This window comes from Streptomyces sp. NPDC007189, assembly GCF_040703635.1.
Classification (GTDB): Bacteria; Actinomycetota; Actinomycetes; order Streptomycetales; family Streptomycetaceae; genus Streptomyces.
Map to the genome: position 1 here is coordinate 163,687 of NZ_JBEYEY010000005.1, position 55,881 is coordinate 219,567.

At 73.0% G+C, this 55,881-nt stretch carries 53 protein-coding genes (1 of these 53 only partly in view); 29 read left to right on the plus strand and 24 right to left on the minus strand.

Annotated features, from left to right (window positions below; translation table 11 throughout):
- Positions 1-298 precede the first annotated feature (298 nt).
- From AB0950_RS12735 to AB0950_RS12745, 3 genes are all read right to left on the minus strand, one after another.
- Positions 299-973: a carbonic anhydrase gene (locus AB0950_RS12735; RefSeq protein WP_360148131.1), complete on the minus strand. Its 675-nt coding sequence runs from the start codon at positions 971-973 to the stop codon at positions 299-301.
- 149 nt (positions 974-1,122) lie between these two features.
- Positions 1,123-1,533: a cupin domain-containing protein gene (locus tag AB0950_RS12740; protein ID WP_360148128.1), complete on the minus strand. Its 411-nt coding sequence runs from the start codon at positions 1,531-1,533 to the stop codon at positions 1,123-1,125.
- Between the two features lie 56 nt (positions 1,534-1,589).
- Positions 1,590-2,606: a zinc-dependent alcohol dehydrogenase family protein gene (locus tag AB0950_RS12745; RefSeq protein WP_366778491.1), complete on the minus strand. Its 1,017-nt coding sequence runs from the start codon at positions 2,604-2,606 to the stop codon at positions 1,590-1,592.
- A gap of 276 nt (positions 2,607-2,882) precedes the next feature.
- Here AB0950_RS12745 and AB0950_RS12750 point away from each other — a divergent pair, with 276 nt between their 5' ends.
- Both AB0950_RS12750 and AB0950_RS12755 read left to right on the plus strand, forming a co-directional pair.
- A complete protein-coding gene (locus AB0950_RS12750; RefSeq protein ID WP_360148122.1) occupies positions 2,883-3,779 on the plus strand; it encodes a helix-turn-helix transcriptional regulator in 897 nt (298 codons plus the stop codon).
- Complete coding sequence (locus AB0950_RS12755) at positions 3,776-4,507, plus strand: SDR family NAD(P)-dependent oxidoreductase (RefSeq protein WP_360570171.1); 732 nt, start codon at positions 3,776-3,778, stop codon at positions 4,505-4,507. Before AB0950_RS12750 ends, AB0950_RS12755 begins: the two co-directional genes overlap by 4 nt.
- Before the next feature lie 12 nt (positions 4,508-4,519).
- Here AB0950_RS12755 and AB0950_RS12760 read toward each other — a convergent pair whose 3' ends face one another.
- Complete coding sequence (locus AB0950_RS12760; protein WP_360148116.1) at positions 4,520-5,032, minus strand: PadR family transcriptional regulator; 513 nt, start codon at positions 5,030-5,032, stop codon at positions 4,520-4,522.
- A 122-nt stretch (positions 5,033-5,154) separates the two neighbouring features.
- Between AB0950_RS12760 and AB0950_RS12765 the strand changes: the two genes are divergently transcribed.
- Both AB0950_RS12765 and AB0950_RS12770 read left to right on the plus strand, forming a co-directional pair.
- Positions 5,155-5,715: a hypothetical protein gene (locus tag AB0950_RS12765; protein ID WP_360148113.1), complete on the plus strand. Its 561-nt coding sequence runs from the start codon at positions 5,155-5,157 to the stop codon at positions 5,713-5,715.
- Positions 5,712-7,019 (plus strand): carotenoid oxygenase family protein, encoded by a 1,308-nt coding sequence (locus AB0950_RS12770; protein WP_366778492.1) that lies wholly within the window; start codon positions 5,712-5,714, stop codon positions 7,017-7,019. Before AB0950_RS12765 ends, AB0950_RS12770 begins: the two co-directional genes overlap by 4 nt.
- Positions 7,020-7,178: 159 nt before the next feature.
- Here AB0950_RS12770 and meaB read toward each other — a convergent pair whose 3' ends face one another.
- The 4 genes from meaB to AB0950_RS12790 all read right to left on the minus strand — a co-directional run bounded on the left by meaB (position 7,179) and on the right by AB0950_RS12790 (position 14,059).
- A complete protein-coding gene (gene meaB, locus AB0950_RS12775) occupies positions 7,179-8,174 on the minus strand; it encodes a methylmalonyl Co-A mutase-associated GTPase MeaB (RefSeq protein WP_360148110.1) in 996 nt (331 codons plus the stop codon).
- Between the two features lie 7 nt (positions 8,175-8,181).
- Positions 8,182-10,356: a methylmalonyl-CoA mutase gene (scpA, locus tag AB0950_RS12780; protein ID WP_360148107.1), complete on the minus strand. Its 2,175-nt coding sequence runs from the start codon at positions 10,354-10,356 to the stop codon at positions 8,182-8,184.
- Positions 10,356-12,155, minus strand: coding sequence for a methylmalonyl-CoA mutase subunit beta (locus AB0950_RS12785; protein ID WP_360148104.1), 1,800 nt, complete (start codon positions 12,153-12,155; stop codon positions 10,356-10,358). The genes scpA and AB0950_RS12785 overlap by 1 nt, the downstream gene beginning before the upstream one ends.
- A 161-nt stretch (positions 12,156-12,316) precedes the next feature.
- Positions 12,317-14,059 (minus strand): hypothetical protein, encoded by a 1,743-nt coding sequence (locus tag AB0950_RS12790; RefSeq protein WP_366778596.1) that lies wholly within the window; start codon positions 14,057-14,059, stop codon positions 12,317-12,319.
- A 279-nt stretch (positions 14,060-14,338) separates the two neighbouring features.
- On the opposite strand from AB0950_RS12790, the gene AB0950_RS12795 reads away from it, so the two are divergent.
- The 12 genes from AB0950_RS12795 (at position 14,339) to AB0950_RS12850 (ending at position 29,047) form a co-directional block, all read left to right on the plus strand.
- Complete coding sequence (locus AB0950_RS12795) at positions 14,339-14,728, plus strand: cell division protein SepF (protein WP_360148101.1); 390 nt, start codon at positions 14,339-14,341, stop codon at positions 14,726-14,728.
- 201 nt (positions 14,729-14,929) lie between these two features.
- Positions 14,930-16,126: an ATP-binding protein gene (locus AB0950_RS12800; protein WP_366778493.1), complete on the plus strand. Its 1,197-nt coding sequence runs from the start codon at positions 14,930-14,932 to the stop codon at positions 16,124-16,126.
- A complete protein-coding gene (locus tag AB0950_RS12805) occupies positions 16,123-16,491 on the plus strand; it encodes a nucleotide pyrophosphohydrolase (RefSeq protein ID WP_366778494.1) in 369 nt (122 codons plus the stop codon). The genes AB0950_RS12800 and AB0950_RS12805 overlap by 4 nt, the downstream gene beginning before the upstream one ends.
- Before the next feature lie 167 nt (positions 16,492-16,658).
- A complete protein-coding gene (locus tag AB0950_RS12810; RefSeq protein WP_360148092.1) occupies positions 16,659-17,228 on the plus strand; it encodes a DUF6099 family protein in 570 nt (189 codons plus the stop codon).
- A 123-nt stretch (positions 17,229-17,351) separates the two neighbouring features.
- Positions 17,352-18,275 (plus strand): LLM class F420-dependent oxidoreductase, encoded by a 924-nt coding sequence (locus AB0950_RS12815; protein ID WP_360148089.1) that lies wholly within the window; start codon positions 17,352-17,354, stop codon positions 18,273-18,275.
- 114 nt (positions 18,276-18,389) lie between these two features.
- Positions 18,390-19,934: a 3' terminal RNA ribose 2'-O-methyltransferase Hen1 gene (locus AB0950_RS12820; RefSeq protein ID WP_366778495.1), complete on the plus strand. Its 1,545-nt coding sequence runs from the start codon at positions 18,390-18,392 to the stop codon at positions 19,932-19,934.
- Complete coding sequence (locus AB0950_RS12825; RefSeq protein ID WP_366778496.1) at positions 19,931-22,474, plus strand: polynucleotide kinase-phosphatase; 2,544 nt, start codon at positions 19,931-19,933, stop codon at positions 22,472-22,474. Before AB0950_RS12820 ends, AB0950_RS12825 begins: the two co-directional genes overlap by 4 nt.
- 205 nt (positions 22,475-22,679) lie before the next feature.
- A complete protein-coding gene (locus AB0950_RS12830) occupies positions 22,680-24,527 on the plus strand; it encodes a RiPP maturation radical SAM C-methyltransferase (RefSeq protein WP_366778497.1) in 1,848 nt (615 codons plus the stop codon).
- The gene (locus AB0950_RS12835) at positions 24,524-25,054 is read left to right on the plus strand and encodes a DUF5825 family protein (protein WP_360570374.1); all 531 of its coding nucleotides are present in this window, start codon (positions 24,524-24,526) and stop codon (positions 25,052-25,054) included. The genes AB0950_RS12830 and AB0950_RS12835 overlap by 4 nt, the downstream gene beginning before the upstream one ends.
- Positions 25,055-25,151: 97 nt before the next feature.
- Positions 25,152-26,375, plus strand: a complete 1,224-nt coding sequence (locus AB0950_RS12840) for an arginine deiminase (protein WP_360148074.1) — start codon at positions 25,152-25,154, stop codon at positions 26,373-26,375.
- Between the two features lie 91 nt (positions 26,376-26,466).
- Positions 26,467-27,483 (plus strand): ornithine carbamoyltransferase, encoded by a 1,017-nt coding sequence (gene argF, locus AB0950_RS12845; protein WP_366778498.1) that lies wholly within the window; start codon positions 26,467-26,469, stop codon positions 27,481-27,483.
- 115 nt (positions 27,484-27,598) lie between these two features.
- On the plus strand, positions 27,599-29,047 hold the full coding sequence (locus tag AB0950_RS12850) for an amino acid permease (RefSeq protein ID WP_360570378.1): 1,449 nt from the start codon (positions 27,599-27,601) through the stop codon (positions 29,045-29,047).
- Here AB0950_RS12850 and AB0950_RS12855 read toward each other — a convergent pair.
- The gene (locus AB0950_RS12855) at positions 29,004-29,459 is read right to left on the minus strand and encodes an ATP-binding protein (RefSeq protein WP_360148065.1); all 456 of its coding nucleotides are present in this window, start codon (positions 29,457-29,459) and stop codon (positions 29,004-29,006) included. The genes AB0950_RS12850 and AB0950_RS12855 overlap by 44 nt on opposite strands.
- A 295-nt stretch (positions 29,460-29,754) precedes the next feature.
- Between AB0950_RS12855 and AB0950_RS12860 the strand changes: the two genes are divergently transcribed.
- From AB0950_RS12860 to AB0950_RS12875, 4 genes are all read left to right on the plus strand, one after another.
- Positions 29,755-30,582: an enoyl-CoA hydratase family protein gene (locus AB0950_RS12860; RefSeq protein ID WP_360148062.1), complete on the plus strand. Its 828-nt coding sequence runs from the start codon at positions 29,755-29,757 to the stop codon at positions 30,580-30,582.
- Positions 30,583-30,588: 6 nt separating this feature from the next.
- Complete coding sequence (locus AB0950_RS12865; protein ID WP_366778499.1) at positions 30,589-32,856, plus strand: bifunctional salicylyl-CoA 5-hydroxylase/oxidoreductase; 2,268 nt, start codon at positions 30,589-30,591, stop codon at positions 32,854-32,856.
- 55 nt (positions 32,857-32,911) lie between these two features.
- Positions 32,912-33,421, plus strand: coding sequence for a hypothetical protein (locus tag AB0950_RS12870; RefSeq protein ID WP_360148056.1), 510 nt, complete (start codon positions 32,912-32,914; stop codon positions 33,419-33,421).
- A gap of 148 nt (positions 33,422-33,569) precedes the next feature.
- On the plus strand, positions 33,570-33,995 hold the full coding sequence (locus tag AB0950_RS12875) for a hypothetical protein (RefSeq protein ID WP_366778500.1): 426 nt from the start codon (positions 33,570-33,572) through the stop codon (positions 33,993-33,995).
- 45 nt (positions 33,996-34,040) lie between these two features.
- Here the strand turns inward: AB0950_RS12875 and AB0950_RS12880 are convergent, their stop codons facing one another.
- Together AB0950_RS12880 and AB0950_RS12885 are read right to left on the minus strand one after the other, a co-directional pair.
- On the minus strand, positions 34,041-34,853 hold the full coding sequence (locus AB0950_RS12880) for a PaaX family transcriptional regulator C-terminal domain-containing protein (protein WP_360148050.1): 813 nt from the start codon (positions 34,851-34,853) through the stop codon (positions 34,041-34,043).
- 15 nt (positions 34,854-34,868) lie between these two features.
- Positions 34,869-36,566, minus strand: a complete 1,698-nt coding sequence (locus tag AB0950_RS12885; RefSeq protein WP_366778597.1) for an AMP-binding protein — start codon at positions 36,564-36,566, stop codon at positions 34,869-34,871.
- A gap of 138 nt (positions 36,567-36,704) precedes the next feature.
- Between AB0950_RS12885 and AB0950_RS12890 the strand changes: the two genes are divergently transcribed.
- The 3 genes from AB0950_RS12890 (at position 36,705) to AB0950_RS12900 (ending at position 38,808) form a co-directional block, all read left to right on the plus strand.
- Entirely contained in the window at positions 36,705-37,847 is a 1,143-nt protein-coding gene (locus AB0950_RS12890; protein ID WP_366778501.1) for an acyl-CoA dehydrogenase family protein, read from the plus strand.
- Complete coding sequence (locus AB0950_RS12895; RefSeq protein ID WP_366778502.1) at positions 37,844-38,242, plus strand: RidA family protein; 399 nt, start codon at positions 37,844-37,846, stop codon at positions 38,240-38,242. The genes AB0950_RS12890 and AB0950_RS12895 overlap by 4 nt, the downstream gene beginning before the upstream one ends.
- Before the next feature lie 140 nt (positions 38,243-38,382).
- Positions 38,383-38,808: a DUF6299 family protein gene (locus AB0950_RS12900; RefSeq protein ID WP_360148039.1), complete on the plus strand. Its 426-nt coding sequence runs from the start codon at positions 38,383-38,385 to the stop codon at positions 38,806-38,808.
- Between the two features lie 6 nt (positions 38,809-38,814).
- On the opposite strand, the gene AB0950_RS12905 is transcribed toward AB0950_RS12900, so the two are convergent.
- The 3 genes from AB0950_RS12905 to AB0950_RS12915 form a co-directional block, all read right to left on the minus strand.
- Positions 38,815-39,015: an acyl-CoA carboxylase epsilon subunit gene (locus AB0950_RS12905; protein WP_360148036.1), complete on the minus strand. Its 201-nt coding sequence runs from the start codon at positions 39,013-39,015 to the stop codon at positions 38,815-38,817.
- A 35-nt stretch (positions 39,016-39,050) separates the two neighbouring features.
- Entirely contained in the window at positions 39,051-40,595 is a 1,545-nt protein-coding gene (locus tag AB0950_RS12910; protein WP_360148033.1) for an acyl-CoA carboxylase subunit beta, read from the minus strand.
- A 112-nt stretch (positions 40,596-40,707) separates the two neighbouring features.
- Positions 40,708-41,493 (minus strand): AfsR/SARP family transcriptional regulator, encoded by a 786-nt coding sequence (locus AB0950_RS12915; RefSeq protein WP_360148030.1) that lies wholly within the window; start codon positions 41,491-41,493, stop codon positions 40,708-40,710.
- 496 nt (positions 41,494-41,989) lie between these two features.
- Between AB0950_RS12915 and AB0950_RS12920 the strand changes: the two genes are divergently transcribed.
- The 6 genes from AB0950_RS12920 to fabI all read left to right on the plus strand — a co-directional run bounded on the left by AB0950_RS12920 (position 41,990) and on the right by fabI (position 47,172).
- A complete protein-coding gene (locus AB0950_RS12920; protein ID WP_366778503.1) occupies positions 41,990-42,997 on the plus strand; it encodes a DUF2156 domain-containing protein in 1,008 nt (335 codons plus the stop codon).
- A 32-nt stretch (positions 42,998-43,029) separates the two neighbouring features.
- A complete protein-coding gene (locus AB0950_RS12925; protein ID WP_330337294.1) occupies positions 43,030-43,179 on the plus strand; it encodes a hypothetical protein in 150 nt (49 codons plus the stop codon).
- Positions 43,180-43,422: 243 nt separating this feature from the next.
- Entirely contained in the window at positions 43,423-44,523 is a 1,101-nt protein-coding gene (locus AB0950_RS12930) for an acyl-CoA desaturase (protein WP_360148024.1), read from the plus strand.
- A gap of 159 nt (positions 44,524-44,682) precedes the next feature.
- Positions 44,683-46,050 (plus strand): MFS transporter, encoded by a 1,368-nt coding sequence (locus AB0950_RS12935; protein WP_360148021.1) that lies wholly within the window; start codon positions 44,683-44,685, stop codon positions 46,048-46,050.
- A 28-nt stretch (positions 46,051-46,078) separates the two neighbouring features.
- On the plus strand, positions 46,079-46,408 hold the full coding sequence (gene fdxA, locus AB0950_RS12940; protein WP_360148018.1) for a ferredoxin: 330 nt from the start codon (positions 46,079-46,081) through the stop codon (positions 46,406-46,408).
- Positions 46,405-47,172: an enoyl-ACP reductase FabI gene (gene fabI, locus AB0950_RS12945; RefSeq protein ID WP_360148015.1), complete on the plus strand. Its 768-nt coding sequence runs from the start codon at positions 46,405-46,407 to the stop codon at positions 47,170-47,172. The genes fdxA and fabI overlap by 4 nt, the downstream gene beginning before the upstream one ends.
- A gap of 55 nt (positions 47,173-47,227) precedes the next feature.
- Here fabI and serS read toward each other — a convergent pair whose 3' ends face one another.
- From serS to AB0950_RS12995, 10 genes are all read right to left on the minus strand, one after another.
- Complete coding sequence (gene serS / locus AB0950_RS12950) at positions 47,228-48,505, minus strand: serine--tRNA ligase (protein ID WP_360148012.1); 1,278 nt, start codon at positions 48,503-48,505, stop codon at positions 47,228-47,230.
- The gene (locus tag AB0950_RS12955) at positions 48,498-49,967 is read right to left on the minus strand and encodes an APC family permease (protein WP_360148009.1); all 1,470 of its coding nucleotides are present in this window, start codon (positions 49,965-49,967) and stop codon (positions 48,498-48,500) included. Before AB0950_RS12955 ends, serS begins: the two co-directional genes overlap by 8 nt.
- A gap of 180 nt (positions 49,968-50,147) precedes the next feature.
- Complete coding sequence (locus AB0950_RS12960) at positions 50,148-51,368, minus strand: beta-ketoacyl-[acyl-carrier-protein] synthase family protein (protein WP_360148006.1); 1,221 nt, start codon at positions 51,366-51,368, stop codon at positions 50,148-50,150.
- A complete protein-coding gene (locus AB0950_RS12965) occupies positions 51,368-51,598 on the minus strand; it encodes a phosphopantetheine-binding protein (RefSeq protein WP_076095786.1) in 231 nt (76 codons plus the stop codon). The genes AB0950_RS12960 and AB0950_RS12965 overlap by 1 nt, the downstream gene beginning before the upstream one ends.
- Positions 51,599-51,677: 79 nt before the next feature.
- On the minus strand, positions 51,678-52,685 hold the full coding sequence (locus AB0950_RS12970; protein ID WP_366778504.1) for a beta-ketoacyl-ACP synthase III: 1,008 nt from the start codon (positions 52,683-52,685) through the stop codon (positions 51,678-51,680).
- A complete protein-coding gene (locus AB0950_RS12975; protein WP_360147998.1) occupies positions 52,682-53,662 on the minus strand; it encodes a VlmB-like protein in 981 nt (326 codons plus the stop codon). Before AB0950_RS12975 ends, AB0950_RS12970 begins: the two co-directional genes overlap by 4 nt.
- The gene (locus tag AB0950_RS12980; protein WP_360147995.1) at positions 53,659-54,204 is read right to left on the minus strand and encodes a flavin reductase family protein; all 546 of its coding nucleotides are present in this window, start codon (positions 54,202-54,204) and stop codon (positions 53,659-53,661) included. The genes AB0950_RS12975 and AB0950_RS12980 overlap by 4 nt, the downstream gene beginning before the upstream one ends.
- Entirely contained in the window at positions 54,201-54,731 is a 531-nt protein-coding gene (locus AB0950_RS12985) for a hypothetical protein (RefSeq protein WP_360147992.1), read from the minus strand. The genes AB0950_RS12980 and AB0950_RS12985 overlap by 4 nt, the downstream gene beginning before the upstream one ends.
- 20 nt (positions 54,732-54,751) lie before the next feature.
- On the minus strand, positions 54,752-55,234 hold the full coding sequence (locus AB0950_RS12990) for an SRPBCC family protein (RefSeq protein ID WP_360147989.1): 483 nt from the start codon (positions 55,232-55,234) through the stop codon (positions 54,752-54,754).
- 2 nt (positions 55,235-55,236) lie between these two features.
- Positions 55,237-55,881 carry the 3' portion of an aspartate aminotransferase family protein gene (locus AB0950_RS12995; protein WP_366778505.1) on the minus strand. 651 nt of this gene lie beyond the right edge of the window, so 645 of the gene's 1,296 nt are visible here — the last part of the coding sequence; the start codon falls outside the window, past its right edge; the stop codon is at positions 55,237-55,239.

Sequence of the window (55,881 nt, forward strand, 5' to 3'; positions counted from 1 at the left end):
TGGGCTGGCTGCCGCGGGCTGGCCACCGTGGGTCGGTTGCCGTGGGTCGGTTGCTGTGGGCTGGCCGCCGTGGGTCGGTTGCTGTGGGCTGGCTGTCGCGGGCCGGGCGCTGTGGGTCGGTTGCTGTGGGCTGGCTGCCGCGGGCTGGCCACCGTGGGTCGGTTGCCGTGGGTCGGTTGCTGTGGGCTGGCCGCCGTGGGTCGGTTGCTGTGGGCTGGCTGCCGCGGGTCGGGCGCCGTGGGGCGGCCCCAGGATCGGTGTCTCGCAGGCCGGCCTCGGCGGGTGGGGGCCGGGTCGGTCAGTGGCTGTCGGCGAGTGGGACGGAGACGGGGCCAGGGGCGGGGTCCGCGGGCAGGTCCAGGCCGCGGGCGGTGACCGGCCGGGCGCTGCCGTCGGCCAGGCGGTAGGTGAGGCCCACGACCGCGGTGCGCCCGGAGGCGACCAGGTCGGCCAGTGTCCGGGAGCGGTCCAGGAGGAAGTCGACGGTGTGCCGGACGTGGGTGGCGATGAACTCCTCGTCCTCGGTCACACCGGCGGCCCGGGCGGCCAGCACACTGGGCGTCACCCGCTCTATCACGTCCCTCAGGTATCCCGGGGCGGGCGTGCCGTCCGCCACGGCGGTACGGGTCGCCGCGACCGCCCCGCAGGCGTCGTGGCCGAGGACCACGACCAGCGGGCAGTCCAGCACGCTGACCCCGTACTCGATGCTGCCCAGCACCTCCGGTCCGGCCGCGTGCCCGGCGGTGCGGACGACGAACAGGTCTCCCAGCCCCCGGTCGAAGATGATCTCGGCGGCCAGCCGGGAGTCGGAGCACCCGAGCAGTACGGCGAACGGGCGCTGGGCGGACGCCAGGTCGGCGCGGCGGCCGGCGTCCTGGTTGGGGTGATCGGGTGTGCCCGCGGCGAAGCGGTGGTTGCCCGCCATGAGCAGGTCGAAGGCTTCCCGCGGGGTGGAGGGGACGGTGTCGCTCATGGCGGCAGGCTACGACCGGAACCGGTTCGCCGCTGAGCGGGGGCTCGGTCTGGGCGTGGCGCACCCCCGCGCCGGCCCCGGATCTCGGGACCGGGACCGGCGCACGGAGGGGGAGGCGAGGGGCGGGGCGGTGGCCGGACTGCCCGGCCTCAGTCGACGCGCGGCGCGGCGCCGTACTCCTCGTCGGTGACCGGGGTCAGCCAGTGGACGATGGCGTGGTCGGCGTCCGCCTCGTTGATGGCGAGGTGGACCATCAGCCGGTTCGGCGCGGCGCCGTGCCAGTGCTCCTCGTCGGCCTCGAACAGGACGCGGTCGCCGGGACGGATGACCTCGATCGGTCCGCCCCGCCGCTGGCACAGGCCGACGCCCTCGGTGACGAAGACGGTCTGGCTGAGCGGGTGGCGGTGCCAGTGGGTGCGCGCGCCGGGCATGAAGTGCACCAGGGAGGCGGTGACCCGGGACGGCTCGGGAGCGGCGGCGACGGCGTCGATGTAGACGTCGCCGGTGAACCAGTCGGCGGGACCCTTGACGGTGTCGATCGAGCTTCGGGTGATCTGCAAGGCCGTACTTTCTCTTCGCGGGTTGTGAGGGACGGTGAGATAGGTGCGGGGCGGGGTCAGGGCTTCAGGAGGGCCTTGATGGCGCGGCGCTCGTCCATCGCCTTGTAGCCCTCGGCGACCTGCTCCAGCGGCAGGGTGAGGTCGAAGACCTTGCCGGGGTCGATCCGGCGGGTCAGGACGCGGTCGATCAGGTCGGGCAGGTAGCGGCGCACGGGGGCCGGGCCGCCGCGCAGGCCGACGTGGGAGAAGAACAGTTCCTGGCCGTCGACGGCCACCTCGTGGGGGACGCCGACGAAGCCGACGTTGCCGCCCGGCCGGGCCGCGTGCAGGGCCTGCCGCATGGACTCGGCGGTGCCGACGCACTCCAGCACGGAGTCGGCGCCGATCCCGTCGGTGAGCTCCTTGATCCGGGCCACGCCCTCCTCGCCGCGCTCGGCGACGATATGGGTGGCGCCGAACTCCCGGGCCAGCTTCTGGCGGGGCTCGTGGCGGCTCATGGCGATGATCCGCTCCGCGCCCCTCTCCTTCGCGGCGATCACCGCGCACAGGCCGACCGCGCCGTCGCCGACGACCACGGCGGTGGAGCCGGGCCTGACCTCGGCGGCGTCGGCGGCGTACCAGCCGGTGCCCATCACGTCGGAGACGGCGAGCAGGCCGGGCCAGAGCTCCTCGCCCGGCACCTCCTCGGTGGCGACCAGCGTGCCCTGGGCGTTGGGGATGCGCACGTACTCGGCCTGGCAGGTGCTCATGAACTCGCGGCTGAGGCAGTTGGACTGCCAGCCGTTGCGGCAGTTGGCACAGGTGTTGTCCGAGGTGGCGAAGGAGCCGACGACGAACTGGCCGGGCCTGACCGCGGTGACCTCGCTGCCGACCTCCTCCACGAAGCCGACGTACTCGTGGCCCATCGGGTGCGCCTCGTCGGTGGCGTCCAGGCCGCGCCAGGGCCACAGGTCGGAGCCGCACACGCAGGTGACGGCCGTACGGATGATCGCGTCGGTGGGCTGGAGGATCTTCGGGTCGGCGAGGGTCTCGAAGCGCACATCGCCGGGGGCGTGGATCACTGCTCCGCGCATGAGAGGAGTTCCTTACGTGCTGGGGGGGCGGGCCGCTGCCACGGCCGGTGGGGTTGTCGGTGCCCGTGTGCGGTTGCGTACCGGGCGCACGTGGGGCGGCGCCGCTGTCCGGTGCGCGTCCCGGGCGGGCGCACCCGGTGGGCGGCGTCGTCGCGCCGCGGCCGGGAAGCACCGCGTCTTCCAGGTAACCGGTTCCCCGCGCGCTCAGCGAGTCACCAGCGAAGGGTGTACCGCCAGTACATCCCTTGGAAGGCGGACAGGCCGTACGGTCGAGGGGTGGACAACCGTGACGAGGTCCGCGAGTTCCTCACCTCGCGGCGAGCGAAGATCACCCCGGAGCGGGCCGGGCTGCCCGCCGGCTCCCGGCGCCGCGTACCCGGGCTGCGCAGGAGCGAGGTCGCGGCGCTGGCCGACATGAGCGTGGAGTACTACGCGAAGCTGGAGCGCGGCAATCTCGCCGGCGTCTCCCCGGCCGTCCTGGAAGCCGTGGCCCGCGCCCTGCAGCTGGACGACGCCGAGCGGGCCCATCTGCTCCGTCTGGCCCAGGCCGCCGACGGCTCGGACGTGCTCACCCGCCCCCGGCGCCGCAGCACCCGGCAGTGGACCCCGCACCGCAGCCTGCAGTGGACGCTGGACGCGATCACGGCGGGGCCCGCGTTCGTGCGCAACGGCCGGATGGACATCCTGGCCGCCAACTCCCTGGCCCGCGCCTTCTACACCGACCTGTTCGCAAGCCCCGGCAACCAGGCGAACCTGGCCCGGTTCCAGTTCCTCGACCCCGCCTCCCGGCGGTTCTACCCCGACTGGGAGCGCTTCGCCGACATCGCCGTGGCCATCCTGCGCACCGAGGCCGGGCGCGACCCGTACGACAAGGACCTGCACGACCTCGTCGGCGAGCTGTCCACCCGCAGCGAGGAGTTCCGCACCCGCTGGGGCGCGCATGACGTCCGCCACCACGGGACCGGCACCAAGCGGTTCCACCACCCGGCCGTCGGCGCGCTCACCCTCGCCTTCGAGGGGCTGGAGATGGCCGCCGAACCGGGTCTCACCCTGACCGTCTACGCCGCCGAACCCGGCTCGCCCTCCGAGGAGCGGCTGCGTCTGCTGGCCTCCTGGGCCGCCACCGAAGAGGCCTCCGTGCTCGAGGCGGACCGAGGGGCGATGCCCTCGTGAGCCGGATCCTGGTGACCGGTTCCGCGGACGGCCTCGGACGGGCCGCGGCGGACGCGCTGCTGTCCGCGGGACACGAGGTCGTGGTGCACGCCCGGAACCCGCAGCGGGCGAGGGGCCTGGACGACCTGGTCGGCCGCGGGGCGGACCTCGTCGTCGGCGACCTCGCCGAGCGGGACGCCGTACGGCGCCTCGCCGCCGAGGTGGACGACAACGGGCCGCTCGACGCGGTCATCCACAACGCCGGCGTGTGGAGCGGGCCGGCGGTCATGCCGGTCAACATCGTCGCGCCGTACCTGCTCACGGCGCTGCTGCGCGGGCCGCGCCGGCTGGTGTACCTGAGCAGCGGCTCGCACTTCGGCGGGCGTCCCGAGCTGGCCGGCGTCGACTGGCGGGGGCGCGGCGCCGGGTCGTACGCCGACAGCAAGCTGTTCGTGACGACGCTCGCGGCCGCGGTGGCCCGCCTGCGTCCGCAGGTGCTGAGCAACGCCGTCGACCCGGGCTGGGTGCCGACGAAGATGGGCGGCCCGCACGCGCCGGACGACCTCGAACTCGGCCACGAGACCCAGGAGTGGCTGGCCACCGCCGACGACCCCGAGGCCCTGACGACCGGCGGGTACTGGTACCACCGCCGGCGCCGGCCGCCGCACCCCGCCGTCCACGACGAGGCGTTCCAGAACCTGCTGCTGCGCACGCTGGCCGAGGAGACGGGCACCGCGCTGCGGCCCTGACCGGGGCCGGAGCTACGTGACCTGCTCGGCCGCCCAGGCCGCCCAGTCCCGCCGCATCTCGTAGAAGCGCAGGCCGTACTCCAGGGCGATGCGGCCGTAGACCGACAGGTCGTCGTCGTCCCAGTCGACGGTGTCGACGAGGCGGCGCAGTTCGTCGTACGACTCGGCGGACTGCCCGGCCAGGTCGGTCAGGTAGGCGTGGGCCTGGCCCGGTTCGAGGACGCCGAGGAAGAAGACGCGCAGCAGGACGTCGCTGCGGGTGGTCCGCTGGGGTTTCGTCTCCGTCAGCCAGTGCCGCAGCTCGGCGAGGCCCTCGTCGGTGAGGGCGTACTCCTTGCGGCCGCGCGGGCCCTCGGCGGCCACGGTGATCAGGCCGGAGTCCGCGAGTTTCGTCAGCTCCGTGTAGATCTGGCTCTGGGTCGCCGGCCACACGTTGGCCAGGGACGTCTCGAAGCGCTTCAGCAGGTCGTACCCGCTCGCGGAGCGCTCCGTGAGCAGGCCGAGGAGTGCGTGTCTCAGGCTCATGCCCCTCACTCTACATTCCACTGTTGACATGTCGCTAGTGGACCTTCTACTTTTGACATGTCGGGAGGGGAATCCGGAGGCATCCGGAAACCCGGAGCACCGGGAACCACATGGGGAGATCGATGTCCTACCTGCGCACGTTCCTGCCCTGGATCGTCTTCGCCGTCCTGCCCTCGGGCAGCTGGCAGTGGGGCGCCCTGGCCGCGCTCGCCGTCGCCGTCGTGGTCATCGCCCAGCAGCGGCGGGCCGGGACCGGGTTCGACGCGCTGATCATCGAGCTGGGATCGGCCGTCTTCTTCGCGGTGCTGACCGTCGTCGCCTTCGCCGACCCGCACTCCGGCGTCCACCCCTACTCCGCGGCCCTCTCCTCCGGCACCCTCGCCGTGATCGCTGGCGTCTCGCTGGCCGCGGGCAGGCCGTTCACCCTCGGCATCGCCAAGCGGACCACCCCGCGCGAGGTGTGGGGGCTCAAGCCGTTCATCCGCACCAACGTCGTCATCACCGCGGTGTGGACCGCCGCCTTCGCCGTCACGGCCGTCGTCCTCGCGCTCGTGGCGCACGCCGGGCACGCCCGCTCCGCCACCGCGACCGTCGTCCAGATCGCCGGTTTCGTCGTCCCGATGGTCTTCACCGTGCGCTACGTCGCCCACGTCCAGGCCAAGGCCGGGCAGGTGGCCCGATGACCGCCCCCGCCCCCCGCCACCTCGCCGGCAACTACGCCCCGGTCCTCGAGGAACTCACCGTCCACGACCTGCCGGTCACCGGCACGCTCCCGCCCGAGCTGAACGGCTGGTACGTGCGCAACGGCCCCAACCCGGCCGACGCGGCCTCCGGGCACTGGTTCTTCGGGGACGGCATGGTCCACGGCTTACGCATCGAGGACGGCCGCGCGGTGTCGTACCGCAACCGCTGGGTCCGCACCCGCAGCCTCACCGACGGCGCGCGGACGTACGACGACCAGGGCCGCCGCGACCTCACCGCCGGGCCCGCCAACACCCACGTCGTCCGGCACGCCGGCCGCACCCTCGCCCTCGTCGAGACCGCGCTGCCCTACGAGCTGACCTGCGACCTGGACACCAAGGGCCCCTACGACTTCGGCGGCCGGCTGCACACCGCCATGACCGCCCACCCCAAGACCTGCCCGGCCACCGGCGAACTGCACTTCTTCGGCTACGGCATCCTGGAGCCCACCCACCTCACCTACCACCGCGCCGACGCGAGCGGCGAGCTGGTGCTCAGCCGGCCGGTCGAGGTGCCGGGCGCGACCATGCTGCACGACTTCTGCCTGACCGCCGAGCACGTCGTCTTCCTGGACCTGCCGGTCGTCTTCGACCTCGAACTCGCCATGAGCGGCGGCACGATGCCCTACAGCTGGGACGACGGATACGGCGCCCGGCTGGGCGTGCTGCGCCGCGACGACCCCCACGGCGAGGTGCGCTGGTTCGAGATCGGCCCGTGCTACGTCTTCCACTCGCTCAACGCCCACGACGCGCCGGACGGCACCCTCGTGCTGTACGTGATGCGGTACGACGAGATCTGGCGGCGCACCGAGCACGGCCGCACGCCGCCGGGCGACGCCGTGCTGTGGAAGTGGACCGTCGACCCCGCGGCCGGCACGGTCCGCGAGGAGCAGATCGACGACCGGCCGGGGGAGTTCCCGCGCGTCGACGACCGCCTCACCGGGCTCGCCGCCACCCACGGCCACGTCACCTGCGACAACACGCTGGTGCGGTACGACCTGGCCACCGGCGCCGTCACCGCCCACGACTTCGGGCCCGACCGCACGCCCGGCGAGGCCGCCTTCGCCCCCGCCGACGACGCGGCCGGCGGCCCCGGCTGGCTGATGACCTACGTGTACGACGCCGGCGCCGACCGCAGCGACCTGGTGGTCCTGGACGCCGACGACCTGGCGGCGGGACCGGTCGCCACGGTCCAGCTGCCCGCCCGGGTGCCGTTCGGCTTCCACGGCAACTGGCTCGCGGACTGACCGGCCCGGCTCGCCACGGCGGGAGCGGCGGGCCGGGCCCGGCATGTCGGGCCGGAGCATCGACCAACCGGCCCGCCCCCGGCAGCCGTAGCGGGTCAGGGGCAGCCCCGGAGAGGGTGTCTCAGGCCCGTCTCCGAGGCCGGTGCCGCGGCGGCGCCGTCAGGGGGAGCCGGGCGTCCCCCGGAACGCCTCCAGGATCCGTTCCGCCGCCAAGGTCGCCGTCAACGAGCCCTCCCGCACCGCCCGTTCCAGGCCGGGCGCGACCTCCCGGACCGCGGGGTCGGCGTGCAGACGGCCCAGCAGTTCGTCGCGGACCATCGACCACGTCCAGCCGACCTGCTGGTCCCGGCGCTTGGCGGTGAGCCGCCCGCTGGAGTCCAGCAGGGCCCGGTGCTGCTCCAGCCGCTCCCACACCACCTCGAGGCCGGTCGACTCCCGCGCGCTGCAACTGAGCACCGGAGGCGTCCAGAACGCGTCCTTGCCGTGCATCAGCCGCAGCGCGCCCGCCAGTTCACGGGCGGCGGCGCGGGCGTCCCGCTCGTGCGGCCCGTCCGCCTTGTTGACGGCGATCACGTCGGCCAGCTCCAGGACGCCCTTCTTGATGCCCTGCAGCTGGTCGCCGGTGCGCGCCAGAGTGAGCAGCAGGAAGGAGTCGACCATGTCGGCGACCGCGGTCTCGGACTGGCCGACGCCGACGGTCTCCACCAGGACCACGTCGTAGCCGGCCGCCTCCATGACGACCATCGACTCCCGGGTCGCCTTCGCCACCCCGCCCAGCGTGCCCGCGCTGGGGGAGGGGCGCACGAACGCTTTCGGGTCGACCGCCAGGCGCTCCATCCGGGTCTTGTCGCCCAGGATGGAGCCGCCCGTGCGGGTCGAGGACGGGTCCACGGCGAGGACCGCCACCCGGTGGCCCAGCGAGGTCAGCATCGTGCCGAACGCGTCGATGAACGTCGACTTGCCGACACCCGGCACGCCGCTCACGCCGATCCGCCGCGCCCGGCCGCTGTGCGGCAGCAGCTGCGTCAGCAACTCCTGCGCCAGCGACCGGTGCTGGGGACGGGTGGACTCCACGAGCGTGATCGCACGGGCCACGACCGCCCGCTTTCCGTCGAGCACGCCCTTCACATAGGCGTCGAGATCGAGCGGTGCCATCGCCGCCCTACAGCTCGTGGCCGAGGTCGGCCGACAGCCGCTGCACGAGGTCGTACGCCGCGTCCGGGATCACCGTCCCGGGCAGGAACACCTCCGCCGCGCCCATCTCCCGGAGCGTCGGCACGTCCTGCGGCGGGATCACCCCGCCGACCACGATCATGATGTCCTCGCGGCCCTCCTCGGCGAGCTTCTCGCGCAGCGCCGGCACGAGCGTCAGATGGCCCGCGGCCAGCGAGGACACGCCGACCACGTGCACGTCCGCCTCGACCGCCTGCCGGGCGACCTCCTCCGGCGTCTGGAACAGCGGGCCGACGTCGACGTCGAAGCCGAGGTCGGCGAAGGCGGTCGCGATCACCTTCTGCCCGCGGTCGTGGCCGTCCTGGCCCATCTTGGCGACCAGGATGCGCGGCCGGCGCCCCTCGGCCTCCTCGAAAGCGTCCACCAGGGCACGGGTGCGGTCCACGTTCGGGGACTGGCCTGCTTCGTTGCGGTACACACCGGAGATCGTACGGATCTGGCTCGCGTGCCGGCCGTACACCTTCTCCAGGGCGTCCGAGATCTCGCCCACGGTCGCCTTGGCGCGGGCCGCGCGCACGGCCAGTTCCAGCAGGTTCTCCTTGCCGTCGGCGGCCCGGGTGAGCGCGTCGAGGGCGTCCCGGCAGGCCTGCTCGTCCCGCTCCTCGCGCAGCCGCCGCAGCTTCTCGATCTGCTGGGCCCGTACGGAGGAGTTGTCGACCTTGAGGACCTCGATCTGCTCGTCGCTGTCCACGCGGTACTTGTTCACGCCGATCACCGGCTGCCGCCCGGAGTCGATCCGCGCCTGGGTGCGGGCCGCGGCCTCCTCCACGCGCAGCTTCGGGATGCCGGCGTCGATGGCCTGCGCCATGCCGCCCGCCTGCTCGACCTCCTGGATGTGCGCCCACGCCTTGCACGCGAGGTCGTAGGTGAGCCGCTCCACATAGGCGCTGCCGCCCCACGGGTCGATGACCCGCGTCGTGCCCGACTCCTGCTGGATGAGCAGCTGGGTGTTGCGGGCGATGCGCGCCGAGAAGTCGGTCGGCAGGGCGAGGGCCTCGTCCAGGGCGTTGGTGTGCAGCGACTGGGTGTGGCCCTGGGTCGCCGCCATCGCCTCCACGGCCGTACGCGTGACGTTGTTGAACACGTCCTGCGCGGTCAGCGACCAGCCCGAGGTCTGCGAATGGGTGCGCAGGGAAAGGGACTTGGCGTTCTTCGGCTCGAACTGGGAGACCAGCTTGGCCCACAGCAGCCGGGCCGCGCGCAGCTTGGCGATCTCCATGAAGAAGTTCATGCCGATCGCCCAGAAGAACGACAGCCGGGGCGCGAACGCGTCCACGTCCAGGCCCGCGTCCCGGCCCGCGCGGAGGTACTCAACCCCGTCCGCGAGCGTGTACGCCAGCTCCAGGTCGGCCGTCGCCCCGGCCTCCTGGATGTGGTAGCCCGAGATGGAGATGGAGTTGTAGCGCGGCATCTTCTGCGAGGTGTACGCGAAGATGTCGGAGATGATCCGCATCGAGGGCTTGGGCGGATAGATGTAGGTGTTGCGGACCATGAACTCCTTGAGGATGTCGTTCTGGATGGTCCCGGCCAGCTTCTCGGGCGGTACGCCCTGTTCCTCCGCCGCCACGATGTACAGGGCGAGAATCGGCAGCACCGCGCCGTTCATCGTCATCGACACCGTCATCTTGTCCAGCGGGATGCCGTCGAACAGCTGCCGCATGTCGTAGATGGAGTCGATGGCCACGCCCGCCATGCCGACGTCACCGGTCACCCGCGGGTGGTCGCTGTCGTAGCCCCGGTGCGTGGGCAGGTCGAAGGCGACCGACAGGCCCTTCTGGCCCGCCGCCAGGTTGCGCCGGTAGAAGGCGTTGGACTCCTCGGCGGTGGAGAAGCCCGCGTACTGCCGGATCGTCCAGGGCTGGTTGACGTACATCGTCGGATACGGGCCGCGCAGATACGGCGCGATGCCCGGGTAGGTGCCCAGGAAGTCCAGGCCCTCCAGGTCACGGCCGGTGTACAGCGGCTTGACCCCGATGCCCTCCGGGGTCTCCCACAGCGGCTCTTCGCCGCCGGTCGCCCGCGCGACGGCCGCACGCCACTGATCGGCACCGCCGTCGGCGGCCGGCGTCCCCAGCTCGATGCCGGAGAAGTCGGGGATTCCCATCAGGACACTCCCATGCGGTCGAGGGTCGCGGACAGCACGTCGATGGCGTCGCAGCCCGCGAAGACACAACTGTCGATGCCGGCGTACTCGCCCCGGCCCGCCAGGAACACATGCCGGGCGCCGGACGCCTTCAGCGACTTGGCGGCCTGCTCGGCCTGCTCGGCGTACAGGGCGTCGCTGGAGCACAGCACGGCCTCGGTGGCGCCGCTGTCCTCGAAGGAGCCCTCGGTGACCGGCTCGATGCCGCCCGCCTGGAAGAGGTTGGCGGCGAAGGTGGCGCGCGCGGTGTACTCGGCGGCCGAGCCGAGGGTGGCCAGGAAGATCCGGGGGCGGGCGCCGGTCGCGGCCAGGTGGGCGTCGGAGCGGGCGCGCAGCTCCTCGAACGCCTCGTCCCGGCGCACGCGCGGCAGTCCGCCGGACGGCTGCTCCGGCGCGGGCTCGCGCTCCACCGGCTTCTCGGCCAGCAGCGGGAACTCGCTGACGCCGGTGATGGGTTCGCGCCGCTTGGCGAGCTTCTTGGAGCGCTCCGCCCAGGTCGTCGCGAGGTCGGTGCGCAGCCGGCCGGAGCGCAGCACGGCCGCCTGGCCGCCGTCGCGCTCGATCGTCCGGAAGAACTCCCAGGCGGCGTGGGCGAGTTCGTCTGTCAGCCGCTCCACGTACCAGGAGCCGCCCGCCGGGTCGATGACCCGGGCCAGGTGGGACTCCTCGATCAGGATCGTGGAGGTGTTGCGGGCGATCCGGCGGGAGAACGCGTCGGGCAGGCCGAGCGCGTGGTCGAACGGCAGGACGGTCACGGCGTCGGCGCCGCCGACTCCGGCCGCGAGCGTCGCGACCGTCGTGCGGAGCATGTTCACCCACGGGTCGCGGCGGGCCATCATCACCGGCGAGGTCACCACGTGCTGCACCTGGGCGCCCGGGGCCCCGCAGACCTCGGCGACGCGCGACCACAGCCGGCGCGCGGCCCGCAGCTTGGCGACGGTGAGGAACTGGTCGGCGGTGGCGGCGTAGCGGAACTCCAGCTGCCCGGCGGCCTGTTCGACGCTCAGCCCCGCCTCGGTGAGCTGCCGCAGATACGCCACACCGGTGGCCAGCGAGGCGCCCAGCTCCTGCGCGGCCGAGCCGCCCGCCTCGTGGTACGGCAGCGCGTCCACGGTCAGCGCGCGCAGCCCGGGGTGGTTCTCGGCGCAGCGCGCGGCCAGGGCGGCGTACGGCGCGAAGTCCAGGGCGGTGCCGGTACGGGCCTCGTACCCGAGCGGGTCGCCGCCCAGATTGCCGCGTACGGCCCCGGCATCCACGCCCTTGTCCGCGTACAGCCCGAGCAGCGCCTCGGCGGCGGCCTCGGTGTCCCGGCCGGCGTCCAGCACGACCGGCGCGAGGTCGAGGTACACGCCCTCCAGCGCCTCGCCCAGCCGGCCGACCGGGATGCCGCCCTCGCCCAGCACGAGCCACAGCGAGGTGCCGCCGTTCTCCAGGTCGGCCAGGACGGCGCCCTCCGCGAGGGCGGTGTGCCGCTGCCGCACGTCCCAGCCGCCCGCGGTGTTCCCCTCCGGGCGGCTGCCGCGCACATAGGGCGCGAAGCCGGGCAGGCCGGGGTCGGGCGCGGCGTCGCGCGCGGTGTACAGGGGGCGGGTGCGCAGCCCGTCCTCCAGCGTCGTGGACAGGGCGTCCTCAACTGCCGCGCCCGAGACTTCCTTGCCCGACTTGCGCAGCACGCCCTCGACCAGGCGTTGCCACTGCTCGTGCGTCGCGTCAGGGAACTCGGCGGCCAGTGAGAGCCCGTCGTCAGGCAGGACCGTCATGGCTGGGATGCTAGGGCAGGGCGCTCAACCGCGGCTCGATGAACCCCTGTGAGGTTTCTCCTCTTGCACGTGTGACCTGCGTCGCCCAGCCCTGTAAAAGGGCGCACCGGCGGGCCAAAGGCGCGGGCCGACACCTGCGGACGCCGCTCCGGGCCGCCCGCTCAGTGCTTCGGCGCGGCGTGGCCCTTGCCGGTCGCGTCCTTGATGCCCAGCTCCGCGCGGCTCACGTCCTCGGTGGAGAGAGTCTGAGGGGTCGCGGTGAAGGCGCGCAGCCGGATGTGCGTGTACGTCTTCGCGGGCAGCGGGTATCCGCCCCTCGGCGCGCGCAGCTCGACGGTCGCCGTGGTGTGCGCGGGGATCGTGGCCGGGCCGTGCGCCAGCGACCAGTACCGGCTCATGCCCTGGCCGGTCGTCAGCATGTAGTGCGGGGTCAGCGCGGTGCCGCCGGTGTTGGTCACCTTCACGGTCAGCCCCGACAGCGTGTGCTTCGGGCCGTGCCGGTTCGCCGTGATGTGCATGCTCAGCGGCGGCTTCCCCGTCACCGCCAGGGTCGCGCTCACCAGCGCGGGCAGCACCAGCGCCACCACGGCCGCCGCCAGGGCCGGCCGGCGGCGCCGGCCCGTCAGCCACCGGGGGCGCGGCTGCCACGCGTTCCTGAACTCCGGCAGGGGCGCGGTCACCGCCGCCGCCAGCCACAGCGGCGTGTACATCAGGTAGTAGCCGTCCTGGGAGCGGGTCGCCAGGTAGAAGGCGCACCAGGGCAGCACGGTCGCGGCCGGGCCGAGCCGCCGCACGAACAGCACGAACAGTACGAACAGGGCCGCGGCGAGCAGCATGCTGGCGTGGCCGTACCAGTCGAGCCGGTCGCTGCCGTGGGTGAAGTACAGGGAGACGTCGACCAGGCCCTGGCCGTGCAGCACCGCGCCCTGGGTCAGCGGCAGGGCGATGCCGTCCAGCCACGGACCCGGCTCGCTGACGATGAAGTAGGCGTTGACCAGCAGCCAGGTGAGGGCGGCGATCCCGGCGATCCGCAGCACCACCCGCGCGGCCTCGCGCCCGCCGAGTTCACCGCGGCGCACGGCGTAGATCCCGGCCAGCAGGAACGGGGTGACGAACCAGGGCAGTTGCTGTGCCGCGCACGCGGCGCCGATGCACGCGGCCCGCGCGATCCCGGCGGCGCCCAGCCGGCCCCCGGCGCCGAACCGCGGCCAGTGCATCACCACCGGCACCAGCAGGACCAGGCCGATGATCGCCGGGTAACCCTGACGGGCGTACATCGGCAGGAAGCTGAAGCCCAGGCAGACCATCGTGGCCGCCGACCGCCACGGCGCCGGCAGCAGCCGCCACAGCACGACCGTGCCCACGATCAGCACGACCGTCACCGCCAGCGTCGCCGGAGCGCCCGCGTGGCCGAGCCACAGGAAGGGCACGGTGAGCAGCGGCGCCAGCGGGGGATAGCCGTACGTGAAGTCGTAGCCGCCGGTCGTCGTGGCCGTCAGGGCGACGCCCTTGAGGTGGAAGAGCCAGGGCCACGGCTGGTCGTACACCTGGTGTCCGTGCACGATCTGCTGCGCGGCCTGCGTCGTCAGGACCGCCTCGTCGCCGCCCGCGTGGTTCAGCGCCCAGCCGCACAGGGTGAGCGCGATCGCGGTCACCAGCACCACCGCGTCCAGGCGGGCCAGCGAGCGCGCCCGGCGGACCGTCAGCGTGAGCACGCCGGTCACCAGGATCGAGGCGTAGCAGACGGAGATGACCGCCGCGAGGACCAGCTTGTGCGTGGCCGCCTGCGTCCACACCGCGCGCGTGCCGATGAACAGGCTGACGTCGGCGAGCAGCGTCAGCACGCGGTGCCATTGCGCGGGGGGTTCGTGGATCTCCGCGCGGGCGACCGGGACGGCGGACACCGCCGACTGCGTCCGCCGGCCGGCTGTCACCTGCTGTGTTTCTGCCAAGTGCACGGGACTGGACGCTATCGGGGACGGATGTGCGACACGTGGCGCCCGGTGAAGAGAACGGTATGAGGGCGGTAAGAAGCGGGCGTAATCGTACATGTGACGCAGGTCGCTCCCCGCCATGTGACACCGGACCGGTCGCGCAGCGTGTCGTTGTTGGGCCGAACGGGTGACGTGGCGTAAGAATTGGCTGGTGCAGGCATCGAGTGCGAGTCAGGTCGGGGGGAGCCGGTGAGCCGCTACGACGTCACCGATGAACAGTGGGAGGGGCTCGCCCAGGTCGTGCCGTTGCGGGGCCGGGACGCCTGGCCGTCCGCGGTGAACCACCGCTCGCTGCCGGACGCCGAGACCGAGACCCGGCGCCGGTTCGTGGTCCTGCGCGTCAACGTCTTCGCCGACGCCCGCGAGGTCGCCGAGACCCTGATGGCCGGCGCGCCGGTCCTGCTCGACCTGACCGGCGCGGAGAACGAGGTCGCCAAGCGCGTCCTCGACTTCAGCACCGGCGTGGTCTTCGGCCTGGGCAGCGGCATGCACCGCGTCGACCGCAACGTCTTCCTCCTCACCCCACCGGGCACCGAGGTGAGCGGGCTGATGGAGGGCGTGGGGGTCTCAAGGGGCTGAGCGGGGCGCCTCCCACAGTCGGCGGGGCTTCTCGGGCTCCTCGGGCTCCTCGGGCTCTTTGGGCGGGGCGGGCGGAGCGGCCGGCCCGGTTCACTCGTCCGGGTGGGGCGGGTCGCGTGGGACGCCTGCCCGGCCGCCCGATCGTGGGAAGGCGGCGGCAGGAAACGGTTCGGCAGGCGGGGCGGGGCCTACGGTCCGGGCATGGCCGTGCCTTCCGTGTCCGCTGAGCCCCCCGTCGCCGACGTGTCCGCCGCGACCGTCCCCCCGCAGTCCCGTCAGTTGCCCGACATGCGCGCCCGGATCACCGAGTTGCGGCTGTCGGCCTTCGCCGGGCACCGGCGGGCCGGGTTCCCGCTGGGCGCCGTCACCCTGTTCGCCGGGCGCAGCGGTGCGGGGAAGACGACCGCGCTCGCGGCGTACGAGGCGCTCGCCCGGCTCGGCGGCGGGGCCTCCTTGTGCGAGGCGTTCCCCGACCCCGCGGCCTGTGTGCCGCAGCGGGCGCGTCCCGATGCCGGGGGGCGCCGGGGCTTCCGGATCGGGTGTACGGCCGACGGCGCCGAGGGACCGGTCCGGCTCGACCTCGCCGTACAGGCCGAACCGGACCTCAGGATCGTCGGCGAGCGGCTGACCGCGGGCGGCGTGGTCCTGCTGCAGACCGCGCTGCGCGACCCCGGCCGCCGCAGCGTCCAGGCCGCCTGGCACACCGCGGGCTCCGCCCCGGTGACCCGCGCCCCGCTGCCCGACGACCGCCTCGGCACCGCCCTGCTGCCGCTGCGCGTGGCCGGGAAGACGGACGGGCAGCGGCAGGTGCTCGCCGCCGCCGAGCAGATGGTGGTCGCGCTGCGGTCCGTGTTCTGCTGCGACCCCCGCCCCGAGTGCATGCGCGGCCCCGTCCCCACCGGCTCCGGCCGGCTGCTGCCCGGCTGCGACAACCTCGCCGACGTGCTGTGGCGCACCCGGACGGAGTGCAGCCGCCGGCACGGGCTGCTGGTCGACGCGCTGCGCGCCGGATGCGCGGGCCCGGTGACCGACCTCCTCGCCGAACCGCTGCCCGACGGCACGGTACGGGCGCTGCTCGACCGCGGTGACGGCCCACGCACCGAACTCGCCCGGCTCGGCGACGGCGAACTGCGCTATCTCGCGCTGACGCTGGTGCTGCTGACCGGGCCCGGCGTGCTGGCCGTGGACACCCCGGGAGAGGTGCCCGACGCGCTGCGCACCCTCACCGTCCTCGCCGACGGCTTCGACCGCGGCCTCGACCCCGTCCAGCGCCGCGAACTGCTTACGACGGCGGCCCGGATGGGCGAGCGCGGGCACATCCGCTGCGTGGCCGCGGTGAGCGACGCCTCCTGGGCCGCCGGGACCGACGGCGTCACGGTGGTACACCTGGACGCGTGACGGAACCTCTCGACCTCGCCCGGCTGCAGCGCCGGCTCGCCGAGTTCGCGGCCGCGCGGAACTGGCAGCCCTACCACACCCCCAAGAACCTCGTCGCCGCGCTCAGTGTGGAGGCCTCCGAGCTGATGGAGATCTTCCAGTGGCTGACGCCGGAGGAGTCCGCGCGGGTGATGGACGACCCCGGCACCGCGCACCGGGTCACCGACGAGGTCGCCGACGTCCTCGCCTATCTGCTGCAGTTCTGCGACGTCCTCGGCATCGACCTGCTGGCCGCCCTGAACGCCAAGATCGACCGCAACGAACAGCGCTTCCCCGTGCCGGGAGCACAGCGCGGCGCCGTGCGCCCCCAAGGGCCGGACTCCTGAACTCCGTTATCACTCTCCGAAGTCAAATCGCCTGTCGAATCCGAATTGTTGTCCACAGATTTCGGTCTACCTCTGGCTTTTCGTCCTCGACTCCCTCACTCTGGGTAGTGGACAAGGGAGTTCCGGCGGGCGTGCGAGGGGGCACGCGGAAGGGACGGGGGCGACGCATGGATGCGATACGGCTCATCCTGACGAGCAGGCGTGCGCTGGCGTGCGGCGCCGACGCGCGCGAGATCATGGCGGAGGTCTGGCAGGCGCAGGCCCTGGCCCAGGCCATCGGCAGCCGGCTCGCCGTCTCCGGCCCGCCGGAGCTGCGCGGCGAGGCGCTCGGGCTGACCGAGCTGGCGGGCCGGGGCTGCGGAGTCCTGGACCCGCCCGAACTGGACCTCGGCGCCCTGCGCGCCGCCCAGCTCACCGAGCTGGCCGACGCCCGCGAGACCCTGCTCTGCCTCGGGGGCCTGCTCGGCGAGGTCGGCATCGCCCTGGTCGGCATGGCGAGTTCGGCCGACGACGAGACGACGTACTGGCAGTGCATGGAGGCCATCGACGCGGCCGACGAGTCCCGCGACCGCGTCGTCGAGATGCTGCGCAAGCTGGCGGCGCGGGAGGAGGCGTTACAGCGGGACGAGACGTTGGAGGGAGAGGAGGCACTGCAGGGGGAGGAGACACCGGAGGGGGAGGAGACGGTGCAGGGAAACGGCCGCCGCAACAGCCCGTCGGGCGCCGTGGGCACGTGAGAAGCCCCGTCCGCAGGCTTTTCCCCCGGCCGGTGACCGCCGTCCGCGTCTCACCCGGCGGCGACCGCCCTTCACGGTGGTACCGATGGGGTTGACCCGGGACGCGGTGTGCAGGATAGATGTATGGACCTTCGAATCTTCACCGAGCCCCAGCAGGGGGCCACCTACGACACCTTGCTCGCCGTGGCGAAGGCCGCCGAGGACCTCGGCTTCGACGCCTTCTTCCGTTCCGACCACTACCTCCGCATGGGCAACGCCGACGGCCTGCCCGGCCCCACGGACGCCTGGATCACCCTGGCCGGCCTGGCCCGCGAGACCCGCCGCATCCGCCTCGGCACGCTGATGACGGCCGGCACCTTCCGGCTGCCCGGCGTGCTCGCCATCCAGGTCGCCCAGGTCGATCAGATGTCCGGCGGCCGGGTGGAGCTGGGCCTCGGCGCGGGCTGGTTCGCGGAGGAGCACCGGGCGTACGGCATTCCGTTCCCGAAGGAGAAGTTCGCCCGGCTGGAGGAGCAGCTGGCGATCATCACCGGGCTGTGGGCGACCGAGGTGGGCAAGACCTTCGACTTCCACGGCACGTACTACGACCTGACCGACTCGCCCGCGCTGCCCAAGCCCGCCCAGAAGAAGGTCCCGGTGCTCATCGGCGGCCACGGCGCGACGCGTACGCCGCGGCTGGCCGCGCAGTACGCGGACGAGTTCAACATCCCCTTCGCCTCCGTCGAGGACAGCGCGCGGCAGTTCGGCCGGGTGCGTGCGGCGGCCGAGGCGGCCGGGCGCGGCGCGGACGCGCTGACGTACTCCAACGCGCTCGTGGTCTGCGTCGGCCGGGACGACCAGGAGGTCGCCCGCCGCGCCGCCGCGATCGGCCGCGAGGTGGACGAACTGAAGGCCAACGGCCTGGCCGGCTCGCCCGCCGAGGTCGTCGACAAGATCGGCCGGTACGCCGAGATCGGTTCCCGGCGGATCTATCTGCAGATCCTCGACCTCGACGACCTGGACCACATGGAACTGATCGCGACCCAGGTCCAGGCCCAGCTCTCCTGAGCCGAGCCGGGCTTCGGGCGGCGCCGCGCGGGCGGTCGCCGGGTGCGTGTACCGAGCGGACTTCGTGGAGAAAACCGGTGGTCAGCGAGGCTGGATACCGGAAGACTCGGACACGTGTTCCTGACGATCTCCACGCGCGGCGACGCCGCCCACCCGGCCACCGACCTCGGGTACCTGCTGCACAAGCACCCCGACAAGGCGCAGAAGTTCTCCACGTCGTACGGCACGGCGCACGTCTTCTACCCCGAGGCGGACGACCGGTGCTGCACGGCCGCGCTGCTGCTGGAGGTCGACACGCTCGCGCTGGTCCGGCGGGGCAAGGGCAAGGGCCGCGGCGGCGCCCCCGACGCGGCCCTCGCCCAGTACGTCAACGACCGCCCCTACGCGGCCTCCTCGCTGCTCGCGGTCGCGCTCAGCGGCGTCTTCTCCAGCGCCCTGCGCGGCGTGTGCGCCGCCCGCCCCGAACTCCCCGGCCGGGCAAGGCCGTTGCGCATCCAAGTGCCCGCACTGCCCGCGCGCGGCGGCCCGGAACTCGTACGACGGCTGTTCGAGCCGCTCGGCTGGAGCGTGACCGCCGACCCCGTGCCGCTCGACGCCGAGTTCCCCGAGTGGGGCGACTCGCGGTACGTCGGCCTGGTCCTTCAGTCGCGGACGCTCACCGTCGCCGAGGCGCTGCGCCATCTGTACGTCCTGCTGCCGGTCCTGGACGACGCCAAGCACTACTGGGTCTCCTCCGAGGAGGTCGACAAGCTGCTGCGGGCCGGTGAGGGCTGGCTGCCCGGCCACCCGGAGCAGAAGCTGATCACCAGCCGGTACCTCTCCCGCCGCTGGTCGCTCACCCGGCAGGCGATGGAGCGGCTGGAACTGGTGCGCCTGGCCGAGGCCGACGACAGCGAGGTCGAGGAGATCGACAACGCCGTGCCGGAGGACACCGAGGCGGAGACCGAGGGGACAGGGGCCGAGGGGGCGGAGACCAAGGGGACACAGGCCAAGACGCCGCACGAGGGGGAGACCGAGGCCGGGGAGAAGCCGGTGCCGCTCGCCGTCCGGCGCCGCGAGGCGATCCTCGCCGCCCTGCGCGACCACGGCGCCTCCCGCGTCCTCGACCTCGGCTGCGGACAGGGCGAGCTGGTGCGGGAACTGCTGAAGGACCCGCGGTTCACCGAGATCCTCGGGATCGACGTGTCCGTGCGGGCGCTCACCATCGCCGCCCGGCGGCTCAGGCTCGACCGCATGGGGGAGCGGCAGGCCTCCCGCGTCAAGCTCGTGCAGGGCTCGCTCGCCTACACCGACAACCGGCTCAAGGGCTACGACGCCGCCGTGCTCAGCGAGGTGATCGAACACCTCGACCTGCCCCGGCTGCCCGCCCTGGAGTACGCCGTGTTCGGTCACGCCCGCCCGCGCACCGTCCTCGTGACCACCCCGAACGTCGAGTACAACGTCCGCTGGGAGACCCTGCCCGCCGGGCACGCCCGGCACGGCGACCACCGCTTCGAGTGGACCCGTGAGGAGTTCCGCGCCTGGGCGCGGACGGTGGCAGGACGGCACGGCTACGACGTCGGGTTCGCGCCCGTCGGACCGGACGACCCCGAGGTCGGTCCGCCCACGCAGATGGCCGTGTTCACCCTGGAGACCGAGAAGGAGGCGAAGGCCGCATGAGCGAGATCCGCAAGCAGGGACGGGTGCTCCCCGTCACCGACCTCTCCCTCGTCGTGCTCGTCGGCGCCTCCGGCTCCGGCAAGTCCACCTTCGCCCGCCGGCACTTCAAGCCGACCGAGGTGATCTCCTCCGACTTCTGCCGCGGCCTGGTGGCCGACGACGAGAACGACCAGAGCGCGAGCCGGGACGCCTTCGACGTTTTGCACTACATCGCCGGCAAGCGGCTGGCCGCCGGCCGCCGCACCGTCGTCGACGCCACCAGCGTGCAGCAGGACGCCCGGCGCCAGCTGATCGACCTGGCCCGGCAGTACGACGTGCTGCCCATCGCCATCGTGCTGGACATACCGGAGGAGGTGTGCGCCGAGCGCAACGCGGCCCGCACCGACCGCGCCGACATGCCCCGCCGGGTCATCCAGCGGCACATCCGCGAACTGCGCCGCTCCCTGCGCCACCTGGAGCGCGAGGGCTTCCGCAAGGTGCACGTCCTGCGCGGGGCCGAGGAGGCGGAGCACGCCACCGTCGTCACCGAGAAGCGGTTCAACGACCTGATCCACCTCACCGGCCCCTTCGACATCATCGGCGACGTCCACGGCTGCTCCGCCGAACTGGAGGCGCTGCTCGCCAAGCTGGGCTACACCGACGGCGTGCACCCCGAGGGCCGTACCGCCGTGTTCGTCGGCGACCTGGTCGACCGCGGCCCGGACACACCGGGCGTGCTGCGCCGGGTGATGTCGATGGTCGAGTCGGGCAACGCGCTGTGCGTGCCCGGCAACCACGAGAACAAGTACGGCCGTTACCTGAAGGGCCGCAAGGTCCAGCACACCCACGGGCTCGCCGAGACCATCGCGCAGATGGAGGGCGAGAGCGAGGAGTTCAAGGAGCGGGTCCGCACGTTCCTCGCGGGACTGGTCAGCCACTACGTCCTCGACGGCGGCAGGCTGGTCGTCTGCCACGCCGGCCTGCCCGAGAAGTACCACGGCCGCACCTCCGGCCGGGTCCGCTCGCACGCCCTGTACGGCGACACCACCGGCGAGACCGACGAGTTCGGGCTGCCGGTGCGCTACCCCTGGGCGGAGGACTACCGGGGCCGCGCGGCGGTGGTCTACGGCCACACCCCGGTGCCCGAGGCCTCCTGGCTCAACAACACGATCTGCCTGGACACCGGGGCCGTCTTCGGCGGCAAGCTGACCGCGCTGCGCTGGCCGGAGCGCGAGCTGGTCGACGTACCGGCCGAGCGGGTCTGGTACGAGCCGGCGAAGCCGCTGCGCTCCGAGGCGCCCGGCGGGCACGACGGCCGGCCGCTGGACCTGGCGGACGTGTACGGCCGCCGGGCCGTGGAGACCCGGCACGCCGGGCGGGTGGCGGTCCGCGAGGAGAACGCGGCGGCGGCCCTGGAGGTCATGAGCCGCTTCGCGATCGACCCGCGCATGCTGCCGTACCTGCCGCCGACCATGGCACCGACGGCGACTTCACGGGTCGACGGCTACCTGGAGCACCCGGCCGAGGCGTTCGCGCAGTACGCGGCGGACGGCGTCGAGCGGGTCGTGTGCGAGGAGAAGCACATGGGCTCGCGGGCGGTGGCCCTGGTGTGCCGGGACGCGGAGGCGGCGCACAAGCGCTTCGGCGTGGAGGGGCCCACCGGGTCGCTCTATACCCGGACGGGCCGGCCGTTCTTCGACGACGAGAAGGTGACCGAGGAGATCCTCGGCCGGCTGCGCTCGGCGATCGACAGCGCGGGTCTGTGGGAGGAACTGGCCACCGACTGGCTGCTGCTGGACGCCGAGCTGATGCCGTGGTCGCTGAAGGCCTCGGGCCTGCTGCGCAGCCAGTACGCCGCCGTAGGCGCCGCGTCCGGCGCGGTGTTCCCGGGCGCGCTGGCAGCCCTGGAGGCCGCCGGCGCGCGGGGCGCTGACGTGGGCGGCCTGCTTCAGCGGCAGCGGGAGCGCGCCGCCGACGCGGCCGCGTTCACCGCCGCCTACCGCCGCTACTGCTGGACCACCGACGGCCTGGACGGCGTACGCCTGGCCCCCTTCCAGCTGCTCGCCGTCCAGGGCCGCAGCCTCGCCGCGCTGCCGCACGACGAGCAACTCGCCCTGATCGACCGGCTGGTGGAGCACGACGGCACCGGACTGCTGCAGACCACCCGGCGGCTGTACGTCGACACCGGCGAGCCGGAGTCGGTGCGCGCGGGCGTCGACTGGTGGCTGGAGATGACCGGCCGGGGCGGCGAGGGCATGGTCGTCAAGCCGGTCGGCGCGCTGGTCCGCAACAGCGACGGGCGGCTGGTGCAGCCCGGCATCAAGTGCCGCGGCCGGGAGTACCTGCGGATCATCTACGGCCCCGAGTACACCCGCCCGGACAACCTCGCCAAGCTGCGGCAGCGGTTCCTGAACCACAAGCGGTCCCTCGCCCTGCGCGAGTACGCCCTCGGCCTGGAGGCCCTGGACCGGCTCGCGGACGGCGAGCCGCTGTGGCGGGTGCACGAGGCGGTGTTCGGCGTGCTCGCCCTGGAGTCCGAGCCGGTCGACCCGCGCCTGTAGCCGCCACCGGACAGCTCGTCCGTCACACAACGCCCTTGTGTCGCACACACATCTGTCCATATGGTGGACGGCCGTGCGGCACAAGGGTGTTCGCGCGCCGACGGGGAGGAACCGGCATGGAGATCAAGAAGGTCGTGGTCCGCGAGGAGGAGCGGGGCACCGGGCGGCGGCCCGCGATCCTGGAGAAGCGGCCGACCCGCTGAGCATGCGCGTCCACCTGGTCACGATGCCCTGGCAGCCGCTCGACCTTCCCTCGCTCCAGCTCGGCCTGCTGAACCGGCTGGTCCGGCGGGCCCGACCGGACGCCGAGGTGACGGAGTTCCACGGCTCGCTGCGCTGGGCGGAGTTCCTGCTGGAGGGCTCCGGCGGCCGGCTGCGGCCGGGCGACTACGTGTCCGTCGGCAGCGACGCCATCTTCCACGGCCTCGGCGACTGGGTCTTCTCCGGCGTCCTGTACGACGATCCGGACTGGGGCCTGGCCCGGCTGCGCGCCTACGCCGCCGAGCGGGACGTCTTCATCGGCACGGCCGTCGCCATGCGGCCGTACGCCGCCGCGTTCGTCACCGCCTGCGCCGAGGAGGTGCTGGCGGCCCGGCCGGACGTCGTCGGGTTCACCAGCACCTTCATGCAGAACGCCGCCTCCCTCGCACTGGCCCGCGAACTCAAGCGGAGGCGGCCGGAGTTGACGGTGGTCTTCGGCGGCAGCAACTGCGACGGCCCGATGGGCCACGCCCTGCACCGCAACCACCCCTTCGTCGACCATGTGGTCCGCGGCGAGGCCGAGTACGCCTTCCCGGCCCTGTTACGGCACCTGACAGGCGGCACCGACCCCGTCGACGTGCCCGGCCTGTGCTGGTGGGACGGCCCGGTCTCGCGCGCCAACCCCGCCACCCGGCGGACCGTGGCCCCGGCCGACATCCCCGCGCCCGACTACGACCAGTGGCAGGCCGCGCTGGACGCCTCCCCGGTGCGGGAGTACGTGCATCCGAAGCTCGTCGTGGAGGGCGCCCGCGGCTGCTGGTGGGGCGAGAAGCACCACTGCACCTTCTGCGGGCTCAACGGCTCCGCCATGGCCTTCCGCGCCAAGCCGGGGGAGCGGCTGTGGGCGGAGATCGACCGGCTGGTGCGCCGGCACCGCGTCCTCGACGTGGTCACCGTCGACAACATCATCGACATGGCCTACTTCCGCGACTTCCTGCCCCGCGTGGTGGACAGCGGCTGGGACCTGCGGCTGCACTACGAGGTCAAGTCCAACCTCACCCCCGCCCAGCTGAAGCTCCTCGGCGAATCCGGCGCCGTGCACATCCAGCCCGGCATCGAGAGCCTGGGCAGCCGGGTGCTGGACCTGATGGACAAGGGCGTCACCGGCGCGCGCAACGTCCGCACCCTGCGCGAGTGCGAGAACCACGCCCTGACCTGCTCCTGGAACCTCCTTTACGGCTTCCCCGGCGAGACGGCCGACGACTACACGCCGGTGATCGACCAGATCCCCGCGCTGGTCCACCTCCAGCCGCCGAGCGGCGCCCACCGCATCCAGCTGGAGCGGTTCAGCCCGCACTTCACCGACCCGGGCCTCGGCTTCGGCAAGCGCCGCCCGGCCCGGATGTACCAGCACGTCTACCAGTTACCCGAGGACGAACTCGCCGATCTGGTCTACCTGTTCGACACCGAGGACGCCGGCATCGGGGGCCCGGTCGAGCGGCGCCTGCAGGACGCGGTGGCCGCGTGGCGCGCCGGGCACGCGGGCTCCCGGCTGCTGTTCGAGGAGGACGGGGAGCACCTCGTGGTGCACGACCGCCGGCACGGCCGGCCGCCGGCCACCCACCGCTTCACCGGCTGGCGCGCCGAGGCCCTGCGCCGCCTTCAGGACGGCCGCACCGTCCCGGCCCTGCACCGGCTGCTGACCGCCGACGGCGGGGGGCCGACGGTCCAGGCCCTTGCGGAGTGGGTCCGGCGGGCCCATGAGCTGGGCCTGTTGTTCCGCGACGGAGCCACCTATGTGTCCCTGCCGACCTGGGGCGAGCCGGTCCGCCTGCCCGAGGGCGCCGCATGAGCGCGCTGCCCGCCGAGGTGCCGTACCGGCTCACCCGGCGAGGGGTCGACGTGGCGCAGGCGCTGGACCTGAGCGGCGCGGGCCGGGCGACGGCGGAGGCGGTGCTCTTCCTGCGCGAATGCGAGAGCCAGGGGGTGCGCGTCGCCTGGCGGGCCGCGGGCAGCCCGTCGTACGACCTCGGTGTGCTCCGCCATCTCCCGCCGCCCCTGGACATGCCGGGCTGCGAGAGCGAGTTGGCCGCCTGGCGGGCCGGTTACTCCTACGGAAGCCTCCATCACCGGCGCGGGCCCGGCTTCGTCACGGTCCTGGACCGCAGGCAGCGGGGCACGGCCGTACGGCTCACCCTGGACCATCCCGGTCTCCTCGCCGCCTTCCTCCGCCTGCAGGAGCCCGCGCCGCTCGACGCGGTCGACCCGCAGGCCGTGGACCTGCTCGTCGCCGAGCGGCTGGTGCTGGCCGCCGGGGGCTGGGCCGTCGCGCTGCCCCCGCGCATCCGCCGCTGGCCGGTCCCCTGCACGGCGATCTGATCGACGCCGCCGCTTCTCGTCAGCGGGATGAAAACAGAAGCGGACGGAAACGGTCGACAAGGGCGTGAAGACGGGCGCGGACGGCCAGGATGGAGGCATGGCATACCACGTCGACTCCGAGGCCGGGCGGCTGCGCCGGGTGATCCTGCACCGGCCCGACCTCGAGCTCAAAAGGCTCACGCCGAGCAACAAGGACGCCCTCCTCTTCGACGACGTGCTGTGGGTGCGCCGGGCGCGCGCCGAGCACGACGGGTTCGCCGACGTCCTGCGCGACCGCGGCGTGGCCGTCCACCTCTTCGGCGACCTGCTCACCGAAACGCTCCGGGTGCCCGAGGCCCGCGCCCTCGTCCTCGACCGGGTCTTCCACGAGAAGGAGTACGGCCCCCTCGCCGCCGACCATCTGCGCGCCGCCTTCGAGGCGATGCCCGCGCGGGAGCTGGCCGAGGCCCTGGTGGGCGGCATGACGAAGCGGGAGTTCCTGCAGGGGCACGCCGAGCCGACCTCCGTCCGCTTCCATGTGATGGACCTCGACGACTTCCTCCTCGGCCCGCTGCCCAACCACCTGTTCACCCGTGACACCTCCGCCTGGATCTACGACGGGGTCGCCATCAACGCCATGCGGCTGCCGGCGCGGCAGCGGGAGACGGTCCACTTCGAGGCGATCTACCGGTACCACCCGCTGTTCCGCGACGAGACCTTCCACGTCTGGTCCCAGGGGCAGGCCGACCACCCCTCCACCATCGAGGGCGGCGACGTCCTGGTGATCGGCAACGGCGCCGTCCTGGTCGGGATGAGCGAGCGCACCACCCCGCAGGCCGTGGAGATGCTGGCGTACAAGCTGTTCGCGACCGGCTCGGCGCGCACGATCGTCGCGCTCGACATGCCCAAGCGGCGCGCCTTCATGCACCTCGACACCGTGATGACCATGGTCGACGGGGACACCTTCACCCAGTACGCCGGGCTCGGCATGCTGCGCTCGTACACCATCGAGCCGGGGGTCTGCGACAAGGAGCTGAAGGTCACCGACCATCCGCCGGAGCACATGCACCGCGCGATCGCCGCCGCCCTCGGCCTCGGTGAGATCCGGGTGCTGACCGCCACCCAGGACGTGCACGCCGCCGAGCGCGAGCAGTGGGACGACGGCTGCAACGTGCTCGCCGTCGAGCCCGGGGTGGTCATCGCCTACGAGCGCAACTCGACCACCAACACGCATCTGCGCAAGCAGGGCATCGAGGTGATCGAGATCCCGGGCAGCGAGCTGGGCCGGGGCCGGGGCGGCCCGCGCTGCATGAGCTGCCCGGTGGAGCGGGACGCCGTGTAGCGCGTCCCGCAGGTCGAGATGCCGTATAGAAATGTGGAGGGTCGTATAGACTTCCAATAGTCACGTGTTCTCGTACCCTCTGGAGCGCCCCATGGCGACAGCCCCGACCGCCCTCGCCGGCCGCCACTTCCTCAAGGAGCTGGACTTCACCGAGGAGGAGTTCCGCGGCCTGGTCGAGCTGGCAGCCGAGCTGAAGGCGGCCAAGAAGGCGGGCGCCGAGACGCAGTACCTGCGCGGCCGGAACATCGCCCTGGTCTTCGAGAAGACCTCGACGCGCACCCGCTGCGCCTTCGAGGTCGCCGCCGCCGACCAGGGCGCCCGCACCACCTACCTCGACCCGTCCGGCTCGCAGATCGGCCACAAGGAGTCCGTGCGGGACACCGCCCGGGTGCTGGGCCGGATGTTCGACGCCATCGAGTACCGCGGCGACAGCCAGGCCAAGGTCGAGGAGCTGGCGGCGTACGCCGGGGTGCCCGTCTACAACGGGCTCACCGACGACTGGCACCCCACCCAGATGCTCGCCGACGTGCTCACCATGACCGAGCACAGCGCCAGGCCGCTGCGCGAGATCGCCTTCGCCTACCTCGGTGACGCCCGCTTCAACATGGGCAACTCCTACCTGGTCACCGGCGCCCTGCTCGGCATGGACGTGCGGATCGTGGCCCCGAAGAGCTACTGGCCCGCGCAGGAGATCGTCGACCGGGCCCACGAGCTGGCCGCCTCGAGCGGCGCCCGGATCACGCTCACCGAGGACACCGCCGAGGGCGTCGCCGGCGCCGACTTCGTCGCCACGGACGTCTGGGTCTCCATGGGCGAGCCCAAGGAGGTCTGGGCCGAGCGGATCGACGCCCTCGCGCCGTACGCCGTGACCATGGACGTGCTGCGCGCCACCGGCAACCCGGACGTGAAGTTCCTGCACTGCCTGCCGGCCTTCCACGACCTGGGCACCCAGGTGGGCCGCGAGATCCACGAGACCTACGGCCGCGACTCGCTGGAGGTCACCGACGAGGTGTTCGAGTCCGCGCACTCCGTCGTCTTCGACGAGGCCGAGAACCGCCTGCACACCATCAAGGCGGTGCTGGTCGCCACACTCGCCCGGCACGCCTAGTCCCCCGCCCCCACCAGCCCTTATCCTGACCGACGGCCCGGCACCACCCCAGCCTCGGGCCGTCGCCGCGACCCACCAGGTCGCCCGCACATCCCAGAAACGAGCACCACCCGCAATGCCCGCTCCCCGTATCAAGTCCCCGCACCTGCTGGTCGCCGAATCCGGCGCCGACCGCGAGGGACACGGCCTGAAGCGCACGATGGGCCTGTTCCAGCTCATCTGCTTCGGCGTCGGCGCCATCGTCGGCACCGGCATCTTCGTCGGCCTCTCCGACTCCGTCGCCCAGGCCGGCCCGGCCGTCGTCGTCTCCTTCGTCCTCGCCGCGATCACCTGCGTCTTCACCGCCTTCTCCTTCGCGGAGCTGGGCGGCGCCATCCCGGTCTCCGGCTCCTCGTACTCCTTCGCCTACGCCGGCCTCGGCGAGTCCACCGCCTTCCTGGTCGGCTGGTGCCTGCTGCTGGAGTACGGCGTCTCCATCTCGGCCGTCGCCGTCGGCTGGAGCCAGTACGTCAACGAACTGCTGCACAGCCTCACCGGCCTCCAGCTCCCGGCCGCGCTGTCCGCGGGACCCGGCGACGGCGGGATCATCAACCTCCCGGCCGTGATCGTGATCGCCATGGCCTCCGTGCTGCTGGTGCGGGGCGTGCGCGAGAGCGCCCGCGCCACGGCCGCCATGGCCGCCGTGAAGCTCGTCATCCTGCTGGCCTTCTGCGCCATCGGCTACAGCGCCTTCAAGCACGGCAACCTCACCCCGTTCTCCCCGGCCGGCCTCGGCGGCATCGGCGCGGGCACCACGGCCGCGTTCTTCTCCTACATCGGCTTCGACGCGATCACCACGGCCGGCGAGGAGGCCAAGAACCCGCGCCGGGACATCCCCGTGGCGATCATGGTCTGCATGGGCATCGTCACCCTGCTGTACTGCGCGGTCGCGGTCGCGGCGATCGGCGCCATCGGCAGCGACCAGGTCGCCGGCCGCCCCGCCGCCCTCTCCTACGTCGTCAACGAGGTCACCGGCTCCACCGTCGGCGGCGCAGTCATCGCCTTCGGCGCGGTCGTCGCCATCGCCTCGGTCGTCCTCGCCGTGATGTACGGCCAGACCCGCATCCTGATGTCGATGTCCCGGGACGGCCTGATCCCGCGCGTCTTCGAGAAGGTGAACCCGAAGACCTCCACCCCGGTGGCCGGCACCCTGATCGTCGCCGTGGTCTTCGCGCTCCCGGCGGCCTTCGCCTCGCTGGACGCCGTGATGAACCTGTGCACCATCGGCACCCTCGCGATCATGGCCGTCGTCAACATCGCGGTGATCACCCTGCGCCGCCGGGAGCCGGGCCTCAGCCGCAGCTTCCGGGTGCCGCTGTACCCGGTCGGCCCGCTGCTCGGCGTCGCCTTCTGCCTGTACCTGATGTACGAGACCGGCTGGCACACGTGGGTGCAGTTCGCCGTGTTCCTCGCGGTGGGCCTCGCGATCTACGCCGCCTACGGCCGCCGGCACTCCACGCTGGCCCAGGCCGCGCCCGAGGTCACGCCGAGCGCCGCCGCTGAGCGGGAACCGCAGGGAGTCTGAACCACACCGCCTTGCCCCGCGGGGTGGGGCGGTGCCCGCAGGACGAGCTGAGGGCGCGGATCAGCAGCAGCCCGCGCCCGCCCTCCTGCCAGACGTCGGGCTCCTCGATCACCGGCCGGGTCAGATGGCCGGGCGGCGCCGGGTCCGGGTCGTGCACCTCGACCTGGCAACCGCCCGGCAGCAGCTCCACCACCAGCTCGATCGGGCCGCGCCCGGCCGTGTGCTCCACGGCGTTGGCCACCAGCTCCGCCGTGAGCAGCTCCGCGGTGTCGCAGTCGGCCGGGTGCTCCACCTCGGCGAGGGCCGAGCGCACCAGGGCGCGGGCCGCGGGCACCGCCGCCGCGGTGTGCGGCAGCGCGATGCGCCAGGAGGCCGGTTCGGTGGGGCGTTCGTGCAAGGCGAGTCCGTTCATGGAGCAGGCTGTCCTGCTTTCGACTGTAGAAATGGTACGGGCCCGGCCCCGGGGACCGACGGCGGGCTGCGCCCGGGACCCTCGGCCCCGGTACCGGGCGGCTTACCCATGCGAACGGCCCGGCTCGCCCGCTCGTGCCCACTGTTACGGCGCTGTCGCCGACCGGTGACGCACGTGACCGGATCCGGCCGAACCGCCGAGGCTTGTCGCGCACTCGTGACGACAGTCACAAACAAGTGATAACTTCATGGGACAGCGCAACGTACGGCACCGCCGCCCAAGGAGGCCGCACGTCATGAGTCCCTTCACCGGCTCCGCCGCCCGCACCTCCGACTGGGAGCATCTGCGCCTCCGGATCGCCGACGGGGTCGCCACCGTCACCCTCGCCCGCCCCGAGAAGCTCAACGCGCTCACCTTCGGCGCCTACGCCGACCTGCGCGACCTGCTCGCCGAGCTGTCCCGGGAACGCGCCGTACACGCCCTGGTGCTGGCCGGCGAGGGGCGCGGCTTCTGCTCCGGCGGCGACGTCGACGAGATCATCGGCGCCACCCTCGGCATGGACACCGCACAGCTCCTCGACTTCAACCGGATGACCGGCCAGGTGGTCCGGGCGATCAGGGAGTGCCCCTTCCCCGTGATCGCCGCCGTCCACGGCGTGGCGGCCGGCGCCGGAGCGGTCCTGGCGCTGGCGGCCGACTTCCGCGTCGCCGACCCGAGCGCCCGCTTCGCCTTCCTCTTCACCCGCGTCGGCCTGTCCGGCGGCGACATGGGCGCGGCGTATCTGCTGCCCCGCGTCGTCGGCCTCGGCCACGCCACCCGCCTGCTCATGCTCGGCGAACCGGTGCGGGCCGCCGAGGCCGAGCGGATCGGCCTGATCAGCGAGCTGACGGAGGAGGGGCACGCGGACGAGGCCGCGCTGGCCCTGGCCCGCCGCCTGGCCGACGGCCCGGCCCTGGCGTACGCCCGGACCAAGGCCCTGCTGACCGCCGAGCTGGACATGCCCCTGGCGGCGGCCGTCGAGCTGGACGCCTCGACCCAGGCCCTGCTGATGAACGGCGAGGACTACGCGGAGTTCCACGCGGCCTTCACCGAGAAGCGCCCTCCGAAGTGGCGAGGAAGGTGAGCGCTCATGCGCGTGGCGATCATCGGCGGCGGCCCCGGCGGCCTGTACGCGGCGGCGCTGCTGAAACGACTCGACCCGGCCCGTGAGATCACCGTCTGGGAGCGCAACGCCCCGGACGTCACCTTCGGCTTCGGCGTGGTCCTCTCCGACGAGACCCTCGGCGGCATCGAACACGCCGACCCCGTGGTCTACGAGGCCCTGCAGCGCGACTTCGTCCGCTGGGACGACATCGACATCGTGCACCGGGGCGTCACGCACCGCTCCGGGGGCCACGGCTTCGCCGCGCTGGGCAGGCGGCGGCTCCTCGCGATCCTGCACGAGCGCTGCCGGTCCCTCGGCGTGGACCTGAGGTTCTCCACCGAGGCGCCCGGCGCGGACACGCTCTCCCTCGAGTACGACCTCGTCATCGCCGCGGACGGGGTCAACAGCACCACCCGCGCCGGCCACGCCGACGTGTTCGAGCCGCAGGTGACGACACACCGCTGCCGCTACATCTGGCTCGCCGCGGACTTCCCCTTCGACGCCTTCCGCTTCGAGATCGCCGAGACCCCGCACGGCGTGATGCAGCTGCACGGCTACCCCTACGCGTCCGACGCCTCCACCGTGATCGTCGAGATGCGCGAGGAGGTCTGGAAGGCGGCCGGATTCGACGAGATCACCCCGCAGGAGTCCGTCGAGCGCTGCGCCAAGATCTTCGCCGACGCGCTCCGCGGCCGCCCCCTGCGCTCCAACAACTCGGCCTGGACCAGCTTCCGTACGGTCGTCAGCGGCCGCTGGTCCCACGGCAACGTCGTCCTGCTCGGCGACGCCGCGCACACCGCCCACTTCTCCATCGGCTCCGGCACCAAGCTGGCCGTGGAGGACGCGCTGGCCCTGGCCGCCTGCCTGGAGGAACAGCCCGACGTGCCCGGCGCGCTGACTGCCTACGAGGAGGAGCGCAAGCCGGTCGTCGCCTCCACCCAGCGGGCCGCCCGGGCCAGCCTGGAGTGGTTCGAGAACCTGCGGCTGTACCTGGACCAGCCGCCCCGCCAGTTCGCCTTCAACCTGCTCACCCGCAGCCGCCGTGTCACCCACGACAACCTCCGGCTGCGCGACGCCCACTTCACCGGGGCGGTCGAGCGCGAGTTCGGCTGCCGGCCCGGCACGCCGCCGATGTTCACCCCGTTCCGGCTGCGCGGCCTGACCCTGCGCAACCGGGTCGTGGTGTCCCCGATGGACATGTACTGCGCCACCGACGGCGTCCCCGGCGACTTCCACCTCGTCCACCTGGGCGCCCGCGCGCTCGGCGGGGCCGGCCTGGTCATGACCGAGATGGTGTGCGTGAGCGAGGAGGGCCGCATCACGCCGGGCTGCGCCGGTCTGTACACCGGCCGGCAGGCCGAGGCATGGCGCCGGGTCACCGACTTCGTGCACACCCGGGCGCCCGGCACCGCGATCGGCGTCCAGCTCGGCCACGCGGGCCGCAAGGGCTCCACGCAGGTGATGTGGGAGGGCATGGACGAGCCGCTGCCCCGCGGCAACTGGCCGCTCGTGGCCGCCTCCCCGCTGCCGTACAAGCCGGGCAGCCAGACGCCGCGCCAGCTCTCCCGGGCCCAGCTCACCGACATCCGCGAGCAGTTCACCGCCGCCGCCTGGCGGGCCGCGCGGGCCGGGTTCGACCTGCTCGAACTGCACTGCGCGCACGGCTATCTGCTCTCCGGCTTCCTCTCCCCGCTCACCAACCACCGCACCGACGCCTACGGCGGCCCGCTGGAGCGGCGGCTGAGGTTCCCGCTGGAGGTCTTCGACGCCGTGCGCGCGGTGTGGCCGGCGGAGCGGCCGATGACGGTCCGTATCTCGGCCACCGACTGGGCCGAGGGCGGCACCACCGCCGAGGACGCGGTGGAGACCGCCCGCGCCTTCGCCGCGCACGGCGCCGACGCGATCGACGTGTCCACGGGGCAGGTCGTGGCCGAGGAGCGGCCGGAGTTCGGGCGGTCGTACCAGACGCCGTACGCCGACCGGATCCGGCACGAGGCGGGCATCCCGGTGATCGCCGTGGGCGCGATCTCCTCGTGGGACGACGTCAACTCCCTGATCCTCGCCGGGCGCACGGACCTGTGCGCGCTGGCCCGCCCGCACCTGTACGACCCGCACTGGACCCTGCACGCGGCGGCCGAGCAGGGGTACGAGGGGCCGGGCGCCGTCTGGCCCGCGCCCTACCGGGCCGGCAGCCGCCGCCCCCAGACCGGCCGCACGGACGCCCCGAAGCCCCGGCTGACCCTCGGCCGCTGAATTGTCAGTGGCGTCTGCTCTACTCGGAGGGGAGAGACGAGGGGACGGAGCGGTCATGGGTGTGCTGTTCGACTACTTCGCGGCGGCCGACCGGCAGGCGGCGGTGGAGCGGGCGATCGGACCGGGCGGGGACTGGACGGCCGGCGGTTGCTCCCTCGGCGAGGCGGGCGTGGACTGGATCGACATGAAGGGCGTCGATCCCCATGTCGTTCTCGGGCAGCTCGTCGCCTTCGCGGAGGGCAGACCGTACGACGTCCGTGGCACCGGGCCGGAGCTGCTGTGGCCGGACGCGCGGGAGTGGCCCCCCGGGCGGCCGGCGCCGCCCGGCGCCGAGTCGCCGTGGGACTCGGGGCTGCATCTGACCGAGCTGCCCGACGCCTGGCGGGACCGGCTCGCCTCCATACCGGAGGAGCACGTGCCGATGCTCGCGCTGCAGTGGTACGACATCGAGGAGTTCGACTTCGCCGACTTCCCGGACTGCGAGGAGTACATCCGCACCTTCGCGGGCTTCGCCCGGCGGGCCCGGGGCGCGGGTGCGCACCTGTACTGCCGGTGCTGCCTGTGATCCCGGCGGGCCGGGGCCGGCCGGGGTCGGTCACACGCCTTCCACGTGATCCGCACGGTTCCTGAACCGGTCCGTTATCGGCGGCTGTCTAGGTTCTTTCGAGCCATTCGGCACACGCCACGGACGAGCCCCAGGGATCGAGACTGCGATGACGAACACCAGGCCGCTGCCCGAGCAGCCCGGATACGGATCCGGACACGGATACGGCCAGGGCCCGCACCCGGCCCACCGGTACGTGGAACCCGCGGTGCCGCCGGTCGCGCCGGTCGCGCCCGCCCCGCAGCGGCGCCGGGACGGCTCGGGCATCCGCCGTGCCGCGCTGGTCATTCACACGATCGGGGACGTCGCGGCGGCCTTCCTCGGACTGTGGATCGTGCTGTACCTGCTCGAGGCCAATCACGCGAACGTGTTCGTCGGGTTCGTGGAAGACGTGGCCGACGCGCTGTCCTGGTGGTCGCAGGACATCTTCACGATGGACACCGAGAGCCTGCGGGTCCTGCTCAACTACGGCCTGCCCGCGGTGCTCTACCTGGCCGTCGGGCACGGCATCGCGATGCGGCTGCGCCGCTTCTGAGGCCCACGGCCGTGCGGCTGCGCCGCTTGTGAGAGCCGCGCGGCCTCACAGCCCGGTGAACTCGGCCCCCGCGTCCCGCAGTCGGCGGTGCAGGCCCTGGAACACCTCCGCCGAGCGCACCCCCGGCCAGCCGGCGGGCAGCAGCCGGGTGGGCAGGCCGGGGTCCGAGTACGGCAGATGGCGCCAGGAGTCGAGGGCGAGGAGATAGTCCCGGTAGGCCTCCTCGGGCGGGGTGTCCGGCCGGCGCTCCCAGGCGCGCAGCACCGGGCCGTGCGCGTCCAGGAAGCGCTCGTGCTCCTTGGCGATCGCGGCCAGGTCCCACCAGCGGCCGACCGCCTCGGCCGTCGGCGCGAAGCCCAGGTGCTCGCCGCGGAACAGGTCCACGTACGGATCCAGGCGCAGGCGGCGCAGGGTGTGTTCGGTCTCTGCGTACAGCCGGGCCGGGGCGATCCACACGCCCGGAGCCGCCGTGCCGAAGCCCAGGCCGGCCAGCCGGGAGCGCAGCACATGCCGCTTCTGCCGCTCCGACTCCGGCACCGAGAACACGGCGAGCACCCAGCCGGCGTCCGCGACGGGCGGCGTCGCGTAGATGCGGCGGTCGCCGTCCTCCAGCAACTGCCGCGCCTGAGGCGAGAGTTCGTAGCCCGCCGCGCCCTGTTCCGTGCGGGCCGGCAGCAGCAGGCCGCGGCGTTTGAGCCGGGACACCGAGGACCGGACCGAGGGCGCGTCCACGCCGACCGCGGCCAGGAGCCGGATCAGCTCGGCGACGGGCACCGGGCCGGGCATGTAGCGGCCGTACGCGCCGTAGAGCGTGACGATGAGGGACCTGGGGGCGTGCTGCTCGGTCACGTTGATCATTTTAGGTCGTCGGTGTCACTGCCGGTCACCATCGCTGCGCAGCCGGAACCGCTGCAGCTTGCCGGTGGCGGTGCGCGGCAGCGCGTCGAGGAAGACGAACTCGCGCGGGCACTTGTACGGCGCCAGCTCGGAGTTGAGGAAGGCGCGCAGGGCATCCGGGTCGTGCCGGGCGCCCTCGCGCAGCACGGTGTAGGCGACCGCCACCTGTCCGCGGGCCTCGTCCGGGCGGCCCACGACCGCGGCCTCCACCACGTCCGGGTGCCGCAGCAGCGCGTCCTCCACCTCCGGGCCCGCGATGTTGTACCCGGCCGAGATGATCATGTCGTCGGCGCGGGCCACGTAGCGGAAGTAGCCGTCGGGCTCGCGGACATAGGTGTCACCGGTGACGTTCCAGCCGGCGCGCACGTACTGCCGCTGCCGCGGGTCGGCGAGATAGCGGCAGCCGACCGGGCCGCGCACCGCGAGCAGCCCGGCCTCGCCGTCCGGCACCGGCCTGCCGTGCGCGTCCTGCACCCGCGCCTGCCAGCCCGGCACCGGCACGCCCGTGGTGCCCGGCCTGATGTGCTCGTCGGCGGCGGAGACGAAGATGTGCAGCAGCTCGGTGGCGCCGATGCCGTTGACGATTCGCAGGCCGGTGCGCTCGTGCCAGGCCCGCCAGGTGGCCGCGGGCAGGTTCTCGCCGGCCGACACGCAGCGCCGCAGCGACGTCACGTCGTACCCGTCGAGCCGGTCCAGCATGGCGCGGTAGGCGGTCGGCGCGGTGAACAGGACGGAGACGCGGTGCTCGGCGATGGCGGGCAGCAGCCGGCGGGGGCCCGCCTCTTCCAGGAGCAGGGAACTGGCGCCGGCCCGCATCGGGAAGATGACGAGACCACCGAGGCCGAAGGTGAAGCCGAGCGGGGGAGAGCCGGTGAAGACGTCGTCCGGCCGGGGGCGCAGCACATGCTTCGAGAAGGTGTCCGCGATCGCCAGCACGTCCCGGTGGAAGTGCATGCATCCTTTCGGGCGGCCCGTGGTGCCGGAGGTGAACGCGATCAGGGCCACGTCGTCGGCGGCGGTGTCCACGGCCCGGTACGGCGTGCCCGGGGCGGGCCGGTGCAGCAGGTCGTCGGGGCCGTCGCCGCCGTACGTGGTGATCCGCAGCCCGGGTATGTCGGCCTTCGCCAGGTCCTCCACCGACCGGATGTCGCACAGCGCGTGCCGCACCAGGGCGATCTCGCACATGGTCGCCAGTTCGTGCGGGCGCTGCTGGGCGAGCACGGTGACCGCTATCGCGCCCGCCTTCAGCACGGCGAGCCAGCAGGCCGCGAGCCAGGGCGTGGTGGGGCCGCGCAGCAGCACCCGGTTGCCGGGGACCACGCCGAGGTCGCCGGTGAGCACGTGCGCGATCCGGTCGACGTGCGCGCGCAGGTCGCCGTACGTCCACGCGGGCCCGCCCGGGGTGCGGAAGACCGGCCGGTCCGCCTCCGTGTGGTCGAGCAGTTCGGCGGCGCAGTTCAGCCGCTCGGGGTAGCGCAGCTCCGGCAGGTCGAAGAGCAGCTCGGGCCACTCGTCGGGGGGCGGCAGGTGGTCGCGCGCGAAGGTGTCGACATGGGCCGAGCGATGCATGGCGGTTCGCCCCCTTGCCGTGACAAACGTCGAAGACGGGCGTCGTGGTGGGCACCGGCGTCCTGGTGGGCTCGCGGATCGAGCGTATCGTCTTGGTGACGGCAGTCAAGGTTGCGCGATAACGTCGTCGGTGGGTGGGCAGGGTCACAGGAACCTGGGGCCCGGACCCGGCGGTCGTCGGGACCCGGCGCCGGACAGCGAACGGGAGGGGCCGTGCCGGTCCCGACCGGAGGGAGGACGGCAGTGTCCGCATTCTCGCTCGAACCCGAGCAGGCCGCCTGGCGTGCCGAGCTGCGCGCGATGGCCGCCGAACGGCTGCGGCCGCTCGCCGGCAAGGGCGAGCCGGGGCACGTCAACCGGCCGCTGCTCGCCGAGCTGGGCCGACTCGGGCTCCTGGCACGGCTGTTCAGCTCCGGCGCGCTGGACCTGTGCCTGATGCGCGAGTCCCTCGCGCAGGCCTGCACCGAGGCGGAGACCGCGCTCGCCCTGCAGGGCCTCGGCGCCCATCCGGTGCACGCGCACGGCACCCCGGCCCAGCGCGAGCGCTGGCTGCCCCGGGTCGCCGACGGCAGCGCGGTGGCCGCCTTCGCGCTGAGCGAACCCGGCGCCGGCTCGGACGCGGCCGCGCTGTCCCTCACGGCCGAGCCCGACGGCACCGGCTGGCGGCTCACCGGCGCCAAGTGCTGGATCTCCAACGCCCCCGAGGCCGACTTCTACACCGTCTTCGCCCGCACCACACCCGGCGCCGGAGCCCGCGGCGTGACCGCCTTCCTCGTCCCCGCCGACCGGCCCGGACTCACCGGCACCGCGCTGGAGATGCTCTCCCCGCACCCCATCGGCGCCCTCGACTTCGACGCCGTGCCCGTGACCGCCGACGACGTGCTCGGCGAGGTGAACCGCGGCTTCGCTCTCGCCATGGGCACCCTGAACCTCTTCCGGCCCAGCGTCGGCGCCTTCGCGGTCGGCATGGCCCAGGCCGCGCTCGACGCCACCGTCGCCCACACCCGCCGCCGCGAGGCCTTCGGCGGCCGGCTGAGGGACCTGCAGACCGTCTCCCACCAGGTCGCCGAGATGGCCCTGCGCACGGAGGCGGCCCGGCTGATGGTCTACGCGGCGGCCACGGCGTACGACGAGGGCGCCGCCGACGTCCCCCGGCTCGCCGCGATGGCGAAGCTGCTGGCCACCGAGACCGCGCAGTACGTCGTCGACACCGCCGTCCAGCTGCACGGCGCCCGCGCCCTGCGCCGCGGTCACCTCCTCGAGCACCTCTACCGCGAGGTGCGCGCCCCGCGCATCTACGAGGGCGCCAGCGAGGTCCAACGGGGCATCATCGCCAAGGAGTTGTACGCCCACGCCGACGATCAGGACGATCAGGAGGTCCGGTGACGACCGAGCGCGTCAACCCGCCCGAGCTGTCCCCGCCCACGGGGTTCTCGCACGCCGTCGTCGCGTCCGGCTCCCGCGTGGTGTTCCTGGCCGGCCAGACCGCCCTCGACGCCGACGGCAAGATTACCGGCGACACCCTCCCCGAGCAGTTCGAGCGGGCCCTCGGCAACCTCCTCGCGGCCCTGCGCGCGGCCGGCGGCACCCCCGCCGACCTCGCCCGCGTCACCGTCTACGCCACGGACGTCGCCGCCTACCGCGCCCACGCCGCCCGGCTCGGCCGCATCTGGCGGGACCTGGCCGGCCGGGACTACCCGGCGATGGCCGTCGTACAGGTCGTACGGCTGTGGGACGAGCAGGCGATGGTGGAGCTGGACGGCTTCGCGGTACTGCCGTGACCGCCCGGCCGGGTCACCGGCGAGGGCGTCCCGGACGGTCCCGTGACGCGCCACCGAAGGGGTGACGGTCACGCCCGGCGGGACGGCCGCCCGGTACCAGTGGAGGGTCCCAGACCCCCCACGGAACCGGGAGGTATCCCATGCCCGTACGTCCCGCCCTCGCCGCGGCCCTCGGCGCCGTCGCCCTGCTGTGCGTCGCCTCCGGTCCGGCCGGCGCCGACCCCGCCGAGACCATCGGCGTCGACGCCACCGGCCGTATCGCGTCCGACGGCACGGTCACGCTCTCCGGCAGCTACCGCTGCACCGCCGGCACCGGACCGGTGTTCGTCACCTCCTCGCTGAGCCAGCGCGACCCCCGCGTCCAGCACGGCGTCGGCGGCGGCATCGCCCAGTGCGACGGCGCCGAGCACCGGTGGCAGAACTCCGGCACGGTCGACTCGGAGGTGCTCAGGGCCGGCCGGGCCCATGTGCAGGCCACGCTCATGGAGATGCGGCCCGTGGGCATCGTCCCGCTGCCCGCCTTCCACGCGGTCACCGACCAGGACGTCACCCTCGCCCAGGGATGAGCCGGGTCAGGCGCGCTGCCAGCTGTGCGGCGCGTGGAAGGCGTGCGGGCGCCAGCAGGTGGTGCCGGGGGAGACCGGCTCGGTGTCGGGGGCGGCCAGGGCGCCGCGGCTCAGCAGCAGCACCGCGAGGGCGGCCAGCTCCTCCTCGGTGGCCTGGCCCTTCTCGACCCGGATCGGCGCGGTGGGGGAAGCGGGGGACACGGACATGGGAACCTCCGTCGGGGTGCGGGAACCGAGCGGGATCACTGCGGGGGGTTGCCGTGCTTGCGCGCCGGGCGCTCGGCGTGCTTGGTGCGCAGCATCGCCAGCGCGCCGATGAGGACGGCGCGGGTGTCGGCCGGGTCGATCACGTCGTCGACCAGGCCGCGTTCGGCGGCGTAGTACGGGTGCATCAGCTCGGCCTTGTACTCCTTGACCAGCTCCGCCCGCCGCGCCTCGGGATCGTCGGCCTCGGCGATCTGCCGCCGGAAGATGACGTTCGCGGCGCCCTCCGCGCCCATCACCGCGATCTCGTTCGTCGGCCAGGCGTAGGTGAGGTCGGCGCCGATCGACTGCGAGTCCATGACGATGTACGCGCCGCCGTAGGCCTTGCGCAGGATCAGCGAGATACGGGGCACGGTGGCGTCGCAGTAGGCGTACAGCAGCTTGGCGCCGTGCCGGATGATGCCGCCGTGCTCCTGGCCGACGCCGGGCAGGAAGCCGGGCACGTCGAGCAGGGTGACGATCGGGATGCTGAACGCGTCGCACAACTGGACGAAACGCGCGGCCTTTTCGCTCGCCTCGATGTCCAGCACGCCGGCCAGGGTCTGCGGCTGGTTGGCGACGATCCCGACGACCTGGCCGTCCAGCCGGGCCAGCGCGCAGATGATGTTCCGCGCCCAGCGCTGGTGCACCTCCAGGTACTCGCCGTCGTCGACGATCTCCTCGATCACCCTGGCCATGTCGTACGGCCGGTTGCCGTCGACCGGCACCAGCTCCGCGAGCGACTCGCAGCGCCGGTCCGGCGGGTCGTCGCAGGGCACGGCGGGCGGTGTCTCGCGGTTGTTGCGGGGGAGGAGGGAGAGCAGGTACCGGACCTCCTCCAGGCAGGTCTCCTCGTCGTCGTACGCGAAGTGGCACACCCCGCTGGTCTCCGCGTGGACGTCGGCCCCGCCGAGCCCGTTCTGGGTGATCTCCTCGCCGGTCACCGCCTTGACCACGTCGGGGCCGGTGATGAACATCTGCGAGGTCTCGCGCACCATGAACACGAAGTCGGTGAGGGCGGGCGAGTACGCGGCGCCGCCCGCGCACGGGCCCAGCATCACGCTGATCTGCGGGATCACCCCGGACGCCGCCGTGTTGCGGCGGAAGATGCCGCCGTACCCGGCGAGCGCGGTCACACCTTCCTGGATACGGGCGCCGGCGCCGTCGTTGAGCGACACCAGAGGCGCGCCGGCCGCGAGGGCCATGTCCATGATCTTGTGGATCTTGGCGGCGTGGGCCTCGCCCAGCGCGCCGCCGAAGATCCGGAAGTCATGGGCGTAGACGAAGACGGTACGGCCCTCGACCGTGCCCCAGCCGGTGACGACGCCGTCGGTGTACGGCTTCTTCGCCTCCAGGCCGAAGCCGGTCGCCCGGTGCCGGCGCAGCGGCTCGACCTCGTGGAACGAGCCCTCGTCGAGCAGCAGGCCGATCCGTTCGCGCACGGTGCGCTTGCCCTTGGCCCGCTGGGCGGCCGTCGCCTTCTCGCCGGGGCCGGCGAGCACGCGTTCGCGCAGTTGGGCCAGTTCCGCGACCTGGGACTTCATGTCTCCCTGCCTCTACGTGAGGAGTTCTCGAGGTGGCGTCACCGCAAGGAGCGTGACAACCGGGGCTGACCGTGCGCTGACGGGCCGCCGACGCGCGCAACCACCGCCCGCGTCAGGCGGGTTGGAGAAGGCGGTCGCCGCTGAGGGCCGGGTCGTGGGAGAGGATCGCGCTCTCGATCCGGCGCAGCGCGGGGGAGGGCTGGATGCCGAGTTCGTCGTCGAGCCGGCGCCGCATCCGGTGGAAGACGTCGAGGGCGTCGGCCTGCCGTCCCGCGCCGTACAGCGCGATCATCAGCTGCTCGCAGAACCGCTCCCGCAACGGGTGGTTGGTGTGCGCCTCGGCCAGCTCCGCGAGCACCGCCGCATGGTGGCCGAGCCGCAGCTCGGCGTCGAAGAGCAGCTCCAGCGCCCGCATCCGGTACTCCTCGTAGCGGGCGCCCGCCAGCTGGCACAGGGTCCCGCCGGGGAAACCGCCGAAGACCGGCCCGCGCCACAGCGCCAGCGCGTCCGCGAGCAGCCGCGCGGTGTGCCCGGCGTCGCCCGGCGCCGCGGACTCGGCCAGCCGCACCGCCCGCACGAACTCCGCGGCGTCCAGTTCCCCTTCGCCCAGCCCGAGCCGGTAGCCGGCCGGATGGATCGTCACCCTCGACACCGGCCGCTCCGGCTCCAGCGCCCGCAGCCGGCGGCGCAGCCGGCTGATGTGCGCCTGCAGCGCGTTGGCCTGGTTGTCGGGCGCGGCCTCGCCCCACATCTCCTCGGCCAGGCTCTCCCCGGAGACCGGTCGGCCCTCACTGACCAGCAGCGTCTGCACCAGGATCCGCTGCAGATCGCCCGGCACGTCCGCCGGGCCCGCGTCGGTGCGTATCTGCAGTGGCCCGAGAACGGAGAACCTCAGCATGTCTTTTCCCCCTGGACGACCTTGACGACAATTCCTCGGCGACGGTTTTTCCGCTGTTCTGCTGCGGTGGAATGGCTGAGCTGCCGAACGCGCCACGCCCCGGCGGGCCTTTTTCTCGAGCGGCCCGCCGGGGCGGTTGCTCCGCCGGGACGGGGGGCGGCCGGCGGTTCCTGGGAAACCGGTGTCCGTCGCCTTCGGCGGAACACCGGCAGAGGGTGGTCTCTCTTCCGCGCGGCGGACGGTGAATTCTCGTTCACCCGCGTACGGAAAGCATGAACCGGCTTGTGGTGGAGACTGCGGTGGAGCGGGCGGGCCCCTGGCTCCGGTGACCCGTGCCGTTCACATGCCTCACATTGGCAGTGCACGCTGACGGAAAGCTGACACGCTTCTGACGCAGGCAAAGGAATTTCCATCTGCCCTTTTCCCGGACATCCCGACGGTGCTGTACTCCCTTCGGAACTCCCTTGCCGTGAAAGGCTCCCGAAAGGGGTACGGAATGACCGCCACCACCACCGAAACCACCACCCACGACCGGATTCTCGACGCGATACGCCGGCACACCGCGAGCGAGAACCCGAGTTCGTTCCTGGCGCTCAACAGCGGAAACAGCGTCTTCACCGTGCCGGGCGCGGACGGGGCCGTCGTCTACCGGCGCACCGGCCGCTGGGCCGTGCAGTTCGGCGGCCCCTTCGCCGCCGAGGAGGACTACGGCACCCTGCTGAACGCCTTCCGCGCCCACGTCCGGGGCGAGGGCCTGAACCTCGTCGGCGTCCAGCTGCAGCGCACGGACGCCGAGCGCTACGCCGGGCGCGGCTTCACCGTCAACCAGGTCGGCGCCTCCTGGGCGGTGAGCCTCGACGGGTTCACCCTGCGCGGAACCAAGTTCATGCAGCTGCGCAACAAGATCTCCCGCGCCCACCGCAACGGCCTGACCATCCACGAGGCCGACGCGGCCGACGTGGGCGAGGCCATCGCCACCATCGACCGGGCCTGGCTCGGCTCCAAGGGCGGCGCCCAGCAACTGGAGTTCCTCGTCGGCCAGATCGGCGGCGCCGCCCAGGCGCACCGCCGGCTGTTCGTCGGCACCATCGACGGCGCCCCGGTCGCGTACATCTCGTACTCGCCGGTGTACGGCAGCCGGGCCGGCTGGATGCACGACCTCAGCCGCCGCATCCCCGAGGGCTCCCCGGGCCTGATGGAGGCCATCAACGCGCACGCCGTCGAGGTGTTCCGGACCGAGGGCGTCGAGTGGCTGCACTTCGGGTTCACGCCGTTCACCGGGCTCGACGCCGCCCATGAACTCGACGGGCACAGCGCCGCGTTCCAGTGGCTGATGCACGCCCTGTGGGCCGAGGGCGCGGCGCTGTACCCGGCCCAGACCCAGCTGTCGTACAAGCAGAAGTGGGCGCCCGACGTGACCATCCCCGAGTACGTCGCCTTCGACGGGCCGCAGGCCTCGCTGCCCGGGTTCGCGCACATCTTCCGCGCCTGCAACGCCTTCTGACGCTCCATCAGCCCAAGGCCAGGAGACACATCATGAGCCAGTCCACCGAGGAACTCCAGCACGCCATGGTCGAGCAGCTCATGGCCGTCATCGGCGCCCCCGACGACCAGCAGGTCGCCGACGCCGCCGACGCGGTCGTCCGCGCCCTCGACGAGCGGCTGCGCACCGAGGCCGCCGCCTGAGCGCGCCGGCTGGATCAGACCGGCATCAGTGCCACATCAGTGCGGCGCGGAACGCTGGACGTGCGTTCGCCCGGCGGTCCGGGCGCGGGAGCACCGCACTGTGCTCCCGTCGTCCGGGCCTGCCGGGCGGGCCGTAGCCCGCGACCGCACGCGGGAGCTGAAGTCGACTCGCGGCGCCCGCAGCTCCGCGGGGCAGCGGCGCCGCCGCCCGCCACCGGGCACTTCTCCCAAGGAGAGCAACGCATGCAGCGTCCGCACATCCAGACGGCCGGGGTCCCGGCCTCCGAGGCCGCCCCGCGCCCCGGCGCCTCGGCGACCTTCGCCGAACTGCTCAAACGGGTCAGGGCCGAGGGCCTGCTCGACCTCGACCCGCGCTACTACGTGGGCAAGCTCGCCCTCAACACCACCCTGCTGCTGATCGGCTTCGCCGCCTTCTTCGAGCTGGGCGACTCCTGGTGGCAGCTCGTCACGGCCCTGTGGATGGGCCTGTGCGGCGGCCAGTCGGCGTTCATGTGGCACGACGCCGGCCACAAGGCGATGTTCCGCAGCAAGAAGGCGGCCTCCGCGGTCGGCTACGTCCACGCCAACCTGGTCAACGGGGTCAGCTACGGCTGGTGGGTCAACCACCACAACCGGCACCACAGCAACCCCAACCACCTGGACATGGACCCGGACATCGGCCGGCGCACCGCCATCTTCGACATCAAGCAGTACCCCACCCGCAAGGGCACCCAGAAGCTCGTCGTGCGCTACCAGAGCGTGCTGTTCTTCGTGCTGCTGGTCCTCGAGGGCTTCAAGATGCTGAAGACCGCGGTCAAGTCCATCGTCACCGGCAAGACCAAGCGGCCCGTGCTGGAGACCTTCCTCATCCTGCTGCGCGCCGCCGTCTATCTGACCTGCGTCTTCACCGTCCTGTCCCCGGCGCTCGCGGTCGCGTTCATCGTCGTCCAGCACGCCGCCCTCGGCGTCTACTTCGGCATGATCTTCGCCCCGAACCACAAGGGCATGCAGGTGCGCGACGGCGAGGAGGAGACCCTGGACTGGCTGGAGCGCCAGGTCCTCACCTCCCGCAACATCCGGCCGAGCCGGCTGGTCGACTTCCTCTACGGCGGCCTCAACTACCAGGTGGAGCACCACCTGTTCCCGGCCATGCCGCAGAAGAACCTGCCGCGCGCCCGCGAACTGACCATGCAGTACTGCGCCGAACGCGGAGTGCCCTACCACGAGGTCGGCTTCTGGGCCTCGTACCGCGAGGTCGCCTCCTTCCTCCACGAGGTCAGCGCCCCGGTCCGCCGCGGTGACGTGGAGGAGCAGATCCGGCGCCGGGCCATGGAATCGGTCTGACCCCGGCTCGCCGGTTCCCAGGGCGACCCACCGCCACCCCGCTCCCCACATCCCCCACACCCCACACTCCGGCCCCCGGGCCGTACGCCCGGGCCCGCCGGTGGCCCGGGCGGCTCCTTGGCCACGGGGCGACGCGACAGTCCGTAAGGAGCCAGCCCCATGTCCCAGACCACCGCGGCGGCGGGCGGCCTCACCGCCCCCGCCCCGATCGGCGCCCGCCTGGACCGGCTGCCGATCACCCCGCTGCACCGCAGACTCACCGCCGTCGTCGGCGTCGGCCTGTTCTTCGACACCTTCGAGAACAACCTGTCCGGCACCATCGGCAAGGTGCTGCAGAGCGACTTCGGCTTCGGCGCGACCTCGCTCAAGCTCGTCCTGGCCTCCGCGTTCCTCGGCCAGTTCCTCGGGTCCCTGACGCTCGGCCGGATCGCCGACCGGTTCGGCCGGCGCCGGGCCTTCCAGCTCAACCTGGCCATCTACTCGGTGGCGTCCCTGCTCGGCGCCCTCTCGCCGAACGCCGCCTGGCTGATCGCGACCCGCTTCGCCGCCGGCCTCGGCATCGGCGCCGAACAGGCCCTGGCCGACTGCTACCTGGCCGACGTGCTGCCCGCCTCCAAGCGCGGCCGGTTCATCGCCCGGGCCTACACCCTCGCCTTCTGCGGGGTCCCCGCGGTCGGCTTCGCCGCCCTGTGGCTGGTGCCGCGCACCCCGCTCGGCGTGGCCGGCTGGCGCTGGCTGTTCGTCCTCGGCGCCCTCGGCTCGGCCGTGGTGTGGATCCTGCGCCGGGGCCTGATCGAGTCCCCGCGCTGGCTCGCCACGCGTGGCCGCGCCGCTGAGGCCGAACGGTTGGTGTCGCGCATGGAGGCGGAGGCGGCCGGCCGGGGCCTGCTGCTGGACCAGCCCGCACCCCGGGCCGGGACTCCGGCGGACGACACCCGGCTGCGCGACGTCCTCCGCCCCGGCCTGCGCCGCCGCACCCTCGTCCTGTGGCTGTTCTGCCTGCTCTCGGTCGTCGGCTACTACGGCTTCGGCACGCTCGCCCCGCAGATCGTCGCCGCCAAGGGCTACGGCATCGTCGCGGGCCTCGGCTTCACCGCGCTGTCCTTCCTCGGCTACCCCGTGGGCTCCGCCCTCGCCCTGCCGGTCGTGGACCGCGTCGAGCGCCGCACCCTGATCGCGCTGTCGGCGACCGCGATGGTCGCGGCCGGACTCGGCTTCGCCTACGCGGACTCCGCAGAGCTGATCGTGGTCTGCGGCTTCGCCTACACCCTCTGCAGCAACGTCTTCTCCAGCGTCTCCCATGTCTACCTGTCCGAGCAGTACCCCACCGCGATCCGGGCCACCGCCGCCGGCGCCGCCTACTCGCTGTCCAAACTCAGCGCCGCCGCGCTGCCGTTCGTCCTGCTGCCGGTCCTCGACGCCCACGGCCCCGGCGCCCTGTTCGCCGTGATCGCCGCCGCCATGGCCGTCCTCGCGCTCACCGTGCTGACGCTGGGCGAGCGCACCACCGGCACCCCGGTCGACTGAACCCGCCCATGAGAACAAGGAGTTGAAGATGGCCTACGTCATCGGACTGCCCTGCGTCGACGTCAAGGACCGCTCCTGCATCGACGAATGCCCCGTCGACTGCATCTACGAAGGCCGCCGCGCCCTGTACATCCATCCGGAGGAATGCGTGGACTGCGGCGCCTGCGAACCGGTCTGCCCGGTCGACGCCATCTACTTCGAGGACGACCTGCCCGAGGAGTGGGGCGACGACCACGCGGCCTCCAACGCCGACTTCTTCACCGGCCTCGGCTCGCCCGGCGGCGGCAGCGCGCTCGGCCCCCAGGACCACGACTCGGCGCTGGTGAGCGCGCTGCCCAAGGGGGTGTCGGTGGCATGAGCGGCATCCTCGCCGGCAAGCGGATCCTGGTCACCGGGGTGGTCACGGACGCCTCCATCGCCTTCCACGTGGCCCGGATCGCCCAGGAGGAGGGCGCCGAGGTGCTGCTCACCGGCTTCGGCCGGCTCTCCCTGATCGAGCGGTTCGCGGGCAAGCTCCCGGGGCCCGCCCCCGTCATCGAGCTGGACGTCACCGACCAGGACCACCTGGACACCCTCGCCGAGCGGATCGGCGCCCACACCGACTCCCTCGACGGCGTCGTGCACTCCATCGCCTACGGCCCCCAGGGCGCCTTCTCCTTCCTCGACGGCACCTGGGCCGACGTGTCGACGGCCGTGCACGTCTCGGCGTACTCCCTGAAGTCCCTCGCCACCGCCTGCCTGCCGCTGCTGCAGCGGCGCGGCGGCTCGGTCGTCGGCCTCACCTTCGACGCGACCGTGGCCTGGCCGCACTACGACTGGATGGGGGTGGCCAAGGCCGCCCTGGAGTCCACCAGCCGCTACCTGGCCCGCGACCTCGGCGGGCACGGCATCCGCTGCAACCTGGTCGCGGCCGGCCCCCTGCGCTCCATGGCCGCCAAGTCCATCCCCGGCTTCCCGGAGCTGGCCGACGTGTGGACCACCGGCCGCGCCCCGGCCGGCTGGGACCTCACCGACCCCGAACCGGCCGCGCGCGGCGTGGTCGCCCTGCTGTCCGACTTCTTCCCGCGCACCACCGGCGAGATCGTCCACGTGGACGGCGGGGTGCACATGACGGGCGCCTGAACTCCGGGCACGGAAAAGGGGCGGGAGTCCGGCTCCCGCCCCTTTTGCGCTGCCCTCACTCGGTCGCGCCGCCCGGCAGGATCCGCCGGAACCCGGTGTACGGCACCAGCGCCTCGGGCAGCACCACGGACCCGTCGTCCCGGGCGCCCTGCTCCAGCAGCGCGGCCACGGTACGGCCGATGGGCAGGGCCGAGCCGTTCAGGGTGGCCGCCGGAGCCTTGCGGCCGTCGGCGCGCCTGACGCGGATGTCGGCGCGGCGGGCCTGGAAGGTGCCGCAGTCGGAGACCGAGGAGATCTCCCGGTAGGAGCCGCCGCCCGGCAGCCACACCTCGATGTCGTACGTCATCCGTGCCGAGAAGCCCATGTCGCCCGCGGGCAGCAGCACGGTGCGGAAGGACAGTCCGAGGCGGCGCAGGCACTCCTCGGCGTGCCCCACCATCAGCTCCAGCTGCTCCTGCGCCTGCTCCGGCGCGCAGATCCGCACCAGCTCCACCTTCTCGAACTGGTGCAGCCGGAGCACCCCGCGGGTGTCGCGGCCGTACGCCCCCGCCTCCGCGCGGAAGCACGGGGTGCGGGCGGTGAACGCGTACGGCAGGGCGCGCGCGTCCAGCAGCTCGCCGGCGACCAGGTTGGTCAGCGGCACCTCGGCGGTCGGGATCAGGAACAGCTCCCGGTCGCCGACCTGGGTGCGGAACAAGTCCTCCTCGAACTTGGGCAGTTGCCCGGTGCCGGTCATGGTGTCGCGGCTGACCAGGAACGGCACGGACTGCTCGGTGTAGCCGTGCTCGCGCGTGTGCAGGTCGAGGAGGAAGTCGCCGAGGGCCCGCTCCAGCCGGGCGCCGGCGCCCCGGGCCACGCTGAACCGGGCGCCGGAGAGTTTCGCCGCGGCGGGGGAGTCCAGGATGCCGAGCGCCTCGCCGATCTCGGCGTGGTGCCGGGCCCCGGCGGCCGGACGCGGCTCGGGCCCGCCGCGCCGTATCTCCACCGCCTCCTTCTCGGAGTCGCCGTCCGGCACCGCGTCCAGCGGCAGGTTGGGGATGGCGAGCAGCATGCCGGACAGCTCGCCGGCCGCCGTCCGCGCGGCGGCCTCCGCCGCCTGGACCTCGGCCCGCAGCGCACGCGCGGCCTCCTTCTCCGCCTGAGTGGGCGGCCCGGAGCGGCGGGCCTTGGCCGTGCGGTTCAGCTCGGTGCGCAGCCGGGTGACCTCCGCCTGGGCGGCGGTGCGGGCCCGCAGGGCGGTGGCCAGCGCGTCCAGGTCCAGCTCGTGGCGGCGGCGGGCCAGGCGCCGTACGGCGTCGGGGCCCGCCTCGATCAGCTCGTGCGGATCATGCATGGCGGTCTCCTGTCAGGGCGGGGGAGGGAGCAGGGGCGGGCGCGGCGAGGTGCCGGGCGCCGAGCCTGCGGTAGCGCGCCGGGCGTGCCGCGCGCAGCCGGGCGGCGTACGCCAGCCCGCCCAGCGCCACCAGCGGCAGCAGCCAGGGCAGGGCGGCGATCACCTTCGAGGGGGAGCCGGTGAGCATGTCGAAGTTGCCGACGACCAGCCACACGGAGGCGGCCAGCCCGGCGAAGCCGAGCAGCGGGGCGAGGGTCTCCCGCCACCAGTGCCCGCCGCCCCCGCGCAGCCGCAGCCCCAGCACGGACAGCGCGGCCAGCGCCTGCAGGGCGACGATGCCGAGGGTGCCGAGGCCGAGCATGCTGGTGGTCAGATCGGCGTACGGGTCCAGACCGGCCACCGCGAAGCCCGCCACGACCAGCGTCGTCAGCGCGCTCTGCGCAAGGCTCGCCCGGTGCGGGGAGCCGTGCCGCGGGTGCTCGGCGGCCAGGGCGCCCGGCAGCAGCCCGTCCTCGGCGAGGACCTGGGCGTACCGGTTGGCGGCGCTGTGCAGGGCCAGCGTCGCCGCGAACAGGCTGGTGCACAGCAGCACTTGGAGGCCCGTGCTGCCCGCCGTGCCGAGGAAGTCGTCGCCGAGCACGAAGAACAGGTCGCCCATCTGCTTCCCCGCGACCTCCCGCACCCGGCTGCTGCCGACCGCGCCCACCGCCAGCCAGCTGGTCAGCGCGTAGAAACCGGCGATCAGCACCACGGCCGCGTACGTCGCCCGGGGCACGCTGCGCCGCGGGTCCCGGGCCTCCTTGCCGTACAGCGCGGCCGACTCGAAACCGATGAAGGAGACGAACGCGAACATCAGCGAGACGCCGGCGCCGGGGCCGGCGGCCGTGTGCGGCGAGAACGAGACGGCGGGCAGGGCGTGCGCCCCGTGCCGGACGAGGATCGCCACGTCGAGCGCCGCCAGCACGCCGATCTCGCCCAGCATCAGCAGGGCCAGCACACGCGCGCTGAGCGCGATCTCCCGGTATCCGAGCACGGCCGTCAGCACCAGCCCGACGGCGGCGCACCACTCCCAGGAGACCGTCAGCCCGTGCCCGGCGAGCACGAGGTGCGTGAAGTAACCGAGCGCGCCCGCAAGCCCGATGGTGGCGCAGTTGTAGGAGAGCAGGGCGACATACCCGGCCGCGACGGCGGGCGGCTTGCCGAGCCCGTCGGCGACGGAGGCGTAGAAGCCGCCCGACCCGCCGGTCCTCCGGGCGCTCACCGCGTACCCGACCGAGAAGCACAGCAGGGTCACTCCGGCGAACAGGAAGGCCGCCGGCACACCCGCGCCGTCACCGAAGGCGAACGCGAGCGGAACCGTGCCGACCATCGCGGACAGCGGCGCGGCGGCCGCCACGATGAGAAAGAGGATGTGCCCGGTACCGAGCCGGCCGGGGGCGGGCGGGGAACCACTGGTGGACATGGGGACTCCAGAGCAGGGAGGAGAAACAAGGGGAACAGCCGCCCGCAGAGGTTTCTCGACGGACGGCTGCTGGAGCGCCCCGTAAGGGGCGCGGGGCTGTGTCGATGTGCGGCTCCGCCGCGGGGGCGCGACCAGCCGCAACCGGCCCGCAGTCGCCGAACTACAGGCCCAGGCAGACGCCTAGGCGGGTGCAATCGCCAGTGCGGTGTTCTGGCCCCCGAATCCCAGCGAGTTGCTCAGCGCCAGATCGATCGGCATCTCGGTCAGAGTCTGGGCCAGCTTGATCTCCATGCGAGCGTCCGGCAGGACCAGGTTGGCGACCGGCGGAACCATTTCGTGCTCCACACTCAGCACGGCGAACGCGGCCTCGACCGCCCCCGCCGCGCCCAGCAGATGCCCGGTGACTCCCTTCGTGGACGTGACGAGCGGATCCCCGCGCAGGGTCCGCTGGATCATGCGGGCCTCGGACAGGTCGTTGAGCGGTGTCGACGTGCCGTGGGCGTTCACGTGCTGCACGTCGTCGGGGTCGGCGCCCGCGTCGGCGAGAGCCGCCCGCACGGCCGCCTCGATGCCCGCGCCGTCCGGATGCGGGGACGTCATGTGGTGGGCGTCGGCCGTCGCGCCGTAGCCGATGATCCGGCCGTGGACATGGGCGCCCCGCGCCCGCGCGTCCGCCACCCGTTCCATCACGAGGATCCCGGCGCCCTCCCCGGCGACGAACCCGTCCCGGTCGGCGTCGAACGGCCGGGACGCGGACGCCGGGTCGTCGTGCCGCCTGGACAGCGCGCCCATCTGGGCGAACCCGGCCATGACCAGCGGGGTGATCATGGCCTCGCTGCCGCCCGCGAGGACGATGTCGCAGCGGCCCAGGGCCAGCAGGTCCCGGGCCGTGCCGATGGCGGTCGCGCCCGAGGCGCAGGCGGTGGCCACCACCAGGTTGGGCCCGGTCGCCCCGAACTCGATGGCCGTCTGGCCGGCCAGCATGTTCGGCAGCTGCATCGGCAGCAGCAGCGGCGACACCCGGTCGGCGCCCTGCTCGCGCAGCACATGGTGCTGTTCCTCGACGGTGCCCGGACCGCCGTCGGCGCAGCCCAGCACCACACCCACCCGCGCGCCGTCCCAGGTCTGCGGGTCCAGGCCCGCGTCGGCCACCGCCTCGTGCGCGGCGACCAGCGCGAACTGCACGAACCGGTCGAGCCGGTGGGCGCGCCGTGCGCTCAGCAGGGTCTCGGGATCGAAGCCGGGCACCCGGCAGGAGATCTGTACGGGGTTGTCCGCCAGTACCGGATCGAGGGCGGCGGCCGGCCTGCCGTCGCAGACCGCCGTCCAGCTCGGCCCGACCCCGATACCGCCCGGGGTGACCAGGCCGAGCCCGGTGACGGCTATGTCCATGCCGGCCATCAGACCGTCGCGCTCCGCTCCTCCATGAGCCGGACCATGTCGGCCACGGTCTCGGCCTCCAGGAGGTCGTCGTCGCTGATGTCCAGGTCCAGCTCGGACTTCAGCAGCAGCGACAGCTCCACCACGGCCAGCGAGTCCAGCTCGATGTCCTCCCGGGTGGCCTCCGGGGTGATGGCCTCGGGCGACACCTTGAGCTTGTTGGACAGGATTTCCTTGAGCTGCTCCAGCATGACGGTTCCTTTCGAAGGTGTACGCGCCGCGCGTACCGCTGAATACGAGTTGCTGACGTTGCGTCAGGGTGTCTGCGCGTCAGAAGGTCTGCAGCTGTGGCCAGAGGACCGTCGCCGCGCCCCACGACAGTCCGCCGCCGAACGCGGTGAGCAGCACCCGGTGGCCCGTGGCGAGCCGCCCCTCGGCGGTGGCCTCGGCGAGCAGGAGCGGGATCGAGGCGGCGCCGGTGTTGCCGACCCGATCGATGTTGCTCAGCCGCCGCTCGCCGGGGATGCCGAGCCGGTCGGAGACGGCCTCCAGGATCCGGGCGTTGGCCTGGTGGGCCACGAACCGGTCGACGTCGGCCAGGGGCCAGCCGGCCCGCTCGGCGGCCTCGGTGGACGCGGCGGTCATGCGCTCCACCGCGTGCCGGTAGGTGTCCCGGCCGAGCATCTGGAAGAAGTGGTCCTCGGGCGCGGCCGGGCGGCCGGTGGACCGCTGCCGGGAGCCGCCCGCGGGCACCTCGATCAGATGGCTCAGCTCGCCGTCGCTGCCCAGCACCAGCGGCCCGACCGCCCCGGGTTCCGCGGGCGAGCCGGCCCGCAGGACGACCGCGCCCGCGCCGTCCGCGAAGATCACCGCGGTGGTGCGGTCGGCGGGGTTGATGATCGTGGTGAAGGCGTCCGCGGCGACCAGCAGCACGCTGTCGGTCACCCCGGCCGCGATCAGCCCGGCGGCGGACGCCAGGCCGTACAGGAACCCGGAGCAGACCGCCGCCACGTCGAAGGCGGGCACCTGCCCGAGCCCCAGCCGCGCGGCCACCTGCGGTGCGGTCGCCGGGCAGGGCTGGTCCGGGGTGGTGGTGGCCAGCACCACCGCCCCGACCCGCTCGGCGCCCGCCGACTTCAGCGCCCGCAGGCCCGCCTCCACCGCGAGGTCGCCGGTGGACGTGCCCGGGGAGACGAAGCAGCGCTCGGCGATGCCGGTGCGGGAGCGGATCCAGGCGTCCGAGGTCTCCAGCCGGGCCGCCAGGTCGTCGTTGGTCACCCGGTTGGGCGGGACGTACGACCCGATGCCGGCGATCACCGCGGCCCGCCGGGCGCTCATGCGCCCGCCTGAGAGGAGAGGACCTCCACGGGCAGGCCCATGTACGCCATGCGCACCTCGGCCATCTCGTCGGTCCACCGCTCGGCCATGTCGTAGCGCTGCTCGGCTGTGGTGTCGAGCAGCCGCACGCCGGGCCAGATCTCGTAGTCGCCGATGAGGTCCGCGTGCCGGCCCATGCCCTCCTGGAACAGCTCCTCGCGGTGGATGACGAACTCCCGGTCCGGGATCTCGTCCCAGAGCTTCACCCCGGCGCGCAGGATCTCAAGCAGCCTCGGCTTGTACTCCGGGTGCTCGACGACGTGGTCGCGCAGGATGGTGCTGGCCACGGTCAGGTGCCGGATCTCGTCGATGGCGGTGCCGCGCGAGATCTCGCCGGTCGCCGGGGACAGCGGGGTCCACTTGCGCTCGCTCAGCTCGGCGGCCGGGGCGAGCACGCCCTCGATGACGATGGCGAACACGGCGACTCCGCCGGGGAAGTCGGCCTGGTCGCGGACGATGTCCAGGGTGAAGTCCACCACCGGGTCCAGGACCCGCTTGCGGTAGTCCCGGGCCATCTCCTCGATGTCCTTCAGCAGGGTGTGCTGCGGGATGCCCAGCTCCACCAGGTGCTGCCGGAAGACCCGCGCGTGCCGGGCCTCGTCCAGCAGCTGGGTGGCGTAGAACTCCATCTGCGGGATGCCGGGCGCGATCGAGACGTAGTGGCCGAGCAGCCGGGTGGCCAGCTCCTCCGCCAGCGCCCGGAAGCCGAACTCCAGCACCAGCGCCTCGCGCAGCGGGCCGGGCGCCTTCAGGAAGTCCGGGGTGAGCGCGTTCTCGTGGTGGCCGGTCGCCCCGCGGTCGCGCAGGGTGCCCTGGGCGACCGAGGTGATCCAGTAGGCGAGGTCGCACTGCTCGGGGCCGAGGGTGAGTTCCTTCGCACCGTCCAGCAGACCGGGCGCCTTCTCCCAGTCCGCCTCCGGTGCCACAGATGCGGTCATGACGCGGCGGCCTCCTTCGCCGGACGCAGGGAGCCGGCGTACAGCCCGCCGGCGTAAGAGAACAGGGGCAGTCCGTCGTCCGCCGTGGCCCGCACGACATGGCCGAGCAGCAGCTCGCTGTCGCCCGCCGCGTGCGCCGAGTGGAAGCGGCAGACGTAGTGGGCGAGCGCGCCCGCGATCAGCGGGGCGTGCGCGTACCGGTCCGTCGTCCAGGCCAGGCCCGTGAAGGCCGCGTCGCCGTCGGGCCGGGAGCTGTCCGCGAACCGCCGCGCCACGCCGGCCTGTTCGCCGCCGAGCACGTTGATCGCGAACCGGCCCTCGGCGGCCGCCAGCCGGGCGAAGGACGAGCCCGCCCGCAGCACGACCCCGACCAGCAGCGGCTCGCGCGAGACGAGGGTGACCGTGCTGGCGGTCGTGCCGTGCATCCGCTCCTCGGGGCCGGTGGTCAGCACCGACACCGGGGACGCCAGGTGGTACAGGGCGCGCCGGCGCTCGGCCGGGTCCTGCCGGACCGGGCGCCGTACATCCGTGGCGGTGGTCATCGCACGGCCTCCGTCTCGCGTACGGCGCGGGCGGGCACGTGCCCGGTCGGCACCGGGTCCATGGCGTGCCCGACCGGCTTGGGGTGGGGCAGGCCCAGGTCGTCCAGGAGCCTGAGGTAGCCCTCCTGGCGCACCGGTTCGAAGGGCAGCGCGAAGGACTTCATGAAGTTGCCGAACAGGCCGCGGTCGCCGAACAGGTGGAACGGCAGCACCAGCAGCGCCCACTCCGGCTTCACCAGCCAGCACCACAGCGCGGCGACCGCGCCCTGCGTGATCAGGCTGTGCATGACGTTGTAGAGGACGTAGTACGCCTTGTGGATCGGCCGGCCGCCGCTCTTGCGGAACGCGATCGCGCCGGGGATGTAGCCGATCAGGTCGATGTAGAGGAACAGCCCGAGCGCCGGCAGCCAGCGGATGTCGCCGAAGTGGTAGGCGATCAGGCCGGTGGTGACGGCGAGGCCCACCAGGTACTCGGCGCGGTGCAGCGAGTAGGTGCGCGGGGTCTCGAAGGGGTTCGCCTGGTCCATGTCAGCTCCTCGCCCGGGTCCTAGGCGCCGACCGCGGCGGGCGTGGTCAGTTCGATGCCGCCCTGGATGCGCACGGCCGGGAACAGGCCGGTCAGCGCCCAGGCGACGGTCTCCTTGATGACCCGCTCGGCGATCGGGTCGAGGATGCCCTCGAGGCTCGGGATGCCGAAGTCGAAGTCGGCGTCGAAGCGGACGGCGACGTCCTGTCCGGACTGCTGGACGGACCAGGTCCCGGAGAAGGAGTCGAAGTCCCCGTCGGACTGCTCGAAGCGGATCACGCCCTCCTCCGGCACGACCACGTCGTCCTCGGTCCAGCGCAGCAGGCCGCTGCGGAAGTGCAGCTCCCAGCTGGAGGAGGCCTTCGGGTCGGGGTAGGAGGCGTGCACGGTGGTCGCGTTGACGTGGGGCGCGAGGTCGGGGTACCGCTCCCAGCGCCGTACGGCGTGCAGGACCGTCTCGGCCTGCTCCGCGGGTATCAGGGCATCGAGTTCGACGTGCCGCACGATCAGTTACCGCCTTCCGGCATTGTGGCCGCACCCTTGATCAGGTCGCGGGTGGCCAGGTCGAAGGAGTTGACGAGGAAGTCGACGTCGGTGTCGTCCAGCACGGCGGGCGGGGTGAACCGCACCACCGAGCTGCCGTTCATGGAGTGGTTGGCGACCACGCCGTGGTTGAACAGCTCGATCAGCAGCTCGCCGGCGAGGCCCGCCTCGACCAGCTCCACACCGATGAGCAGGCCCCGGCCGCGCACGTCCACCACCAGCTCGGGGATGTTGCGCCGGGCGACCTCCGCGATCCGCGGCAGCAGCCGGGCGCCGAGGTCCATGGCCCGGGTGACCAGGCGCTCCTCCTTGACGGCCCGGATCGCGCCCTGCACCGCGGCCATCAGCACCGGCTGGCCGGAGAAGGTGGCGGTGTGGACGTAGGGGTCCTTGTCGAAGGGGCGGAACGCCTTGCGGGTGGCGACGGCCGCCGACACCGGCATCACCCCGCCGCCGAGCGCCTTGCCGGTGAGCAGGACGTCCGGGACGACGCCCTCGATGTCGGCGCCCCACCACTCGCCGAGCCGCCCGAACCCGGACTGCACCTCGTCGAGGATCAGGAAGCCGTCGTACTCGCGGACCAGCTCCTCGACCCGCTTGAGGTAGCC

What these genes read in the sequence shown, in the direction of transcription:
- AB0950_RS12735 (WP_360148131.1), bottom strand. Translation starts at nt 973, where the DNA reads ATGAGCGACACCGTCCCCTCCACCCCGCGGGAAGCCTTCGACCTGCTC.
- AB0950_RS12745 (WP_366778491.1), bottom strand. Translation starts at nt 2,606, where the DNA reads ATGCGCGGAGCAGTGATCCACGCCCCCGGCGATGTGCGCTTCGAGACC.
- AB0950_RS12760 (WP_360148116.1), bottom strand. Translation starts at nt 5,032, where the DNA reads ATGAGCCTGAGACACGCACTCCTCGGCCTGCTCACGGAGCGCTCCGCG.
- AB0950_RS12765 (WP_360148113.1), top strand. Translation starts at nt 5,155, where the DNA reads ATGTCCTACCTGCGCACGTTCCTGCCCTGGATCGTCTTCGCCGTCCTG.
- AB0950_RS12770 (WP_366778492.1), top strand. Translation starts at nt 5,712, where the DNA reads ATGACCGCCCCCGCCCCCCGCCACCTCGCCGGCAACTACGCCCCGGTC.
- meaB (WP_360148110.1), bottom strand. Translation starts at nt 8,174, where the DNA reads ATGGCACCGCTCGATCTCGACGCCTATGTGAAGGGCGTGCTCGACGGA.
- scpA (WP_360148107.1), bottom strand. Translation starts at nt 10,356, where the DNA reads ATGGGAATCCCCGACTTCTCCGGCATCGAGCTGGGGACGCCGGCCGCC.
- AB0950_RS12785 (WP_360148104.1), bottom strand. Translation starts at nt 12,155, where the DNA reads ATGACGGTCCTGCCTGACGACGGGCTCTCACTGGCCGCCGAGTTCCCT.
- AB0950_RS12800 (WP_366778493.1), top strand. Translation starts at nt 14,930, where the DNA reads ATGGCCGTGCCTTCCGTGTCCGCTGAGCCCCCCGTCGCCGACGTGTCC.
- AB0950_RS12810 (WP_360148092.1), top strand. Translation starts at nt 16,659, where the DNA reads ATGGATGCGATACGGCTCATCCTGACGAGCAGGCGTGCGCTGGCGTGC.
- AB0950_RS12815 (WP_360148089.1), top strand. Translation starts at nt 17,352, where the DNA reads ATGGACCTTCGAATCTTCACCGAGCCCCAGCAGGGGGCCACCTACGAC.
- AB0950_RS12825 (WP_366778496.1), top strand. Translation starts at nt 19,931, where the DNA reads ATGAGCGAGATCCGCAAGCAGGGACGGGTGCTCCCCGTCACCGACCTC.
- AB0950_RS12830 (WP_366778497.1), top strand. Translation starts at nt 22,680, where the DNA reads ATGCGCGTCCACCTGGTCACGATGCCCTGGCAGCCGCTCGACCTTCCC.
- AB0950_RS12835 (WP_360570374.1), top strand. Translation starts at nt 24,524, where the DNA reads ATGAGCGCGCTGCCCGCCGAGGTGCCGTACCGGCTCACCCGGCGAGGG.
- AB0950_RS12840 (WP_360148074.1), top strand. Translation starts at nt 25,152, where the DNA reads ATGGCATACCACGTCGACTCCGAGGCCGGGCGGCTGCGCCGGGTGATC.
- argF (WP_366778498.1), top strand. Translation starts at nt 26,467, where the DNA reads ATGGCGACAGCCCCGACCGCCCTCGCCGGCCGCCACTTCCTCAAGGAG.
- AB0950_RS12850 (WP_360570378.1), top strand. Translation starts at nt 27,599, where the DNA reads ATGCCCGCTCCCCGTATCAAGTCCCCGCACCTGCTGGTCGCCGAATCC.
- AB0950_RS12855 (WP_360148065.1), bottom strand. Translation starts at nt 29,459, where the DNA reads ATGAACGGACTCGCCTTGCACGAACGCCCCACCGAACCGGCCTCCTGG.
- AB0950_RS12860 (WP_360148062.1), top strand. Translation starts at nt 29,755, where the DNA reads ATGAGTCCCTTCACCGGCTCCGCCGCCCGCACCTCCGACTGGGAGCAT.
- AB0950_RS12865 (WP_366778499.1), top strand. Translation starts at nt 30,589, where the DNA reads ATGCGCGTGGCGATCATCGGCGGCGGCCCCGGCGGCCTGTACGCGGCG.
- AB0950_RS12870 (WP_360148056.1), top strand. Translation starts at nt 32,912, where the DNA reads ATGGGTGTGCTGTTCGACTACTTCGCGGCGGCCGACCGGCAGGCGGCG.
- AB0950_RS12875 (WP_366778500.1), top strand. Translation starts at nt 33,570, where the DNA reads ATGACGAACACCAGGCCGCTGCCCGAGCAGCCCGGATACGGATCCGGA.
- AB0950_RS12880 (WP_360148050.1), bottom strand. Translation starts at nt 34,853, where the DNA reads ATGATCAACGTGACCGAGCAGCACGCCCCCAGGTCCCTCATCGTCACG.
- AB0950_RS12900 (WP_360148039.1), top strand. Translation starts at nt 38,383, where the DNA reads ATGCCCGTACGTCCCGCCCTCGCCGCGGCCCTCGGCGCCGTCGCCCTG.
- AB0950_RS12905 (WP_360148036.1), bottom strand. Translation starts at nt 39,015, where the DNA reads ATGTCCGTGTCCCCCGCTTCCCCCACCGCGCCGATCCGGGTCGAGAAG.
- AB0950_RS12910 (WP_360148033.1), bottom strand. Translation starts at nt 40,595, where the DNA reads ATGAAGTCCCAGGTCGCGGAACTGGCCCAACTGCGCGAACGCGTGCTC.
- AB0950_RS12915 (WP_360148030.1), bottom strand. Translation starts at nt 41,493, where the DNA reads ATGCTGAGGTTCTCCGTTCTCGGGCCACTGCAGATACGCACCGACGCG.
- AB0950_RS12920 (WP_366778503.1), top strand. Translation starts at nt 41,990, where the DNA reads ATGACCGCCACCACCACCGAAACCACCACCCACGACCGGATTCTCGAC.
- AB0950_RS12925 (WP_330337294.1), top strand. Translation starts at nt 43,030, where the DNA reads ATGAGCCAGTCCACCGAGGAACTCCAGCACGCCATGGTCGAGCAGCTC.
- AB0950_RS12930 (WP_360148024.1), top strand. Translation starts at nt 43,423, where the DNA reads ATGCAGCGTCCGCACATCCAGACGGCCGGGGTCCCGGCCTCCGAGGCC.
- AB0950_RS12935 (WP_360148021.1), top strand. Translation starts at nt 44,683, where the DNA reads ATGTCCCAGACCACCGCGGCGGCGGGCGGCCTCACCGCCCCCGCCCCG.
- fdxA (WP_360148018.1), top strand. Translation starts at nt 46,079, where the DNA reads ATGGCCTACGTCATCGGACTGCCCTGCGTCGACGTCAAGGACCGCTCC.
- fabI (WP_360148015.1), top strand. Translation starts at nt 46,405, where the DNA reads ATGAGCGGCATCCTCGCCGGCAAGCGGATCCTGGTCACCGGGGTGGTC.
- serS (WP_360148012.1), bottom strand. Translation starts at nt 48,505, where the DNA reads ATGCATGATCCGCACGAGCTGATCGAGGCGGGCCCCGACGCCGTACGG.
- AB0950_RS12955 (WP_360148009.1), bottom strand. Translation starts at nt 49,967, where the DNA reads ATGTCCACCAGTGGTTCCCCGCCCGCCCCCGGCCGGCTCGGTACCGGG.
- AB0950_RS12960 (WP_360148006.1), bottom strand. Translation starts at nt 51,368, where the DNA reads ATGGCCGGCATGGACATAGCCGTCACCGGGCTCGGCCTGGTCACCCCG.
- AB0950_RS12965 (WP_076095786.1), bottom strand. Translation starts at nt 51,598, where the DNA reads ATGCTGGAGCAGCTCAAGGAAATCCTGTCCAACAAGCTCAAGGTGTCG.
- AB0950_RS12970 (WP_366778504.1), bottom strand. Translation starts at nt 52,685, where the DNA reads ATGAGCGCCCGGCGGGCCGCGGTGATCGCCGGCATCGGGTCGTACGTC.
- AB0950_RS12975 (WP_360147998.1), bottom strand. Translation starts at nt 53,662, where the DNA reads ATGACCGCATCTGTGGCACCGGAGGCGGACTGGGAGAAGGCGCCCGGT.
- AB0950_RS12980 (WP_360147995.1), bottom strand. Translation starts at nt 54,204, where the DNA reads ATGACCACCGCCACGGATGTACGGCGCCCGGTCCGGCAGGACCCGGCC.
- AB0950_RS12985 (WP_360147992.1), bottom strand. Translation starts at nt 54,731, where the DNA reads ATGGACCAGGCGAACCCCTTCGAGACCCCGCGCACCTACTCGCTGCAC.